We start from the raw sequence: 53360 nt of genomic DNA, 5'->3' as shown, positions 1-53360 counted from the left end.
GCCGTCACCGTCAGCGAGGAGAGCCGCCCGTCGCCGCGCACCATCCGCACCAGGTCGCGCGCCCCGGTCGCCAGGGACCGGGCCCAGGCGGCGATCCAGCGGCCCACGGCGGCGACGGGGCCCCTGCGGTCCGCGCCGCCTCCTGGGCGCGCGGTCTCCGCCGCGCCGCCCCGGTCGGCGCTCTTCGCCGTCCGGGGCAGGCCGGTCAGCAGGGCGGCCGCGGCCAGCGCGGTCGCGGCCTCGGCGCAGAAGAGCCAGCCGATCCCGGCGGCGGCGGCGATCGGTCCGGCGAGCGCCGGCCCGAGCAGTTTGGGCACCCGCTCCGCCGTCACGATCAGCCCGTTGCCCTCCAGTTCGCTGCCCTCGGGAATCACCTGCGGGCGCAGCGCCATGGTGGCGGGGAAACCGAACATGTAGCCGACGCCGATGGCCAGGGCCAGGAGCTGGATCTGCCACATCGCGGTGGTGAACGGGAAGAGGAGGGCGGCGATCCCGCTGCCGAGGGCGGCGAGCATCGCCACGCGGCGCGGGTCGTTGCGGTCGACGATCTGGCCGGCGAGCGCACCCAGCAGGATGTTGGGAAGGAACCGGGCGGCGAGCGTGAACCCGACCTCCAGGCCGAGCCCGTACCGCTGCATCACCAGCAGCGGCAGGCCCACCGTCGTCATCGCGGAGCCGGTCTCCAGGACGAACAGCGAGCCGACCAGGCGCAGGGCCCCCGGACTGCGCAGGACCCGGGCGAAGCTCCCGTCGGCCGCCTTGGTGGTCTGGGTGTCGTCGGTCATGTCCCTCACCTGTTCTGGGCGGCGGCCACGGGGGTGTGCAGGGCGGCGTGCTGCGCCGCCCTGCACGCGCCGAGCACGTGCTCGGCGAAGTCTTGGGGAAGGTCGAGCTGCCGGAGGCGCACGGCGATCGTCGCGAGCAGGTCGCGCGCGGAGGCTGCCGCCGCGGCGGCGCGCTGCGGGGTGGTGCCGGGGGAGATGCCGACGACGGCCGCGAGGGGCATGGCCGTCTCGAGCACGTCGTTGATCGCCTGCGCGTAGCCCTCCTTCGCGCCGCGGCGCAGTGCGTGGAGGCCGAAGCTGACGTGCCGGGACTCGTCCCGGGTCATGGCCGTGAATCCGGCGCGCATCCCGGGCAGCAGAGGGATGCGCTGGAGGCTCCGGACCAGTCCGCGCTGACCGTGCAGGGCCAGGACGCCTTCGGTGACCAGATGGAAGAACGTCACGGCCCGCAGCCACAGCGCGTAGTCGTGCGGCGAGGCGTTCAGCTCGCGCAGGACCGTGTTCTCCAGGGTGTGCACGGCACGGTTGGCCGGGCTCAGCGTCGACCAGGACGTGATCAGCTGCTTCCGCAGGCCTTCGTCGAGTCCGAGGAGCTCTTCGGCGAGGCGGCTGACGAACACGGTGTGCCGGGCCTCGTCGGCGGCCTGGGTGGCCAGATAGACGAGGTACTCCTCGTCCGGGCAGGCGGCGAGGACCGGACTCATCAGGTCCAGACCCGTGTACTCGCCTATCAGGAAGCTGGTGACGAACGCCGACAGGGAGTCCCGCGTGCCGGGGCTGAGCAGGTTGTTCCAGTGGTGGCGGTCCCGCTCCAGGTCGACGTCCGAGGCGAGCCACTGCTGGCGTTCCCAGCGGCGGTAGAGCTCACGCGGATCGAACCGCCGCTCCAGCGTGTCGCCCGCGCCGCCCAGCAGGGCCTCCGGACTCAGCCGGGACAGTCCGCCCAGATCGGCCTCGTCGAACAGCAGCGTCGTCCAGCGCACCCGTCGGACCCCCCTCGTTGTTCCCGTTCCACTCCGCGTGTGGCACCCGCCCCCACGCGATCAGCCGGCCGGTTCCGGGGGACCCGGTGACCGGCCGGCGGAATCACTGCGCCGAAGGGAGGGTCAGATGACCTTGCCCATGACGAAGCCCTCGATCTCGGCGGCGACGCCGGCGTAGAGCTCCTCGTGCGAGTCCTTGATCCCGTCGAGCCAGGCCTCGAACGCGGTCGCGTCGTCGGTGCTCGGAGCGGCGACGCCGGTCTCCTGGACGATGAGCTCCTGGATCTCGGTGCTGAGCGCGGTAGCCACGTAGGCACTCCCTTTTTTCGTCGGGCGGGCGACGGCCCGCGCGGAGAAGACGGAGGCCGTCCGGCCTCTGCTCTGGGAAGATGCTTTCAGCGCGGCGGACTGGGCCGCATCTTCTGAACTGCTATGACGCCGCCGAGCGCACCGGATGAGGGGCGACCGCGACGGCCCCCGCGAGGAGCCCCTCCACCGTCGGCGGCTCGAAGTTCACCGCGCTGGACCAGCCTCCGGTGGACAGCCGGAACCAGACCGAGCTCGTGATGACCCCGTCCCGGTGCTGGTCCTCGACGACCTCGTCGCCGGGCGACCAGCCCTCGGCCTCGTAGCCGACGGAGGCGTCCGGGAACACCAGATCGATGACGGGGCTGTCCAGCGACGGACCGGACCGGATGTTGGCGTCACGCCACACGGGGCCCAGAGCGACGGGCAGGACGTGGTACTCGGGAGTCGACGCGGACATGGGCTCTCTCCGTTCTCCGACGTGCTCCTCGCACGCTCGGTGGTGGGTTTTCTCGGGGATGAGGGACGGCGGACGGGCCTCAGGCCACGGCACCCAGGACGGCGGGCCGGGCCGGACGGGCGGCGCGCGCCCCGCCCAGCCAGACCACCTGGGACACCATCTCGACGAGCCGGGCCGCGTCGGGAGCGAGCCCCGTGCCGTCCGCCGCGGGCTCCTCCGGAGCGGTCGCGACGGCCACGCCCACCGGTGTGGGCCAGCCGCGCAGCGCGTGGCCGACCGTGCGCAGCGTGGTCAGGGTCGACACCGCGCCCTGGGCGCCCGCGCCCACGGCCACCGTGCCGATCGCCCGCCCCTCCAGGTACGGCACCGGCCCTCCGATGTCGTTGACGTAGTCGAGGGCGTTCTTCAGCAGCCCCGACACGGTCGCGTGGTACGTCGGCGACACGAGGATCACGCCGTCGGAGGCGCGCAGCTCGCCCAGGAAGCCGGCCACGGCCGCGTGCGTCTCGGCCAGACCCGGCCGATACGCCGGGAAGTCGATCTCGGATCCGGTGAACACCCTTACGGAAGCGCCCTGTTCGGCGCTCCGTTCGGCGCACCACGCCGCGACGCGGTCGCAGGTGGATCCCGGGCGCAGCGATCCGCTGATCACGACGATGCGTGGTGCCCCCACGGAAGTGTCCCCTCTGTCGGTTCTGACGATGGCCGGCGGGGCGGTGACACCTTCCGGGCGCCGGGGGCCCGGCCGCCAGGCCAGGACGTCGGCGATCTCCGCGTCCTTGCGTCCGGCGGACTTGAAGTGCGCGTTGCGACGCTCCTCCCCGTCCCGGTCGGCGCCCTGGTCGAGGGAGCCTTGACGGCGTGAGGCGAGGACCACGGACCCGGCGCGGTCCACCCGCTCGCGGGCGTACGCGGCCAGCGCCTCGGACACCGGGGCGTCCGAAGCGAGCGCCTCGGCGAGGACGGCGGCGTCCTCCAGTGCCATGTTGGCGCCCTGACCGAGGGCCGGGACCATCGGATGGGCGGCGTCACCCAGCAGCGCCACCCGGCCGTCCACCCAGCGAGGGGCGGGGTCGCGGTCGTGGATGTCGGTGACGACGACCTCCTCGGGGTTCGCGTCCCGCACCAGGGCGACGACCGGCTCGAACCAGCCCTCCAAGGCGTCGAGCAGCGCCTGCCGGGCACCGGCCGGGCCCAGGGCGGGCCACGTCCCCGCCGGTGCGGTGACCTTGGCGGTCCAGTACAGGGTGTCCTCGCCCACGGGGGCGACGAACAGCTGGATGCCCCTGCCGTTGACGACGCACCCGCGCTGCCCGAGAGCGGAGCCGGTGGTACGGCCGCGGACCGAGGTGTAGCCGCGGTACGTGGGAGGCCCGTCGCCCAGCATCCGTGACCGGATCGCCGAATGGATGCCGTCGGCGCCGACCAGCGCGTCGCAGTCGATCTCGTCACCGTCGGACAGCCGTGCGGTGACGTGGCCGGGGTGCGTGACGTAGTCCGTCACCGCCGTCGCCAGCCGGACGGAGGCCCCGGCGGCGGACGCCTCGTCGAGCAGCATCCGGTGCAGCCGGGACCGCAGCACAGGGATCTGCGCCACGTCCGGACCGCCGCCGACCGCGCCGATCGGCTCCTCCGTGAGCACGGTCCCGTCCGCGCTCATCAACAACCGCACCTCGTCGGGCCGGGTCAGATGCCCGACCTCCCGCAGCCGGGCACTGATCCGCGGACTCAGTGCCTCCGCGGCCCGCACCCCGTTCGGGTAGATCACGAGCCCCGAGCCGCCGCCCCCGATGCGCCCCGCCCGCTCGACGACCGTCACGTCGAGGCCGCGCGAGGCCATCCCCGCAGCCGCCGCGAGGCCCCCGATCCCGCCGCCCGCCACCACCACAGACCGCTTTCTGGCCATGTCATCCCTCCCGGGCGGCGAGCGCCGCGGTCCGTGTGCTGCCCGCGGCCGTCAGGAGACGGCCGTCGTACGCGCCGAAGGTGCCCGAGGCGGCGTCCCACACCGTGCGGCCCGCACGCAGGGTGCGCTCGACCCGGCCGGAGAACGTCCAGCCCTCGTAGGCCGACCAGCCGCATTTGCTCTCCACGTCGTGCGCCGACAGCATCCAGGGCGTGTCGGGCGCGAAGACGACCAGATCGGCGTCGGCGCCCGCCTCGATCCGACCCTTGCCCGGAAGCCGGAACAGCTCGGCCGGCGCCTGCGCCAGATGCCGCACCAGACGGACCACGGCAGTGTCCGGGTTCTCCGAGGGCCACCTGCGGCGCATCCCCGTCCACACGGCGACGGCCAGCTCCTGCACGCCGGGCAGCCCCGGCGGCGAGGCGGCGACCGAGCGCGTCTTCTCGGCGACGGTGTGCGGTGCGTGGTCACTGCCCAGCGTGGTCAGCTGACCCTCCGCCAAGGCCCGCCACAGACGGTCCTGGTCGGCCTGTCCCCGGATCGACGGCGACAGCCGCGTCCGGGCGCCCAGACGGCAGGTGTCGCTGTCCGTGAACGACAGATGGTGGCCGGTGACCTCGAAGGTGACCGGGTACCCGGCGGCCCGAGCCGCGCACACCAGATCGGCCTCCTCGGCGCTCGACAGGTGCAGGATGTGCGCCCGCGTGCCGTACCGCCTCACCAGCTCGATCACCTTGGCGACCGCGACGATGCCACCGGTACGGGGACGCCGTTCCTCGTACTCCCGGTAATGGCCCGGCTCGCCCCACCAGGCGTCGAGCAGCGCGAAGAGTCCGTCGTCCTCGGCGTGCAGCACGAGCTGCACCCCTCCTTCGGCGGCCGCGGCGAACGCCTTCTCCAGCGCCGCCGGATCGCGGACCACGGTGGGGGCCGTGTGATGGCCCGCCATGAACACCTTGGCGCTCGTCGCCACCGCCGGATCGAGGTCCGCGAGGAGTTCGGGACGCGCCGGGTCGAGACCGATGTGGAACCGTAGGTCCACCAGCGAACGCCCCTCCACCAAGCGGGCCTTGTCGAGCACCGCCTCCGGATCCAGCGTCGGCGGGACCGTGTTCGGCATGTCGAGGACGGTCGTGACACCGCCGCGGACCGCGGCCCGGGTGGCGTGCTCCCAGTCCTCCTTGTACGTCAGGCCGGGCGTGCGGAAGTGCACGTGCGAGTCGATGAGCCCCGGCAGCACGTAGTGGTCCCGGGCGTCGACGCGCTCCGCCGAGGCCGGCGCCGTGTCGCTGTCGGACACCGCGACGATCCGCCCGTCGGCGACGAGCACATGGCCCGGGCGCACCCCGTGCGGCGTCACCAGTCTGCGGCCGCTGACCACGAGGTCGGGCACGGGGGTCAGCCGGTCCACGACGCCGCCACCAGATCCCGGCACAGGTCGTTCGTCGGTCCCATGAACGCGATGCCGCGCGCGTCGGCGAGCAGTCGTCCGATCACGGCGCCCTCCCGGTACCCGGCCGAACCGAGCGTCCGCGCCACGTCGAGGCAGATCTCCTCGGCGGCCACGCTCGCGTGGAGCTTGCTGTGCAGCGTGGTCAGCCCCGGAGCGGCCGACGCCCGCGCACCGGCCGCGGCCACGACGGCCCGTGCCGTCTCGACGCGGGTCGCCAGGTCCACCAGCCGGTGCCGCACCCCGGGCAGGTCCAGCAGACCGTGCCCCTTAGCGTGACGGACGGCCAGGTCGAACGCGGCCTGGGCGATGCCGACGGACACCGCGCCGAGGCTGGCACCCGACTCCCGGACCCCCGCGATGATCGACGCGGCCGCCCCGGCCGGACCGAGCCGGTCCTCGTCCGTGACGACACAACCGTCCAGGGCGATCAGCCCGGTCGCCGAGCCGCGCATTCCGGCGAGGTCCAGACCGAGATCCGGTACGAGCCTGGGGTTGTCGGCCTCGACCAGGAAGAACGTCTGCCCGTCCGCCCCGTAGCCCGTCCCGGTGTCGACCGGGCGCGCCGTCTGCACCAGGACCAGATACAGGTCGGCGACCCCGGCCCCGGTCGTGAACGTCTTCGATCCGTCCAGCCGCCAACGGCCGTCCGCGAGGCGCTCGCCGCCGCTGGCCAGGTTCCGCTTGGCCGCCCCCGCTCCCGTCTCGCTCCACGCGGACGCCGCGAGCCACGTGCCGTCGGCCAGCCGAGGAAGCCACCGCTCCCGCTGCTCCTCGGTCCCCCACTCGGCGATCCGGGCGCTCACGGCGAAGTGCTGGAACACGATGATGGCCACCGACGGGTTGACCTCGGCGACCTCCTCGACGACACGGTTGACCGCCGCGGCGTCCCCGCCGGAGCCGCCGTGGCGGACCGGAACGGCCGTACCGAGCACGCCGCTCTCCCGCAGCGCCGCCAGCACCTCGCGGTCCGGCTCGCCGACGTCATCGGTCTTGCCGGCGGATTCGGACAGCCGGGCACGCAGCCCAGCCGTCAGCAGCGGCCTCATGCCGCCCCCGACAGAGCCAGACATTGGGCGACCTCCTCGAATTGCAGATGGCTCAGGGGCGCCAGGACGAACGACCCCTGGAAGGTGACGTGCTTGCGCGCGACGGTCGCCCACAGCAGGGCGCCCCCGTCTCCGGCGCTCCCGGGGAGCGTGGTGACCGCGGTGACGGCCGTCCGTCCGCCGGGAGTGGCGATGTCGACCGGACCGGTGCCGGCCCCGTTCTCCCGGGCGATGCTCCAGGGCACGGTGCCGGGGATCCGCACCGCCGTGCCGAGGCAGACGACACCCGTCAGGGCGATCGACGGATGCCAGCGCGGCACCGTCACGGCGCGGGCCGCGATCCCGCCGTCCTCGGACGGCAGCAAGGCGGCGATCTTGGGGAAGGCGCCGCCGCGGGGCCATCCGAGCCGGTCGGCGGCAGCGCCCCGGATGGACTCCAGCCGACCGAGCAGCTCGTCGCCCGCGGCGAACAGGGCGGTCTGGTCCGGCACTCCGAGGGCCCGGGCGTCCACGAACGCGTACGCGTTGGCGCTGTTGACGAGTGAGACGTCCACCCGCCCGCCGTCCGCTTCCAGAGCGGTTCGGGGCCGGCCGGCGGGCAGCAGATCCCCGAAGGGCACCGGGGAGGCCTGGACGAAGGTGACGGTGAAACCGGCCCCGTCCCGCTCGACCCGATCGACCTCGCACACCACGCTGTCCCCGTTGTTGAGGACCTGCACCCGGATCCGCGCCCCCGGCACCAGCCGGGGCAGCATCCCCGAACGCGAGGCGGCGACCACCGCCGACAGGATCGAGTGACCGCACGAACCGCGCAGGTCGAACCGGTCCGGAGCACCCGGAAGGGCCTGCACGAAGCGGTAGTCGAGGTCGAACATCGGATGCGCGGACGGCTCCACCAGCGCGATCTTCAGCACATGGGCCCCGCCCGCGTCGACCAGGTACCGGCGGGCCTCGGCGAGGTGCGCGAGCAGATCGCCCTCGTCCCGCGGGAGCCGCGCGGCGTCCAGCACGAACGTCGGGCAGGGGCTGCCCGACGCGTACGCGAGGTGACCGATCACGCCGCCACCACCAGGGGTCTCGCCACGCCCGCCGGGACCCCCGCCACATCGAGGCGCCGCACCGGATGCCGGAACTGCTCCTCCCACACCTCGTGCACGAGCAGCGCCCACAGGGCCAGCGACGCGGTGTCGTCGGGCCGCGCGGCCTGTGCGTCGAACAGGGCGTCGACCGCGCCTCCGTTCAGCCGCCCGGCGGCCGAGACCCGGCCCGCCGCCAGCAGGTCCCGGGCGTACTCCCACAGCGAGGTGCCGGGCCGCAGCATCGCCGTCACCGGCAGGGTGAACGGCTGCTTGGGACGGGACAGCACCCGATCCGGCAGCAGCCCGGCCGCCGCCGCGTACAGGGTCCGCTTGACCTGACCGCCCTGGATCCGCTGGTGGTCGGCGAGCCCCCGCCCCAGGGCCACGACCGACCGCTGGCAGAACGGCACCCGGGCCTCCACCGACGAGGCCATGCTCAGATGGTCGACGCGGCGGAGGTGGTAGGCCGGCAGGCGCTGCTCCAGCTCGAAGCGGGTGACGCGGTCCAGGACCGTGCCGGGGCCGTGGAGCAGGTCGTCCCGGGCCGCCGCGGGCAGCGCCGGATCCGTCGCGACATGGGCCCGGTACTCCTCCGTGTACAGGTCGTCCCGCAGGGTGGCGGGCGCCGCCGCCAGGGCGTCCAGATAGCCCTGCGACCAGTCCTCGCCCGCGGCGGCGCGCTCGGCGGCGACCCGCATCCGCTCGTAGCCGCCGAAGACCTCGTCCGCGGCGTCACCGGTGAGGGCCACCGTGAAGCCGGCGTCGCGGACCGCCCGGAACAGGGCGAGCGTGCTCAGGGCGATCGGGTCGGCGTTCGGCTGCCCCAGGTGCCACACCGTGTCCTCGAGGAGCCCGGGGAAACCGGCCGGGTCGATCTCCACCTGATGGTGCGTGGCCCCGGCGCGCTCCGCGACCTCGCGGGCGAAGTGCCGCTCGTCGAACGGCCAGGCGCCCCGGTAGGCGATGTTGAACGTGTGCACCGGCCCCCGTTCGGCCGCGAGCGCCGTCACCAGACTGGAGTCCAGGCCGCCGGAGGTGATCAGGGCCACCGGAACGTCCGCGACGAGCAGCCGGCCCACCTCGGAGCGCAGCGTGTTCCGCACCCGCCGGGCCGCGGTGAAACCGTCGCCGGCGGGTGCGCCGGGCAGATCCGCCGCACGCCGCCGCACCCGCGGCGTGCCGCCCAGCTCGCACACCCACGTCGTGCCCGGCTCCAGCACCTCCACGTCCTCGTACATGGTCTTCGTGCCGAACGGCGTACGCGTCGACAGGTACGCGTCCAGGGCGGACTCCCGCACCCGGGCGCCGGTCCCGCCGAAGCCGAGCAGCGCCGGCAGCTCGGAGGAGAAGCGCAGGGACCGCTCCGCCGCGTCCCACCGGTGGTACAGCGGCTTCATCCCGATGTGGTCGGTGGCGAGCAGCAGCCGGGGCACCTCGCCGCGCGTGTCGACGAGCGCCAGCGCGTACATGCCGTCGAGGTGCTCGGTGAACTCCTCGCCGTACTCCAGGTAGAGCGCGGGCAGCACCGAGCCGTCGCAGCGGTCGGGAAGCGAGTGCCCCCGCGCCTCGAGACGGCGCCGCAGTTCCTCGTGGTTGTAGATCTCCCCGTTGAACACCACCTGCACCGGCCCGCCCCGGCCGTACGGCTGCTCGCCGCCGTCCAGGTCGACGACGGCGAGCCGGTTGTTGCCCAGGCCCCAGCCGGGCGCCAGGGACATGCCCGTGGCGTCCGGGCCCCCGTGTCGCTGAAGGGCGGCGACGGTCCGCATCTCGTGCGGCGTCGCCACCGCGTTGAAGTAGCCGAAGATCCGGCACATGGCTGCCTGTCTTTCGTGAGGGGGCGACGGATCAGCGTGCCGTCGAGAGATAGCGCTCCCCGCTGTCGGGGAAGACGGTGACGACCGTGGCGCCCGCCCAGCGCGGGTCGGCTGCCACGGTGCGGCTCGCCCAGGCGGCGGCCCCCGAGGAGACGCCGACGGAGAGGCCGGTGGCCCGGGTGATCTCCCGGGTGGTGGTGGCCGCGGCCTCGTCGGGGACCGCGACCACCTGGTCCACCAGGGAGAGGTCGGTGATGTCCGAGACGTAGCCGGCGCCGATGCCGGGGATGCCGTGCGGGCCGGGCTCGCCCCCGGACATCACGGCGCTGCGGGCGGGCTCGACGGCCACCACGTGCAGGCCGGTGCGCTCCCTGAGGTAGCGGGCCGTTCCCGTCAGCGTGCCGCCGGTGCCGACCCCGCACACCAGGACGTCGACACGGCCTTCCGTGGCCGCCCAGATCTCCGGGCCCGTGGTCTCGTAGTGGGCCCGCGCGTTGGCGGGGTTGCGGTCCTGGTGCGGCACCCACGAACCGGGCAGGGTGCGCTGGAGGTCCTCCGCGTACGCCCACGCCGCCATGAGACCGTCCTGAGCCGGTACGAGGTGCACCTCGGCACCCAGCTCACGGAGGATCAGGCGCCGTTCCTCGGTGGCGTTGTCGGGCATCACGATGATGCACCGGTGGCCCCGTCGGGCGCACAGCGCGGCCAGTGAGATCCCGGTGCTGCCGGAGGAGCACTCGATGACCGTGCCCCCGGTGGGCGGGAGCAGCCCCGCCTCCTCCGCGGCCCGCACCATGAACAGCGCGGCCCGGTCCTTCACGCTGGAGAGCGGATTGGCCATCTCCACCTTGGCGAGCAGCCGCACCGAGTCCGGCAGCCCCGGCAGCGGGACCTCCAGCAGCGGCGTGCGCCCGACCAGGTCGTCCAGCGACCGGGCCGGCGGCGCCACGATGGCGCCCGCGGGCCGGGTGCCCAGGTCTGTCGTCATGGTTCCCCTCCTCGTCGGGTGCTGCTCAGGCCTGGCCGGTGCCCCGGGCCGCCGACAGATGCGCGGCGGCTACCTGCTGCAGGTGAGTGATGTCGCTGGAGACGGTGGCGAAGGTGAACCCCTCGGCGAGCCGCTTGGCGGCGCTCTCCCCGTCCAGGACGTGGATGCCGCAGGCGATGCCGTTCCGGCGGGCGGCCTCCGTGATCCGGACCAGCGCGGCCTCCAGCGCGTCGGCGGCTGCCGGGTCGCCGAACCAGCGGGCGCCGAGCGCGGCCGACAGGTCGGCCGGCCCCACGTACACCGCGTCGAGGCCCTCCGTCGCGCAGATGGCCTCCAGGTCGTCCAGCGCGGCCGCCGTCTCGATCATCACGACGCACGCCACCCGCTCGTCGATCTCGGCGGGTACCGAACCCACGCGGATCTCGGCCCGGACGGGCCCGCCGAGGCTGCGCGTCCCCGCCGGGTGGTGCCGACAGGCCCGCACCATGGCCCGTGCCTGCTCGGCGCTCTCGACCATCGGGACGACGACGCCGCGCGCCCCCGTGTCGAGCGCGATTCCGATCGCGACGGGGTCCGGCGACGGCACCCGGATGACGCCGGCGGAGCGGCCGCGGGCGTCCACCGCCAGCATCGCCGCCTGCCAGCCGGGCTGGTGCAGCACGCCGTGCTGCCCGTCCACGCCGATGTAGTCGTAGCCGAGACCGGCTATCCGCTCGGTGCCGGCGGGGTTGTCCAGGGCGATCCAGTAGCCGATCAGTCGCTCACGGCCGCGCAGTCGCGCGGCGAACGTGTCCGGGCCGGGCGACGGGGCGTTCTCCGTGCTCATTCGCCCGTCCTCAGCGCGTAGCTCCGCTTGCCGTCGAGGCCGACGGGCACGTCGCCGGTGATCGACACCCGGTGCAGCACCCGCTGGTGGTTCCCGTAGTCGTTGACGGCGTAGTGCTGGGTGTTTCGGTTGTCGAAGATGAGGACGTCACCGGGGCGCCAGGTCCAGCGTGCGGTGTTCTCCGGCCGCCGCACGTACGACTGGAGCACGTCGATGATCGGCCGGGACTCGCGCGGCTCCAGACCCACGAGCCACTGGGCGAAGCCGCCGAGGAACAGGCTCGGCTCGCCGGACTCCGGGTGCACCCGCACCACCGGGTGGGCCGCCTCGAACCGGCGGGACAGGAACGCCTCGCGGACCTTGTCCCCGCGCTCGGTCCCGAGCCGCGGCTGCTCCGCGTGGTTGGTGTGCACGGCCCAGAGCCGGTCGGCGATCTCGCGGAGCTCGGCGGGCAGGTCCTTGTAGCCGGCGGCCGCGTTCGCGACCATCGTGTCCCCGCCGTACGGGGGCAGCACCATGCTGCGCAGGGTCGTGCCCAGTGACGGGGTGGTCGTGAAGCTGATGTCGGTGTGCCAGTGGTCGGCCCGCTGGTCCTCACCGTCGACCGGGATGACCTGCGGAGTGCCGTCGACCGTCCGCATCATCGGGTGCGTCTGCGTGAGCGGCCCGAACCGCGAGGCGAAGGCGAGCTGGTCCGCGTCGCTGATGTCCTGGTCCCGGAAGAACAGGACCTTGTGCTCCAGGAACGCCGAGCGGATCTGGCCGAAGACGGATTCCGACAACTCGGTGGAGAGGTCGACGCCCGTCACCTCCGCGCCGATCTTTCCGCCGATCCTGCGTATGTCGAAGAGGGACACCGGCATTCCTTCCGAACCTGTCAGGAGACCTGTGCTCCCGTGATGGGCGGGCCGCGCGGGCGTCGGGCGCGATACGCCGTCCCGGCACGGGAGAAGAACCCGGCGGTCGGACGGGACCGGCCGGGCAGGACGGCGCCGATCACATCACGGGCGGGAAAACGACGGCAACAGCACACGGAATTGCGGGACGACTTCACCAACTCGCTCCCGTCACGTGAGAAAAGACATCAGGAGGGCACGGGCCGACTTGTTCAAGTCGTCTTTTTCCCACGGCCTCCGCTTGCCCGGCCGCAGGCCTTCCGGTGATTCTCGAACCGCCGCCTTCGCGCCCTTGAACCGTCATCTGCAGAAAAGGACCGCCGACATGCCGGTGATCACCGTCAACTGGTGGCAGGGCAATGACCGAGAAGCCCGGAGAGAGCTGGTGGCGGGCATCACCGATGTCGTCACACGGGTCTCCGGCTGCCCCGACGACGCCGTGACCGTCATCGTTCGCGACGTGGCCCCGGACCACTGGGCCAGGGGCGGCCACCTCGCCGACGAGACCCACGTCCCGCGGGGCCTGCGATGACCCTCGGTTCCCTGCACCCGAACATCCGGCTGCGGATCGCCGTCGGCTTCGTCCAGCGGCTGCTGTCCGTCATGCTGATGCCGCTCCTCGTCATCCACCTGGCGCACCTGTACGGCCCCGCCGTAGCCGGCGTCCTGACCGTCTGCGTCGCGGCGGCCGGGATCGCCTCCAACTTCCTCGGCGGACACTTCGCCGACGTCTACGGCCGCCGCCCCGTCATGGTGGCCGGCGAGCTGGGCGCCACCCTCACCTTCGGCCTGCTCGCCCTGGCGAACTCGCCCTGGTGGACGTCCGGCGCCGCCACGTTCGTGCTCTTCCTGCTCAACACGTGCTGCTCACAGCTGGCCACCCCGGCCGCCGACGCGATGATGGTCGACGTCTCCACCCCGGAGAACCGACCGCTCGTCTACACGATCAACTACTGGTCGATCAACCTCGCCTTCACCGCGGGCGCGCTGATCGGCGGCTTCCTCTACGACGGCCACTTCCTCCTGCTGCTGACCGGCGCGGCCGCCCTGTGCCTGCTCACCACGGCAGTGATGTGGCGCTGGATCAGCGAGACCGCGCCGAATGGCAGGCCGGCGGCGACCGGACCCGCCGCGATGCTGCGCGGCTACCTCGCCGTCGCCCGGGACCGGGTCTTCCTGCGTCAGCTGGTCGCCGCCGCCCTGATCGCGGCCGTCGAGATGCAGATCGGCTACTACATCGCCGTCCGCCTCGCCCGCGAGTTCCCGGAGCAGACACTCCTGGCGATGGGAGACTGGACCGTCGACGTCGACGGCGTTGCGATCCTGGGAGTCCTGCGGGCCGTCAACGCGGCCCTGGTCGTCGCCCTCATCCTCGTCGCCAAGACGCTGCTGGCGCGCGTCTCCGAGCGCACGAGGCTGTTCGGCGGCATCACGGTCTTCACCCTCGGCTACATGGTCTGGGCCGTGAGCGACGTGGGCTGGATCCTCATCGCCGCGGCGGTCCTGCTCACCTTCGGCGAGATCGCGAGCGTCCCGGTGCGGCAGGCGCTCCTGGCCGACCTGATCGACGCCGAGGCCCGCACCAAGTACATGGCGGCGTACGCGCTCAACGCCCGGATCGGCCTTCTCGTCGCCGCCCTGTGCGTCACCCTGGGCGCGTTCGTGCCCTCCCTCGCCATGGGGCTGCTGTACGGGACGGCCGGGCTCGCCGCGATCCTGCTCTACCGGTCTCTCCTCGGCGAACGCGCCGTCCGCGAGGCCGAGAAGGTCACCGTCCCGGTGGCCTGAGATGGCCAAGCAGCGCAGGATCCGCGGGAGCTTCGGTGACTCGGCCAAGTCCGCTTGCCGGGCGGGAGCCGCCGCGGATCTGATGCGCCCCATGACGAAACGGCTGTTCACCTCGGAGTCGGTGACCGAGGGCCATCCCGACAAGATCGCCGACCAGATCAGCGACACGATCCTCGACGCGCTGCTGGACAAGGACCCGACGGCCCGCGTGGCGGTGGAGACACTGATCACGACGGGTCTCGTGCACGTCGCGGGCGAGGTCACCACATCCGCGTACGTGCCGATCGCCCAGCTGGTCCGGGAGAAGATCCTGGAGATCGGTTACGACTCCTCGATGAAGGGCTTCGACGGCGCCTCCTGCGGCGTGTCGGTGTCCATCGGATCCCAGTCCCCGGACATCGCCCAGGGTGTGGACACCGCGTACGAGTCCCGGGTCGAGGGCGATGAGGACGAGCTCGACAAGCAGGGCGCCGGCGACCAGGGCCTGATGTTCGGCTACGCGTCGGACGAGACGCCCGAGCTGATGCCGCTGCCGATCCACCTCGCGCACCGCCTCTCCCGCCGCCTCACCGAGGTCCGCAAGAACGGGACCATCCCGTACCTGCGCCCCGACGGCAAGACCCAGGTCACCATCGAGTACGACGGCGACAAGGCCGTCCGGCTCGACACGGTCGTCGTCTCCTCGCAGCACGCCTCGGACATCGACCTGGAGTCGCTGCTCGCGCCCGACATCCGCGAGTTCGTCGTCGAGCACGTGCTGAAGCAGCTCGTCGAGGACGGCATCAAGCTCGACACCGACGGCTACCGCCTGCTCGTGAACCCGACCGGGCGCTTCGAGATCGGCGGCCCGATGGGCGACGCCGGCCTCACCGGCCGCAAGATCATCATCGATACCTACGGCGGCATGGCCCGTCACGGCGGCGGCGCCTTCTCCGGCAAGGACCCGTCCAAGGTCGACCGCTCGGCCGCCTACGCCATGCGCTGGGTCGCCAAGAACGTCGTCGCCGCCGGCCTCGCCGCGCGCTGCGAGGTCCAGGTCGCCTACGCGATCGGCAAGGCCGAGCCCGTCGGCCTCTTCGTCGAGACCTTCGGCACCGAGGAGATCCCCCTGCACCTCATCGAGCACGCCATCGGCGAGGTCTTTGACCTTCGCCCGGCCGCGATCATCCGCGACCTCGCCCTGCTCCGCCCGATCTACTCCCAGACCGCCGCCTACGGCCACTTCGGCCGCGAGCTGCCGGACTTCACCTGGGAGCGCACCGACCGCGCCGCCGCCCTGCGCGCCGCGGCCGGCCTCGACTAGCCCCGTCCACACCTCCGAGAGGAACCACCGTGTCCACGATCACCGGCCCGTCCGAGACCAGCCTCTTCCTGGAGCCCGTCGCCACCGAGCGGGCCCGCCGTTGCGTCGAGGACGTCATGGCCGACTTCCGCAGCGGCGCCTGGTACCCGACCCGGCTCGAAGGCCGCGTCGCCGAGCTGCTCCTCGCCTCGACCGCCGGGGACGGCATGCTCACCCCCGCCCGGATCCGCGCCGCCCTGTGGGAGGGGAACCTCGCGCTGACCCACGAGAACGACGGCCGGTTCGCCCAGGTCCTCGCCGACCTCGTCCCCGTCCTGGAAGACCCCCAGCTCGCCGCCCTCGACGTCGTCGACGCGGCGGGCGAGCTCGTCGGCGCCGTGGCCTCCACCGCCACCGCCCCCGTCGCCGCCTGACCCCCTCCGACGCGTGTGGCCCGGCCGGAGAGTCTCCAGCCGGGCCACACGCGTACGGGAGCCGCTCAGGCCGCCCAGGGCGCCAGCGGGTACCAGATCAGGTCACGCCGGGCCAGGAGCCGCACGTCCCAGTACAGGACGAGGAAGACGCCCGCCGCGATGAACCCCGCCGCCATCAGCGCCGCGGAACGGCTCGGCCGCTTCGTCATCCACCGGTGCAGCCGGTCCCCGAAGAGGCCGGTCACCAGGAGGAACAGCACCGACATGACGAGGATGTTCCCCACGGTCTGGAGGCTGAAGGCCACCGACCCGTACAGCACGTCGTGACTCCGGGCCGCGTCCCGGAACAGCTGGCGGAACAGCGGGAAGGGACGCCCGATCAGGAACGCCCCGATGAGACCGCCCATGAACAGCATCGGCGCGCTCGGGTACCGCGCCGACAGCTTCGCCAGCGGGTCGCGCACGACGCCCAGCGCCGAAAGGCCCAGATACGTCATGACCAGGCCGATGAGGCCGTAGACCACCATCGCCTGGATCAGCCGCCCCGAGAGGCCGCCGCCCTGGCTCTCGTCGAACTGGGGCATGCCCGTCCCGGACATCGCGACCAGCATGCCGTACACGGCCGACACGGCGACCGCTCCGGCCGCGAGCTGGCCCAGCGGACGCAGCGCGGCCGCCATCCGGCCCCGGCGCGAGACGGACCGGCCGCCGGTCAGCGGCGCCAGCGCGCTGAACACGGCGATGTTGCACGCGGTGAAGGTGCCGGCGATGCCCGTGACCAGGGCGAAGAAGACGCCCGCCAGGGCGCCCGGGATCGGGGAGCCCTTGGCGGTGTGGCCCAGCAGGGTGTCCGCGACCGTGTCACCGATGGTCCGGTCGACGAACTCCGCCGACCACACCACCGTCAGGGCGAAGCCGAACAGCGCGCTCACCGCGACGACCAGCGCCCGGCGACGGGGCACATGACCGCTGAAGAAGAAGGAAGGGGCGGAACGCCCGGTGGCCGCGGGCCGTTCCGGCCGCCGTAGCTCGACCGGTGCGGGCCGTTCTGCTGTCTGCGCCATGACATGCCGCCTTCTGTGTGGGGGTGGGGGACACGCCGCGAAACGCTAGGCGCGCCGACACCCCACCGGGTGCGCCACCGGCGGGTTCAGCACACCGGAAGAACACCCGGCGCCCACTTCGTGAGGTCGGGCCTCACCAGGGCCCGTGGGCGGAGAACCGGGCGTACCCCTCCGCCTCCGCCGCCCGCGGCGCCGGCACCGCCGTGTCCGTCTGCCAGGCGGCGCCCGTCACGTCCGGGAGCACCGCGTCGAAGTTCCGCCACATCCAGGCCCACGCCGCAACCGGCCGGAACCTGCCCTGCCGGTCCGTTCCCGTGCCCACACCGGCCGCGACGCCCTCCTCCGGCACGCCGCTCATCCCCGCGCACCCGTCACCGGACACACCGCCCCGGAGGGCTCCGCCTCCGCGAGCACCGACGGGAAAGGAGGGCGCACGCCCGTCAACGACTCGGACAGCCGCCACAGGCGCGCCCGCGCCGCCCCGTCCCGGGAGGCCCGGGCGGAGCCGGCCGGAGCGGGTTCGCCCCGGCTCTCGAAGCGCTCCGAGGGACCCAGGTACGCGCCGCCCGGCACCCGAGGATCGGTGGCCGCGCGCAGCGCCGGCAGCGCGGCCCGGTCCGCGGGCTGGGCCAGCCACCGCAGCCCCGCCGCGGCCACCGGACGCAGGAAGCGCGGCGGATCCCCCTGCCACAGGCCCGTCGGGGACAGGCCCGGATGCGCGGCGACCGAGACTGTGGCCGCACCCGCCGCGGCGAACCGGTGCTGCAACTCCCGCGCGAACAGCAGATTGGCCAGCTTGGAACGCCCGTACGCCGTCAGCGACCGCCGCCCGGTCGACGACCTGGCCGCGTCCTCGTCCAGCGCCCCGAAACCCGCCCGGTGCGCGAGGCTGGAGACCGTCACCACCCGGGAACCGGGCACCGGCGTCATCAGATCGAGCAGCAGGCCCGTCAGCGCGAAGTGCCCGAGGTGGTTGACGCCGAAGTGCGCCTCGAACCCGTCCTCGGTGCGCCGGTACGAAGGGAACATCACCCCGGCGTTGTTGACCAGCAGGTCCAGCCGCCCGTGCCGGCCGCGCACCCGCTCGGCGGCCTCCCGTACCGAGTCGAGCGACGCCAGGTCCAGCCGGACGACCTCGGTGCTGCCGCCGATGCGGGCGGCGGCGGCCCGGCCCCGCCCCAGGCTGCGGCAGGCGAGCAGGACGTGCGCCCCGCGCTCCGCGAGCAGCCGGGCGGTCTCCAGGCCGATGCCGCCGGACGCGCCGGTGACCAGCGCAGTCCTGCCGCTCTGATCGGGAACGTGTGCGTGGGACCAGGCCATGTCACCCTCCTGAGGAGTCGACGCGGACGAGCGGGGGACGTCAGCGCGCGGCGCCGTAGCCGTGCTGGACGATGAGCTCCGCCGCCACGCCGTAGAAGGCCGGGTCGGACGGGACGTCCGTGGCCAGACCGTTCACGTAGCGGTTGAACATCGCGAACGCGGCCGCGATCAGGACCGTGTCGTGGATGTGGGTGTCCGTCGCGCCCTCGGCGCGGGCGGCCGCGATCGCCCCGTCGGAGACGGGGGCCGCCTTCGCCTGGACCTCCGCCGCCACCTTCAGCAGCGACCGGAGCAGCGGCGTGATCGCCGCCGCGCCCGGGTCGGAGAGCACGGACGCCACGAGCTCGGCGCCGCCCTCCAGCTGCGCGGCCGCGAAGGCGCCGTGCGAACCCGCGCAGAAGTCGGTGCGGTTCAGGTGCGAGACGTACGCCGCGATCAGCTCGCGCTCACCCCGGCTCAGCGGGGAAGGGCCGCTGCGCAGCAGGGTCTCGGCGAGGTCCGACATCGGGCCCGCGGTGTCCGGGCGCTGGGCGAACAGCCCGCTGATGCCGGGAAGGTCATGGGTGATCTCGATGTGGGGCACCGGTGCGTCCTCGTCTTCGCGAAGGGGATACGGACGAGCTCATCGTCGGGACACCGGAGTCGGCCGGCCAACTCCCAGCGTGCGGACCTCGCCCCCGGCAGACGCCGTCAGCTCCGCACTCAGGGAGAAGCGTCCCGGCCCCCGCTAGTCCAAGAATGAGGACGTGGCAAGGAACATCGCGCGGTACACGGAGACTTGGGCAGATGAAGGGGCCGGTACGGGCACGTCCCGCCGCCCGGCGTCATCCCTCCGCGGGCCCGGCGAGCCGCCAGCCGCCCAAGGCGGGCGACAGCGCCAGCGCCCGCCGGCACAGCGCACGGCACCGCCGCACGGCGCTCGCATCGTCCGGCGCCAGCAGGAAGGCGACACCCCGGGCCCCGGCCCGGCTCGCGTGCACCCGCACGTGCTCCAGGCCGTCGTCCGGCCCGCACGCCGCCCACAGCTCGGCCAGCACGGCGTCGGAGGACAGCTCCGGCGCTTCCGGCGGCTTGGCGAAGGCGAACTCGACGAGGTGCACACACCGAGTGTGCCGCACACCACCGGCCCCGCCCCAGACCCGGCGAGGCCACGAACATGCCGTGGCACGCATGTGCCCCGGTGCCCGGACACGACCACGGGGGGACGCTGATGCTGCGCGTACTCGGACTCGACCTCGGCACGGAGGCCGTCTACCGGCTGATGCTGGACCACCCTTCGTGGGGCGTAGACCGCCTCGCCCAGGCCCTGGACACCGACCGACCCGCGGTCACCCGGGCCCTGGACACCCTGGCCGACCTCGCACTGCTGCGCTCGACTCCGACCGCCGACACCTCCGGCGGCGTGCGGCTCGTGCCGCCCCGGGCCGGACTCGGCGCGCTGCTCGAACGCCGCCAGAACGAACTCGCCCGCACCCAGCTGGAGATCGACGCGAGCCGCGCGGCGGTCGACGACCTCCTCAGCGAGTACACGGCACTCGGCCGGGACCGCCTGGACGGAGCGGTCGAACGCTTCACGGGAGACGAGTCCGTCCGCAGGCTCCAGGCCGACCTGACCGACCGCGCCCGCGGCGAACTCCTCGCCCTCGCCCCCACCGCGGTCTCCGGCGGCGGTCCCTGGGAGCTCGACGTAGCCCCCCACCTCGACCTGCTCGCCCGGGGCGTGAAGGTCCGCGTCCTCCACCTCGACAGCATCGACGGCACTCCTGAGCGCCGGCGGGCGGTACGCGAGCTCACGCGGGCCGGGGCCGAGATCCGCACCCTGCCCTCGCTCCCGCTGCACCTGCGCATCGTCGACGGGGCGAGTGCCGTCCTTCCGCTGGACCCGGGCGACCCCGGCCAGGGAGCCGTCCTCCTGCGCGAACCCGGCGCCCTGACCGGCCTGCGCGCCCTGTTCACCCACCTGTGGGACGACGCCGCCCCCCTCCAGGACGCGGACGGCGAGCCCGCCGCCCCGGACGCGTACTCACCACAGGAACGCGCCCTGCTGCGCTTCCTGGCCGAGGGACTCACCGACGAGGCGGCGGCCCGCAGACTCGGCATCTCCCTGCGCAGCGAACGCCGCATGATCTCCGGCCTCTCCGCACGCTTCGGCGCCCACAGCCGCTTCCAGCTCGGCCTCCAGGCCGCCCGCAGCGGGCTCGTGTGACACAACGATGCCAAGGACATTCTGTGCCACGGAAAAGTACTGACACCGCTTGTGAGGACATGTCAGAGTCATTTCCAGAACGGACCGGAAAGCACAAGGAATCCCACCCAGCCGGACGGGCCGCTCGATTCCGACTGAATGCGCTCCAGCATTTATCTCCCGCCGCCCGACGGGAGAACACTCATGAATCATCAAAGCGAAAGGAATGAATGACATGGAGAACGAGAAGAACCTCGTCATGGAGATCCTCGAGGACGACAACTACGACTTCGAGGCCGAGTTCGGCCCGCGTCAGGACGTCGGCCACTGAGGCCCGCACCGTAACGCGGCCGGTCGTCCCCACGGACAGCCGGCCGCGTCGGCCGTTTTCCCCGAACGAGTGGTGAGTTGGATGAGCATCGACACGCAGACCTGGAAGGCGTTCGCGGCGGAACACGCCCCGGACTTCGCCCGCACCGTGTTCCTCCCCGGCCTGGTCGCCGACCCCGGACACCTCGCCCGGCTGATCGACGACGGCCTGCGCACGGCGACCCTGCACGCGCCCGGCGACCTGCGCCTGCGCGCCTTCCGCCCGGGCGCCTTCGACTACCGGCTGACCAAGCGGTTCGTGGACACCCCCCTCGCCGACGGCGAGAGCGCCATCGACTGGCTGGCCCGTACGGCCGACGGCGACGAGGACTGCCTCGCCGTCAACGACATAGCGTCCTGGAACCTCGACCTGGCCGCCGAAGCCGCCCGCATCGTCGACGAGCTCGTCACCGACGGCACGCACGAACTGCCCTCCGGCACCGACGTGTACACCTTCGTCGCCCACTCCGGCTGGACCCCGTTCGGCATCCACAAGGACTCGGAGCCCTCGCTCATCTTCCACCTCGGACCCTCCCCCAAGGAGGTCTGGGTCTGGCACGACAACCCGTTCGACGCCTCCCGCATCACACCCAGCCCGTCGTTCGGCCGCATCACCTTCGACATCGAGGACCACCTCGCCTCCGCCGAACGCCACCTCCTCCGGCCCGGCGACTTCCTCTGCATCCCGCAGGACACCTACCACGTGTTCCGCAACCTGGGCCCCTCCGCGTTCCTCGGACTGACCGTCTACCCGGTCAAGACCCGGCCCCTCATCACCGAGGCCCTGTGGCGCGCCACCCGCCCCGCCGAAGCCCTCGCCGCCTACCCGGCCGCCGACCAGGTCACCGACCGCGCACGCAGACTCCTCGATGACGACGACACCACCGGCGGCTCCCTCGCCGACCGCGTCGCCCACGAGATCACCCTCGGCCAGCTGCGCCTGCGCACCAACGGCTACCTCAGCCGCCCCCACCGGACCGCGCTGCCCCGCACCGCCCCCACCCCCGGCGCCCCGCTCCGCTGGTCCCGGCCCGGCGTGGTCACCGCCGCCCCCCACCCCGGCGGCACCACCCTCGTGGCCCGCGGCCGCACCCTCGTCGTCCCCGGCCCCGGCCCCGCCGACTTCACAGGTCTGGAGAAGGCGACCGCCACCACCACCCCCTTCACCCTCGACGAACTCACCGCCGTCCTCCCCGGCAGCCTCACCACCGAACGCCGCGAGGAGATCGCGCTCAGCCTCTGCGGCACCGGGGCGGTGATCGCGCCATGACCGGATTCGACGCCTTCGCCCACGCGCAGACTCTTCTCGCCGGCCTCGGCGACCACGAGCCACCCGCCGGCGGCGTCCGCCTGCACGAGCCCGCCGCGGACGGCACCACCACCGCCCACAATGCCCTGCTCGACGGCGTGTGGTCCGCCCTCGCCCGGCCCGGAGCCCTCGCCACCAACTTCCGGCTCGTCGAATCCGGCCGCCAGGTCGACCGCAGTCGCTGGATGCGCTCACGCGTCGGCGACGGAGAGGTCCTGCACACCGCCCTCGTCCCCGCCTACCTCCACAGCGCCGTCGAACGCGGCGCGACCCTCGTCATCAGCCACCTCGAAGCCCTCGACGAGCGGGTCATGCTGCTGTGCGAGGCCCTCGAATACCTGCTGCGCGCCCGAGCCTGGGTCAACTGCTACATCACCGCCGGCGAGAACTCCGCCTTCGACGTCCACAGCGACGACCACGACGCCCTCATCCTGCAACTGCTCGGCCGCAAGCACTGGGAGGTCGACTCCCGCGTCGGCGCACGCTCCCACGACCTCGCCCCCGACAGCCTCGACCGCGTCCTCACCCCCGGCATGTGCCTGTCCGTGCCGCGCGACACCGCCCACCGCGTCTCCGGCACCGGCGAACTCACCGTCCACCTCACCGTCGGATACGAACCCTTCGCCGACGTCCGCGAAGAGACCCGCGCCGCCCACGCACTCGTCGGCCGCACCGCACCGGACCCCGACCCCGAGTGGCTCACCACCCGCCTCGCCCTGCGCCCCGACCGCCGCGCCGGCGCCTCCCTGCGCAGCGCCCTGACCGGCGAGGTCGGCTCCAGCACCCGGATCCGCTGGGCCAGCCGCTACCCCCCGTACGTCACCACCGGCGACGAGCACCTGACGGTCACCACCATGGGCCGGCGCATCCGCCTCGACCGCCGCCTGGAACACACCATCACCCTCCTCACCCGGGGCGGCGCCCTCACCTACGACGAGCTGGTCGCCGACAGCGACCTGCCCGACGCCGACCTGCGCGCCCTGGTCACCTTCGGCGCCCGCAACGACTTCCTGATCTGCGAAGGATGACCCGCCCCGTGCTCACCGCCACCCTCAAGGACCAGGCCGCGATGTTCCGCGAACGCCGCTTCGCGACGTTCTTCACGGGCCACGTCGTCTCCAAGCTCGGCGACGCCCCCGTCCCCGTAGCGTTCGCCCTCGCGGCCTACCAGGTCTCCCACTCGGCGGCCGCGCTCACCTGGGTCCTCCTGTCGCTGTGGGGCGCCCGCTTCTTCCTCGTCGCCACCGGCGGCCGGCTCGCCGACCGCCACGACCGGGTCAAGGTGATGATCGGCGCCGACCTGCTGCGCCTGTTCGCCCAGGGCGCCCTCGCCGTCGTCGTGATCAGCCCCCTCCCGCTGCAGAGCTGGCACCTGTGCGTGTCCGCCGCGCTGTACGGCGCCGGCACCGCCCTGTACAACCCCGCGCAGATCGGCCTGACCCCCGAACTGGTCGCCGAGGACCGCCTCCAGCGGGCCAACGGCCTGCTGTCCCTCGTCGCCGACGTCGGCTTCCTCCTCGGCCCCGTCCTCGCCGGCGTCCTGATGAGCACCGTCGGCTTCTCCTGGATCCTCTGGCTCGACGTGGTCTCCTTCACCGTCAACCTCGTCTGCCTCCTGCGCCTGGTCCGGCTGCACACCCCCCTCCGCCGCACCGCCCCCGCCCCCTCCACCGGCGGAACCGAGGCCACCGGCACCGACGACACCGCCCCCGCCGAGGACGCCGACCACCGCTTCCGCGCCGGATTCGCCGTCATGGCCCGCTATCCCTGGTTCTCCTTCGGCATGGCCCTGTGGTTCGTCGTCTCCCTCGGCATCGGCCTGACCGCCGTCGCCGGGCCCGTCATCGCCGTCGAGTCCCTCGGCGGCACCGGAGCCTGGTCCGTCCTCGCGACCTGCCTCGCGATCGGCTCCCTCCTCGGCTCGCTCGCCGTCATGTCGACGACCAAGCAGCACCCCTGGAAGGCCGCATCCGTCGTCGTCACCCTCGGCGCCGTCCTGCAATTCGTCGCCCTGACCCTGCGCGACGAACTGTCCACCGCCGTCCTCGGCGCGAGCTTCGCCCTGTGCGCCCTGACCACAGCCGCCTGCGGCATCGTCTGGGACACCGCCTACCAGAGCGAGATCCCCGAGCGGTACCTCTCCCGCCTCGGCTCCGTGGACAACTTCGTCAACGCCGCCGGAATCCCCGCCGGCATGCTCCTCGGCGGCCTCTTCGCCGACCACTACGACACCGTCTTCCTCGGCGTCAGCGTCCTGCTCGTCCTGCTCTGCGTCCCCGCCGCCCGTCTCGCCGGACACGGAAGGAAAGCGACCGCATGAACCTCGCCACGCTCCTCGCCACACCCGCTACCGGCCCCGACGCCCGGATCCACTCCCGCGGCGACCGCTACGTCGTCATCGACGACCTCCTGCCCTCCGCCGACTTCGAGGCCACCGCGGACACCTTCGCCCGCACCCGCCTCAAGCCCGTCCTCAGCACCATCGACCCGGTGTACGACGGCTTCGCCCACCGCGGCGGCGAGGAGAAGCAGCGCCTGACCCACACCGCCGACGACGCACCGCGCTGGCAGCGCGCCGTCAAGGAACAGATCCGCGCCCACCTCGACCTGCTGGCCGCCCCCGGCGCCGAGGACCGCCTCTCCCTCACCCTCAGCGCCTGGGGCTACCCCGCCGGCACCCGCCTCAGCTGGCACAACGACGCCGGCGCCGGCCGCATCGGCGCATACGTCTACTTCACCCACCCCACCTGGAGCAGCGACTGGGGAGGCGGCCTCGCCCTCATCGACGAGGAGTCCCGCGCCGACGCCACAGACGGCAACGCCCTCGTCCACACCGCCACCCACCCGACGCTCGTCCTGCCCCGCCCCAACCGCCTCGTCGTCTTCCGCGCCCACACCATGCACGCCGTCCAGCGCGTCGACGCCACCGCCGGCGACCGGCTGCGCCGCACCTGGACCGGCTTCATCACCGAGGACACCCCATGACCGACACGCTCACCGCCCCGGACGCCCTCACCCGACTCGGCTGGACCGACGCCGACACCCTCCACACCAGCCGCACCACCACCCCGGCCCGTGTCGTCGTCCACCACGGCACCGTCTGCGACGTCCTGCGCCCCGAAGCCGACGGCACCCTCACCGCGCACACCGCGCCCACCGTCGCGGCCCTCCCCGTCACCCCCGTCGCCGGCGACTGGGTCGAACTCGGTGCCGACGGCCGCGTCCACGCCGTCGCCCCCCGCCGCGCCGTCCTCACCCGCTCCGCCACCGGCCACGGCCGCCAGATCCTCGCGGCCAACATCGACACCGTCCTCGTCGTCGTCCCGCTCGCCGGCGGCCTCAACGCCGCCATGCTCGAACGCCTCTCCGTCATGGCCTGGGACAGCGGAGCCCAGCCCGTCCTCGTCCTGACCAAGAGCGACACCACCGAAGATGCCGGCGCCCAGGACGCCGACACCGCCGGACACCTCAGCCCCGGCATCCCCGTCATCCCCGTCAGCGTCCTGACCGGCGACGGCCTCGACACCCTCCGCTCCCACCTCGGCCCCGGCACGACCGCCGTCATGCTCGGGCCCTCCGGCGCAGGAAAGACCTCCCTGCTCAACGCCCTCGAAGGCACAGCCGAGGCCGTCGCCGCCGTCGGGCGCGGCGGAGGCCGCCACACCACCACCACACGCCGCCTCCACCTGCTCGCCTCGGGCGGAGTCCTCCTCGACATCCCCGGCATCCGCTCCCTGGAGGTCGCCGCGGGGGCCGGAGCCGTCGCCGACGTCTTCACCGACATCGCCGCCCTCGCCACCCACTGCCGGTACGGAGACTGCGGCCACGACGGTGACGGCGGCTGCGCCGTCACCGACGCCGTCCACACCGGAGCCCTGTCCCACGAACGCCTCACCACCTGGCGCAAGCTCCAGGGCGAGATCGCCTACCGCCGCCGCCGCGAGGACCCCGCCGAGATGGCCGACATGCGCCGCCAATGGAAGGCCGTCAGCAAGCAGGCCCGCCGCAACGGCCGCCGCTGAACGACAAAGAAGCTCCGCACGAAGGAAGTTGGCCGACCACTCCGAGGCTGCCAACGATGAGCCGACGACACCTCTCGACCGAAGGACGACCCGTGCCACACATCCGGATCGCCAACGACCTCCCGGGCATCAGGGGACTGATGACCCACCGCCCCGACACGGCGGCCCCGCTCAACGCCATCGCCGACACCCTGCTGCGCGGCGACTCGCCCCTCACCCGCGGCGAACGCGAACTGATCGCCGCCTACGTGTCGGAACTCAACGCCACCCGCTTCTGCGCCGACACCCACGGAGCGGCCGCCGCCGCCCAGCTCGACGGCGGCACCGACCTCGTCAAGGCAGTCCAGCACGACCCCGGCACCGCCCCGCTCACCCCCCTGCTCCGCGCCCTCCTGCGCGTCGCCGCCGAGGTCCAGGCACAGGCCGCGCCCGTCCGCGACGAGACCATGGCCGCCGCCCGCGCCGAGGGCGCCACCGACACCCACCTCCACGACACCGTGCTCATCGCCGCCGCCTTCTGCATGTACAACCGCTACGTCAGCGGCCTGGCCACCGCACTGCCCACAGCAGCCGGCTACTACGAGGAAGCGGGCCGCCGGATCACCACCCACGGCTACGCGGCCGCGGTCTGAAGGAGAACCCGCCCACCATGCCCGCGCACTCCCCGAAGAAGGCCCACCGCAGAGCGGTCACCGCCACCGTCGTCGGCAACTTCATCGAGTCCTTCGACTGGCTCGGCTACGGCCTCTTCGCGCCCCTGTTCGCCGCCCAGTTCTTCCCCTCCGGGAACTCCCTCACCTCCATCCTCGGTGCCTTCGCGGTCCTCGGCGTCGGCGTCCTCATGCGCCCCCTCGGCGGCATCCTCCTCGGCCGCTACGCCGACCGCCGAGGCCGCCGCCCCGCCCTCATGCTGGCCGTCTCCCTCATGGCCGGAGGATCGCTCCTCATCGGCGTCACCCCGTCCTACGCGCACATCGGCCTCCTCGCCCCCGTGCTGCTGCTCCTGGCCCGCATGGCCCAAGGCGTCTCCCACGGCGGAGAATGGGCCGCCGCCGCCGCGTACCTGATGGAGGTCGCCCCCGAGAAGCGCAAGGCGACCTACGGCAGCCTGTTCTCCCTCACCACCTGCGCCGGCGCCTTCACCGCCTCCCTCCTCGGCGGCGGCCTCACCGCCGCACTCGGCCCCGCCGCCATGGCCGACTGGGGCTGGCGCGTGCCGTTCCTCGTCGGCGGCGTCCTCGGCCTGATCCTGCTCGTCCTGCGCACCCGGCTCGCCGAGACCGAGGTCTTCCAGCGCCAGACCCAGGTCCGCCGCGACCGGGGCTCGCTGCGCCACCTGCTCGTCACCCACCGCCGCAACGTCCTCCTGGCCGTCCTGTTCGTCGCCGGATCCGGCGCCGTCGGCGGCACCTGGACGGCGGTCGTCCCCGCCCTCGGAGGACGCCTCGCTCCGCCCGGCATGATGTTCTGGGTCGTGGTGACCGCCACGGCGCTGATGATGACGCTGAACGTGCCGATCGGCCTGCTCGCCGACAGGATCGGCGCCACCCGCCTCCTCGTCGCGGCCAGCGCCCTGTTCGCCGTCGCCGGATCCGTCTCCTACCTCACCATGACCGGCACCTTCGCCAGCCTGCTCTTCACCTACGGCTCCGGCGTCGTCTACCTGGTCTGCGCGACGACCGTCCTGCCCAAGCTGCTCACCGAGATCTTCCCGACCGAGGTCCGGGCCCTGGGCGTGGGCCTCCCCAACGCCGTCACCAGCGCCGTCCTCGGAGGAATCGCCCCCGCCTCCGCCACCTTCGCGGCCGAACACGACGCCTCGGGCTGGTTCATCGCCGGCGTCATGACCGCCGTCCTCCTGTCGGTCCCCGCCTCGCTGCTGGCCCGCACCGCGCGTCCCGCCGAGGCCCGCGCCTCCGAACAGGTCCTGGCGGCCTGACACACGAGAACGCCGGCACCCCTCCGGGAGGAAGGGGAGCCGGCGTTCTCGTCGTCCGTACGGCCTCAGGGACGGTTGTTCTTGCCCTCGAGCCACAGCGTGTCGGAGTCGTCGTGGTGGGCACCGCCCGAGCCGACGTGCTTGTCCGAGATCTGCGCGCCGTTCTTGAAGACGTGCACGAGCGCCATCCCGTGGCCCCGGCCCAGACCGTAGTCCTCCTTGAGCCACTCCAGGACAGGGCCCGCCTTCAGCGACGGACCCTCGAAGCCGCGCTCCTTGGCCAGGTCGATGAACTGCCGGGGCGTCAGGCCCGTCTTGTCCTCGATGTTGTCCAGGTACGCCTGAAAGGACATGTGCTCCTCGCTTCCCATTTCGTTGGCGCCGGTCGGGGCGCCTCCACCAAAGCCTGCACGTCTGCGCGGCGAGGACTGCGCTCTCGCGCCCCCCTCGCACCTACTTAGCCACGTCGCACGACGCGGGTCGGCCCTGCGGAAGGTATCCGCGCGCCACCAGCGTCGCCCCGATCCCGTCGTGGATCTCCGGATCCTCCGGTGTGACCGCCGCGAGCCCGTCCACGTAGCAGTTGAACATGCAGCACGCGGCCGCGATTAGGACGGTGTCTTGCACGGCCTCGTCGTCCGCGCCCGCCGCCCGGGCGACCGCGATGTCCTGCTCAGGCCGATCGGTCCTGGCCCGATACTCGCCATCCGCCAACCGCACTGCACCTCCTGCCATGCGCTCTTGCCCCAGGTCTCCTTCTCCGGCACGCGCCGGGAGGCCTCCAAGCCTGCAGCACTTTCGAGCCACCCACGGCCCGAGCCTTCCTGAAGGCCGTTCGGGCCGCCCTCTCCGCGCCTATGCTGCGGATAGCGGCGTACCCCGCCGCTCTCCGCGACGCCGACCCCCCCGTAACGGTGTTGCGCCCCAGGGGCCCCGACAGTGATCACACCTGCCGGGGCCCCTTACCGCGCACCCACGGAGCGCGCCGCCGACTCTCCACCCCCGTACCCGATATCGCGCAGTCGCGCGAGCTGTGCCGACTGTGCCAAGTCGGATCCCCGACGCTCCCCGACTACCTGACACGATGACCCCATGCCCCCGACACTCCTGCGCGGATCGTTCCTCTCGATCGGCTCGAAGGAATCGATACTGTCCATCGGCTCCGTCGGATCCGTGCTTTCCATCGGCTCCGTCGGCAGCGTCCTCTCGATCGGTTCGGTGGGCAGCGTTCTGTCCGCCGGCTCGATCGGCTCCGCCCTCTCCTTCCTTTCCACCGCCTCGTGGCTGAGCACGGGCTCCCTGCTCTCCGCCCAGTCACGCTGGTCGGTCCTGTCCTGGCGCGCTCACCACGCCTTCCGCACCGCGCGCCGAACGCGTCCCCTCACCGTCAGGTCCACGACTTCTATGAACCCCGTGCTGCGATCGAAGGGAGCATGATCCGGCAGTCGCGACCGGGCACGGAGGTCACGACCACTCAGCAGCGTGCCAGAGCCCGGCCGGCGCGATCCGAAGGACCCTCCTGATCCCCGAGCTCCGCTCATGGCTCTGCACACGAACACGTGTTCCGGCTCAATTTCTGTGACGCTGCCACGTTGAGTGTCCGGGGTGCGCTCGACGGGGTCCGCCCGGACGGAAGAGGCCGATCGACGCGCACATGGTCGGGCTGCAGCGCCAGTTGCACAGTCGCTGCTCTCGGCCGATCACGGTGGACGCCGTCGCTGGTGAAGACGTCGAGCGGCTGGTTGTTCCTCGTCTCTCCACCGTGTTCACCGCCGAGACTCTCATCCGCCACGCCTTCGATGTCCTCGTCACCGATGCAACGCCCCGTCCGGCTGTGCACCCGGCGCTGCCGCACACCTACGCGTGCAGATCTGACTTGGACAAACGCGGCCTGACTGCCGTCAAGGTTCCTGTGCTGCAGTGTGTGTCGCGGCCCGAAGCCAAGACGATGGCCCCTGGGGTTAAGACGCCCCAGGACCTCCACATCGCTGACCTTTGTTCGGGATGAGTTTGACGCGACATACGAGCCCACCAGTCTCGAGGCCGTGGAGCTGGCGTCAGACACCCAACTGCTCCGAGGAGAGGCCGTGAAGCATCACCAGGAAGTTCGGGGAGTCGGGGAACGGCTGGCGGCGGCCGACCGGCTGGTAACCCCACGTCTCGTACAGCGCCTGCACCTTTGCGTGCTCGGGATCGACCAGGAGCACGACCAGTGCTTCGGGCCGCTCGTGGAGGAGTGCGGCGTGGAGCTGCTGTGCCGCGCCGGTCTTTCGCCACCGGGGACGGACCATCAGCTCCGAGACGCTGAACGTCGAGTCGTCCAACGGGGGCTGGGGAAGGTGCTCGCGCCACCACTCCCGCCCGGGCCGCGCCGGGGCGCCGTACGCGAAGCCGACCGGCTCGTCGGCGTCGTAGCCGATGACGCAGGAGAAGCCGGGGTGGGAGCCCCAGTAGTCGACGAACCAGGGGAACTGCTGGGCGAACTCGTCCATCGTGTCGGCGTAGGCGTCCGCGTGGACGTCGAGGAGAGTCTGCCGGATGCCCGGAAGGTCTTCGTGCCTGAACCTGCGGAGTTCGATGACGTTCACACGCTGCTCCATTCGCTGCGGTGCCGGTCCGTCCACTGGCTCGCCAGGGCGGCCGGGCCCCGGGCGAGCAGCTCGCGCTGAAAATCGCCCAGGAGCCTGCGCATGCGACCGGGCAGCGGCGTGCCCGCCATGATGCCGAAGACCTGTCCGCCCGAGACGCAGGCCTGCTCGGCGTCGCCCTGGTGCAGCTGCGCGAGCGCGAGCCGGGCCGTGGTGTAGGCCCTGTTGCGGCGGTAGGCATCCGGCAGCACGGCCAGCGCCCTGTGGGATGCCGCCTCTGCCTCTCCCGGGTCGCCCACGATGTCCCGCACGATCGCGGTCAGCGAGTGCAGCTCGGCCGGTCCGTAGAACGCGATCCAGGACGCGCAGGGCTGGGCGGGGTCGGTCCTGGCGAGGGCTTCCTCCGCGCGGCCCAGGCAGTTCAGTGCCGCGCGGGCCTCACGCGCGTGGGCGAGGCCGACGCCGACCCGGGCGTGCGCGAGCGAGGCGTGCAGCGGTGAGCGGCGCGCGATGGCTGTGGCCAGCGCGGCCTGCGCAGAGGCCACCGCCTCGGCATAGTCCTCGCGCTGTCGGGCGAGCATCGCCCGGAGGTTCCACACCTGCATCACCATCTCGGGGTCCTGCGCGAGTCCCGCGAGCGTGAGGGCCCGGTCGAGGTGGCGGCTGGCGCCGTCGAGCCGGCCGGCGTCGATCGACGACCACGAGGCCGCCGCGGTGAACGCGGCCGCGAGCGAGAACAGCCGCTCACGGGTGCGTGATGTGGCGGCCTTCGCCTGGAGGCGGGCGGCCTCCTGAGCGCCGGCGAGAGCGGCTTGCTCCAGGGTGTCGTGACCGCCCCGGTGGTCGTCGAGCGAGCGCAGGGAGTCGAGCTGGGCGCGCAGCCGCAGCACATCCGAGGTGCCGACGGACGGGGCGGGTCCCGCCATCACGAAGGACGCCGACGCCCCGATGGTGGTGTTCAGGAAGGAGCGGCGGAGCATGGGGTCCTCCGGGGGAGTGCGGGTCTTGCGGCGCCGGTCGGCGAACCCTAAGTCCGGCGCCGTTCGGCCGCTGATCGCCTCCAGTGCCAGACGGACCGCGATCCGGGGCCACGTCGTCTCGCCGGACCGCCACTTGCGCACCGTCACATCCGAGAGCGTGCCCGGCTTCCCTGTGCTCTGCCCGATCGCCGTGTTCAGCTCGGCGGCCAGATCCGGGGCCGTCCAGCCCTCGCCGTCCATCCACGCGATGAACGCCACGTTGCGCTCCATGCACTCACCGTAGACCTCCACCCGTGCTCGGCAGGAGTCAACGATCGGTCAAGTCGCTACGGCCCGTGCGAGCGGCGAACGCGAACTCGCAGTGTCCCACCGCATCCAGAGCGCGGTTACCTGTAGGAAGGACCAGGAGCGACTGCGGAAGAGAGCCCGGATGTTCCCCATCAACCCGCCCAGGGCACTATGGACGACCACCACGGCGGCCCTGTACGCGTCCGACCCCGACCCGGACGACCTGCGGGGCATGCTCGCCGCCGCGGCCGCCGTCTGCGCCGGCCACGGCTGGAACACCGCCCCGGACGGCGTCCTCTCCGACGACTGCCTCATCAGCCGGCCGCCCCAGTCCCGCACCGGCTGGGCGAGGGTCCGCGAGCTCGCCGAACTTGGCGAGATCAGCGTCGTCATCGTCCCCTCCCTGGGACACATCAGCCTCTCCTGGCACCAGCGGGAGACCGAGCGCACGTTCCTGCGCCGCCACGGCGTCTCGGTCGCCACCGTCGAGCCCATGCTCGACGCCATCCTGTCGAAGGCGGCCCGGTGAAGTACGGCAGTACCGTCCACGACCCCACCGGCTCCCTGGACGCCGACATCCCGCTCGACCGCGACGTCCACGTACGCCTCGCCGCCGCCGTGCTCGCCTGGAAGCGGAGCGACAACACCGCCCCGCCCCGGGCCGACATCGAGCAGGTCTGCCTCCAGCTCTCCGGCTACGCCGAGCTCCTCGTCCGCGACCTCGCCGTGGCACTGGAACAGCTGCCGCCGAGCCCTGACGGGCCCGCGCCCGACGAGCAGAGGGCCCTGATCACGGTCGCCGAGGCCGTCCGCCGCCTCAAGGCCCCCGCGATCCGCCACGGAGACCCGCTGCACCAGGCCCAGTCCAGGGCCCGCCTGATCACCGCCCTGCACCGGGCTCTCGACCGCACCCAGGCCGCACTTCCCGAGCCCGTCCCGGGCACCTGAGACCGCTGCCCGCCCGCTCCGTTCCCCCGTACGGGGCCGGTGTGCAGCACGGGGCCCGCCCGCCACGGGCGGGCCCCGACCCATCTACTCCCATGCTCCGTCTAGGTCAGGGGCAGGAGACGGAGGCCCTGCGAGCGGTCACGTGTACCGGTCTCAGGTCTCGCGCTCCGAGAGGCCCTAGGGTGACTGCATGATTCCTGAGTTTGTGTCAGATCTGCGGAATGCGGTCGGTCCGGACTGTCTGCTGTGGCTGCCGGGGGTCGTCGCGGTGGTCCGGGACGAGCACGGGCGGGTCCTCTTGCAGCGTCGCTCGGCCGCCGGGATGTGGACCCCGCTGAGCGGGATCGTGGAGCCGGGCGAGGACCCGGCGGCCGCCGCGGCACGGGAGGTGGAGGAGGAGACCGGAGTGCGGGTGGTGGTGGAGCGGCTCGCTGCCGTCACGCACTCCCCGCCGGTCACGCATGGCAACGGTGACCGCGCCCAGTACCTGGAGATCGTGTTCGCCTGCCGTCCGGCGGAGCCGGGACAGGTGCCCCGGGTCTGCGATGACGAGTCGGTCGAGGTCGGCTGGCACCGGCTCGACGCGCTGCCGCCGATGAGCGAGCGGATGCGGGAGCTCGTCGCGCTGGTGGAGAAGGGCGAGGAGCGGGCCTGGTTCGCGCCGGCGCCGTGACTCCAGGCCGGGGCCAGTCCAGCGGCCGGGAGCGCGTGGGTCAGGCGGGGACGGCCCCGGTGCGTACGGCGAACTCGCGCAGCCCGGGCTGACGCGTGGGGCCGTAGAGCAGGTTCGAGGTCAGGGCCCGCAGGGCCGGACGGCGGACTTCCTGCGCGGCTTCCTGCTCGACGTGGCGCAGAGCGGCGAACGCCTGGGTGCCGTCGCCGAGCGCGTGCCACATGCGGGCCGTGTCGGTCCAGGCCCGGGCCCGGCGTTCGGCGGTCGGCATGAGGCCGACGTTCAGGCCTCGCGCGACGTTCACCGCTTCGTCCGGGGTGCCGAGCGCGTTGTGGACGCTGATGCGGTAGCCGTCGACCTGCGCGCGTGTGGCCTCCACGGTGAACAACCCGCCCGGGGCGTCGGGGCGGCGTGCGACGTCCTCCTCGGCCTCGTCCAGCAGGGCGAGCGCCGTGGTGCGGTCCCGTCCGGCGGCGGCCGAGTAAGCGGCGGTGAGCAGCAGGCTGGTGCGGACGGCGCCGGTGCGGGCTTCGGCGGGGTCGAGGCCGCCTGCTTCGTGGGTGAGGAGGCGGACGGCGGCGGCCGAGCGGCCGGAGCGGCGCATGGTGATGGCCAGGACGCGGGATGCCTCGCCGATGGGGACCGGCATGCCGCTGGTCCGTGCGGCGGCCAGGGCACGGTCGGCGGCGACCCACGCGGCGTCGGAGTGTTCCTTCGCGGCGAGTTCGGCGGTCAGGACGTAGGCGCGGGCGAGGATTGCCGAGGCCTGTTGCCGGGCCCGGCCGGCGGCGGCGTCCCGGGTCGCCTCGGCGGCGGCGAGCAGGTCGGGCAGCGCGGCGCCGAGCCGGGTGTAGCGGGCGGCGGTGAACGCCTCGCGTGCGGCGGCCGTCCGGGTCGCCAGGGCCTGGAGCGGCGCGGGCTCACCGCTCGGGAGGCGGAACAGCACGTCCTCCAGGGGGACGGGCGGCACCGTGGCGGCCGTGTCCGTGCCGACGACGGCCGCTGTCCCGGCGGCCAGAGCCCCGGTCAGCACAGTCCTGCGACGCATCGCGTCCTCCTCGTCCGGCACCGGTACGTCCGCCACGGTATCGATCACCGGGCCCACGGGAACAGGGAACCCGCTCACCCGCTCAGGAGGGATCCCCAGCGCGTGGGCCAGGCTCAGGCGCGCGTGGAGGTCCACGCGCATCTGCCCGCGCTCGATCCGCGAGATCGCCGAGGCCGAGTATCCGACGAGCCGGCCGACCTGAAACTGAGTCATCCGCCGCTCACAGCGGGCAAGGCGGAACACCGCGCCTAAGTCCGTGCTCGGGCCCATGGGTACCTCCAGTGCACCGACGGGGACGCACGACAGTAATCCTCCCGGCCGCAGGCCGACAGGGGCGTGCGGAAGCACATCGCGTGCCGCTCCCGCACACCGTGTGCGAGCCGGCCCCGGATCCTGACGAACGGGCCCGCCACGGCGCGAGGGTGACGGCAGCAGACGGACGGCAGATCCAGCCGCCTCGCTGCTCGCAACCGCGCGGAGGCACCCATGAACATCCTGATCACCGGTGGCGCCGGATTCATCGGCTCGGCCCTCGCCGACGCTCTCGACACCGCCGGGCACACGGTCATCCCGCTGGACAACCTGACCGTCAGCTCCAGGCGCCCGAGCCCGAAGGGCCTGGTCGTCCGCGACGTCAGGTCCCTGACGGCCCGGGACCTGGACGGCGTCGACACCGTCGTCCACCTGGCCGCCCTGAAGTCCGTCCCCGACAGCTTCTGGACCGGCAACGTCGAGCACAACGTCGCCGCGGACCGCCACCTCCTGACCACCTTCGTCGGCTCGACCGCCCGCCGCCTGATCATGGCCTCCTCCTGCGAGGTCTACGGCGAACAGACCGGCCCGCTCGCGGAGAACGCCCCCTACGCGCCGCGTTCCCCGTACGCGGTGGGCAAGGTCGCCACCGAGCAGCTCGCCGGCATCTACCGGCCGCTCCTGGACGACGGCCGCCAGCTCGGCATCCTCCGGTTCTTCAACGTCTTCGGCCCGCAGGAAGGGGACGACGCCGTCGTGCCCGCGTTCCTCTCCGCCGTCACCGGGGACCGTCCGCTCACGATCGAGGGCGACGGCACCCAGGCCCGCGATCTGACGTACATCGACGACGCGGTCACCATGCTCACCCGCGTGCTGGACCGGCCCGAGCTGCTGCCTGTCGTCAACCTCGGCTCCGGCGGGGCCGTTCCCGTCCGCGACATCGCCCACGCCGTCATCCGCGCCGCCGGACGCGGCACGATCACCCACACCGCCCCGCGCATCAACGAGATCAGCTCGTTCACCGCCGACCTGCACCTGTTCACCGGCACATACGGGACCGTCGACCGCACGCCCCTGGACGAGGCCCTCGCGCGCAGCCTGAAGAGCTTCGGGCGCCCCCTGGCGACGACGGCCGCCCGCCGCTAGAACCCCGCCCGGCACGGCCCCGGCGCCCCCACGGGCCGGGACCGCGCCTTCTCCTCCCACGTGCCGTGCGCCCGCACACATCCACCAGCCGAGACGGTCCCCCAGCCGGGGGACCGTCTCCTTCGTCAGGAGACAGCAATGGAACCCACGAACGCCCCCCGTCCCGCCACCGGCAACCAGGCCGTCCGCATCATCGGGGGCCACCGGCTCCACGGTGCGGCCGCGGTCCAGGGCTCGAAGAACATCGCCCTCCACCTCTACGCCGCAGCCCAGCTCGCCGACGAGCCACTCACCCTGACCGGCATCCCGCGCATCCTGGACACCCGGGTCTGCGCGGAGATCCTCACCCTCACCGGCACCCCGGCCACGATCACCGACGACCGCATCGAGACCACCCCGTCCGCCGTCTGGCACCCCGTCATCCCCGACCAGCTCGGCACCCGCATCCGCACCACCGCCGTCATGGCCGCCGCACTCCTCGCCCGCGCCGGACAGGTCCGCTTCCCCCTGCCGGGCGGCGACGCCTTCTGCCACCGCCTCATCAACCGCCACCTCGCCGCCATGCACGCCGCCGGCGCCACCCTGGACGTCACCGACACCCACGTCGACGCCCGCCTGCACGGCCGGGCCCCGGCACCGTTCACCACCGACGCCATGACCCGGAAGTGGGGACCGAGCCTGGGGGCCACCGTCACCGCGATGCTGCTCGCCGCCCGCGCGCCGGGCACCTCCACCATCCTCAACCCGAACCGGGAGCCCGAGGTCCTGGAGTCCGCCTCGCTCCTCGCGGCCGGCGGGGTCGGCATTACCTGGGAGGGCGCCAGCGCGCTCCACATCACCGGCACCGACCGGGTCACCGGAGGCGTCTTCCCCGTCCCGCCGGACCGCCTGGAGGCCGCCACGATCGCCCTGGCCGCCGCCATCACCGGCGGAACCGTCCACCTCACCAACGTCCCCGCGAGCACGTTCCCCGAGGACCTCACAGCCCTGCTCGTCGACGCCGGCGTCGAGCTCGTCGAGGCCGACGGCGGCACGCTCGCCCGCTGCCCCACCGGACCCCGCCCCGTGCACACGGCCACCACCTCCGCCACGTGCACCGACGTCCAGCCCCAGCTGACCGCCCTCCTCACCCAGGCCCCCGGCACCTCCCGCATCGAGGAGCGGATCTACACCTCCCGCAGCACCCACGTCACCCCGCTCCGCAGCCTCGGCGCGGAGGTCCGGGCCGACGGACCCACCATCACCGTCCACGGCCCGTCGGCCCTTACCGGGGCCGAGGTGACCGGTCACGACATCCGGGCCGCCGCCGCCCTCGTCATCGCCGCCCTCGCGGCCGACGGCACCACCACCATCCACGGCACCTACCACCTCCACCGCGGCTACAGCCACCTCCTGCCCAAGCTCACGGCCCTGGGCGCACGCCTGACCCTCCCGCAGGCGTAGAGGCCTCGGGCTCCTGGCTCCAGACACCAGCCGGGAGGCAGCACCCCGACCCATGGGGCGCGGCGGCGCCCGCCGACGTCAACATCGCACCCGTTTCATGATCATCTGTGGTGAACCTGAGTGCACACAGGAGTGACGTCCGACAGGCCCTGCTCCCCGTTCGCCCCTGGGCCGGTACCTCTTCCAGAGTGATCACCTACCTGACTCGGGCCGCCGCAGCGGCCACGCTCGCCCTGGCCTCCCTCGCCGTCACCGCTTCCGCTCACGCCGTCGGCGCCGCTCCGGTCGACGTGCTGGCCCTGCCCGACGCGGTCGCGGTCCTGCCGGTCGTCGAGGAGTCCCAGAACGAGACCTACGACCGGGCCCGCTTCAAGCACTGGAACAGGGGCCTCAACCCGACCGACGGCTGCAACACCCGCTCCGAGGTCCTCATCGCTGAGGCTGTCGAGGCCCCTGCGGTCGGCGCGAACTGTGCGCTGACCGGGGGCGTGTGGTGGAGCTACTACGACGAGACCGAGGTCCGCTCGGCCTCCGGGCTCGACATCGACCACGTCGTCCCGCTGAAGGAGGCCTGGGGGTCCGGGGCCTGGGAGTGGACGGCCGAGCGCCGGGAGGCCTACGCGAACGACCAGGGCGCCGCGGTCTCGCTGATCGCGGTCACCGCCCGCTCCAACCGGGCCAAGGCGGACAAGGACCCGGCCCAGTGGATGCCGCCGGCGTCGAGCGCCCGGTGCCGGTACGCGGCCGAGTGGACCGCGACGAAGCTGCGGTGGAGCCTGAGCGTGGACCAGGCGGAGGCCGACACGCTCCAGGCACTCGCCGCTGAGTGCCCCGGCGCGATCGTGCAGTTCGAGCCGGCCGAGTAGGACCGATCGCCGCCGCCTGCGGCTCGGGGGGTCCCGCAGACGGCGACGTTCCCCGCCCGGCTGCCCTGCAAGCCACACGTCAAACTGCACCATTCAGGCAGAAATAGGGATGCATGGCCGTGAGGGCGCCGGGTAGGCGGCTGTCGAGCGGACCGGGGCCGCTCACGGGCTCGCGGAACTCCCCTTCCCGCGAGGCCCGACCGGGTGGAGGACCGGCCCGCGCCAGTGGTGTCGTGCGGGCCGGTCCCCCCGAATCAAGCCCCGGGGGACAGGCTGACAAGCGACGTCGAGCATCAGCACACTGAGCGCATGCGATACGAGGAGAAGGCGAAGCTCACCGCCGCGAGAGCCTTGGTCCCGGTAGCCATCTTTCTCGCCTCACCAGTCCTGTTGGTGGCCGGAGCTCCGCTCCGCCGCCGGTACCTCCGCTACGTCTACCGGGATGAGGCCCCACCGATCCTGGACAAGCGGCAGGGGCGAACCAGTGTCCACTGGTTCGTGGTCACCAGCCCTCTTCTCGGATGGCTCTGCTGGCCCACAGAGTCGCTCGTCCGATTCGTCTCGCGCCGAGGCTCAACTGCAAGTTGAGCAAGAAGCCGGTCCCGCGCACGTGCGAAGGGACACGGGACCGGCTGGGGACGCCCGTCCTGTCGGGGTCACGGCGACCGTACGACGCACCTTCGACGGCCCGCTCGTTCTGATCCGCCGTCAGGGACGCGCATACATGGCGTCGAGACCGTCAGCCCGGCCTTGCATGCCCGGACGGGCGTGGGGGAGCGTCGCCTGCGCTAGCCTCATTGACGTATCCGAGCAGAGGGGGCCGTCATGGCGCACCTGACCTTCAGTGAGGCCGAGCAGCGCGAGCTGCGGGACGCGGCCCGTGCGGAGTTCCCCGGAAACCCGGCGCTCGCGTACGTCCTGGGGAATCTGGCGGCCGAGGGCATCGACCTGGACCGGTGCCGTGACTGGGACGACATCCGCGCCGAGAAGGGCCTTCCCGAGCGGGACGAGGCCAGCGACGTTGCCTAAGCACTCCGGCCGTCGGCCCCGCATCGTGTTCATCGAGCCGGCCGACACCCAGGTACGCATGCTCTCCGCCGCCCAGACCGCGGTCCTGGACCACACGCTCAACGTGATCGCGGCCGACCCGGCAGCTGTGAAGCAGCACGCCACCGCCTCGGCCCTGCGCGACTACGAGCACGAAGGCGTCCGCGTGATCTTCTACGCGACCGCGCTCGGCAGCATCCTCATCGTCACCTACGTCGAGGTCGACTGACCGCGCGTCGGTCCGCAGGCATCGTCAACGGATACGTCACCACCACGGGCCGGGGGTAGCCCGTCCCGGTCACCGATCCGCGGATCCAGCGGTGTGCCGTCTCGCGGACGCTACGGTGAGTCCGGGACGAACTGGCGCCGACTGGTCGTTGGCCCCTCATCCCCCTTGCGCCCCCGCCCTGACCTGCGGGGGCGCAGCCACGTCCTGGCCGCGCGAGCAGGTCTCGCCAGGGGGCGCACGCCGCCTGACGCGCTCCTAATGTGCTGCTGGAATATGCCAACTCTGCTGCGGAGGCCCGCTCCGCTGTCTCATCGTGGAGTCGGCGGGCCCGGAGGGGCACCGCCTCCGCAGACGACGAGGGGATGCTCGATGAGCTGGCAGCGCGAGGGATTCGAGACGCACGAGGGCGAGGTCGGGGTACTCCTGGCGGACGGCACCGAGCCCGGCCCGGTCCTCTTCGACCTGGGCAGCAGCGCCTACTTCCACGAGTCGACCGACTGGTGGGTGTACGACGGCACCATGCGCCGACCGACCGCGACGGCGATGCGCGGCCGGTGCGCGTGCGGATGGCGCGGCGAGCGCACCGTTCCCCTCGACTGGGAGGAGGTCGGCACCGCCGGCCACGACGCGTACGACGTCTCCGGGCCGGAGGAGGACTGGGAAGCGCACATGGACGACGTCGCCACGCGCGCGCTCCCCTTGCCGGACGACGTCGCGGGCCTGTTGCAGACCCTGCGCGAGCGCCTGGACGAGCTCGTCGACGAGGAGCCGGTCGTGGTGCTGCGGGCGGCCGAGCAGATGGAGGCGATCGTCGCCGAGTACGGGCCGCTCGCCGCCCGGTACATCAAGGGTGACGCCGTCCCGCTGCCCCGGCTCGCCGAGGCCCTCGGCACGACGGAGAAAGCCGCCGGATCCCGCCTGACGCACTACGCCTACCTGAGCGGCTGAGTGCCGGGCGAACCACCCTGACGGGCGGTCGTTGATCAGGCATGCTCTTCCTTCTCGACGGCGCCGCCTTTCTGACCGTCAGGTGCACCGTGTGCCAGGGCACGAGCCCGGCCGCCGCCCTGGACTGCGGAGCGGCCCGCTCCAGGATGCTGCCCGCCAGCATCTCGCCACCGCCCACCCGGACCACTCTGGCGAGCCCGACGACGCGTTCGTCGTCGAGCCGTGCCGGGCGGTCATCGGCTGGGACGGGACCGAGCCTCCGCACGAGACGTACAACCGCGTCTCACCGCCCACCTGGTGACAGCGCGGTCCGGACTGTGCCCGTGAGCCGCTACCGTGCCCCCGGCCCCGGGTGCCGATTGGTCTCGCCCGGCCGGAGGGCTACCCGAGCAGCGGGTCGCCCTCCGGCTCGCTGAGCGGGGCCAGGGCGATGTAGCAGGCGTCGCACAGCGGCAGAGGCGCGGTGATGTCCGCCGGTCCGAATGACTCCAGCTCGGGGCGCGTGACCACGCGCAGCAGACGGCCCGGCTCAGCCGCCGCCGAACACGTTCCGGAGCCGCCGTGGTAGATGCCGCACACGCACCGGCAGCCTCCCGGGCGGTGCTGTTCCCAGGTGAAAAGCCAGCGCTTCACGAGGAAGATCACCGGAACCTCGCCTTCGTTGCTCATGCGCTGCACGGTAGTAGTCCGCCGTGGCGCCCGAACCTGCTTCCCGGAATCCCACCCAGCAGGGGTTTCCCCGCGTGCTCCGTCAACCGGCGCGGGCCCAACTCACCCTTTGAAACTCACCTCTTAAGAGGTGAGTTCTCGATAGGCTGAGGGCATGACCACAGAGGCCGCAGTCGACATCGCCGTCATCCCCGAGCCCGCGCCCACCCCGCCGCTGGAGCTTCTGCCCGACCTCCCCGCCATCGCGGTCTCCGAGATCGGACTCGCCATCACCACCGCCCTGGTGGAGGCGTGGGGCGCCATCCGCGCCCGGCACAGCGACGTACCCGAGGCCATCATCACGATGGCCACCGGAGGCCGGGAGAGCGCCGTGAAGCTGGCGCACTTCTCCCGCAACCGCTGGAAGGCGGTCAAGGGTGATGCGACCCACCACGAGGTGTTCGTCACCGCCGAGTCGTTGCTGAGGGGCGCCGTGTCGACCATGGAGACCCTGGTTCACGAGGCCGCCCACGGCGTCAACGTGGTGCGAAAGATCGACGACTGCTCGATCAGCCAGTACCACAACAAGGCGTTCAAGGCCGTGGCGTTGGAGCTCGGCATGGTCTACACGAAGACCGTCGACGAGAAGGACAAGAAGAAGTACGGGTTCGCGTTCCCGGTGCTGTCGGAGGAGGCCAAGGAGGCGTACGCCGACCAGATCACGGCTCTGGACAAGGCCATCCATGCCACCCGAGTCCCCGCCTACGCCCCGCTCGGCGCCGGAGGCCGAGGTAAGGGGAGGACCGCCACCGGCACGACCGGACTCGACGACGCCGACGAGGGCGAAGACCAGGGCGAGGAGAAGCCTCCGCGCCCCGAGAAGGAAGACCGCAATTACGTGAAGGCCACCTGCCAGTGCCCCCAGCCGGCGGTCATCCGGGTCTCTCCCACGGCCCTGGCCAAGAGGAAGATCATGTGCGGCGACTGCATGCAGAAGTTCACCGTGCCGGAGTCCGCTGAGTAGAGGCGGTCTGTCTGGCCAGATAACGACAATGCGCTTCTACAGCGATGGCAAAGGCGGTGCCCGGTGGAGCTGTGGCTTCTTCGTCCCATGGGTTCCGGAGCAGGACTCCGGGGTGACAGGCCCCCGGGCAGGGCCAAGGCCAGGGTACAGGGTGAGCGCGCACCTTCAGGGGTAGGTTCGCCGGGTTGCTCGTGTGCTGGTTGGAAATGCTTCCCGGACCAGTGGGGAGGCGGGGTGGGGCAGCCGGTCCGGGTTCGAGCGAGCCCGCATCCGCAGTGAGAAGGGGGTCCGCTGGGGAGGGCGTCCCGCGATGGCGGCCTGAACGACTACACCTGCTCCTGATACACCCTGATCTCGGTCGGCTTGAGTCTGTGGATCGTTGCCCAGGCTGCCCGCTCGGTCAGTCCTTGAGCCCACTCTTCGAGATCGTCTCCGGCATCGTGGAAGAACCACGAGTCGAAGCTTCCGAGGTCCTCCAGGGCGGGTTCGAGTCCGTACCTGAGCTCACAGTGGACCTGCACGTGATGGTCGTGATCACCGTTGCTGTCGGAGATCTCGAACTGTCGGGTGAGGTCCAGCGTGAATGCCGGAGGGCCGTCGAACGAGTGGGTCCCGTACTGGAACAGAAGACCGTCAGCGTCGGGTGTGTCCGGGACATCGAACAGCCGTCGGCCGAATCGGAGGAAGGCAAGCCAGAGGTCTTCGGTGACCAGATCGTCAAGCGCGCGCGGCCCTGGCCCCAGTTCGCCCTCAAGCAGTCCCACAGCCTCGTCCACCGACAGGCTCCGCGTCATGCCCGACCTCCTCGTCCACCGCAACCGGGCCCAGAGTACTGACCGCGGTGAACCTTCCCGGTCACAGCATCCGACGCGAGGTGGAGTCCTGGATCTCGTCCGGGCAGGCGGTGGTTCGCGAGCGGGGGCTCGTCCCGGGAGTGGGGCGGGCCCCCGCTCGCTGCTGCTATTCGGCGGGGGTGGGGTGGTCCTGGTCGAGGGGGGTCATGCGGCGGCGGGAGACCCAGTAGGTGCGTTCGCGCGGTGGCAGGAGGTCGTACTGGAGGCTCCGTCGGCCGGAGCGTCCGTCGATGTGGTCGGGGACGACGATCCACACGCTGCCTCGGTCTGGATCCGGCATGACGGGGTGGCCGGTCAGGAGCATGTTCCAGGTGTCGATGATTCCGTTGTCGCGGTCGTCGTGGACGGTGATGGTGCCGGTGACGTTGTGGGGGAGTGGCCGGCCGTTCTCGTGGGCGTCGTGGTTCTCGGTGAGCTCGTGGGTGCTGAAGGCCTTCTGTTGCCGCAGGTGGGCGCGTGAGACTGGCTTCAGTAAATCGAACAGACGTACGCTTCAGGTGTGAGTCAGAACGACACCCCCTCCTTCGCCTTCCCCGCAGACCTCACCCGTCTCCAGGCCGCCCTTCACCAGGCGCGCGCCGAGCATGAGGCGCTGGTGCGGACCCTGCCGTGGTCGGTCGAGCCGATGCCCGGCTGGGCCCCCGAGACCAACGGCAACACCGGCGAGGTCACCAAGCCGGGCCGTGAGGCGTCCCCCGGATACACCCCCGAGCAGCTCGCCGAGGACACCCGTCTGCGCGCGCTCGTGCGGGACCTCTCCGAACAGGTCTCCACGCACCCCTTCTGGGGCACGCTCGAGCGCGGCCCGCAGCTGGTCGACGCCCGCACCGCGCTGAAGTCCCACCCCGACGTCCTCGCCGACGTCGCCGGCCAGCCCGCAGCGGCCTGAGCCAGAGGGGCCCGCCATGGAGATGCCGATAGCCGACCGACTGGTCAAGCAGGAGACCCTGCGCGCCTGGCTCCAGTGGCAGCTGGACCAGACCGAGCGGACGATCCGCGACCTGCGGGCCCAGCAGGAGGAAGAGCAGCGCCGCCAGGAGGTCGCGCGCCGGGAACTGTCGTGGAAAGTGCTCCCCTCCCGCGCGGCGGAGGGGCACCCGACGCTGCACCGGGGGAACTGCCCGGACGCCAAGCGCATGCCGAGCCTGCTCACGAAGGAGGAGGTCGTGATCGCCTTCGAGGAGTTCCCGGAGATGGAGATGCACCAGACGTGCGCCCCGTGGGGCAGCCTCGGCATCGACAAGCCCCCGGTCCGCCCCGCCAGGGGCGGCGGGGTCTAGGACGCGCGGCGGCTGGTCTTCTTCGCCGCCGTCTTCTTCGCGGCAGTCTTCTTGGCCGGGGTCTTCTTCGCGGCGGTCTTCTTCTTCGGCTTGGGCATCTCGTGCACGGTGGCCGGCCCGCTCTCGCCGCGGGCTTCCTTCGCCTTGGCCACGGACGCCTCCAGCGCGGCCATGAGGTCGACGACCGGCGCCGTGGGAGCCTCCTCGTCCGCGGGGGCGGCGGGCTCACGGTGCTCCGCCTTCGCCTCGATCACCTCGTGCAGGGCCTCGGTGTAGTGGTCGGTGAGGGCCTCGCCCAGGTCGGCCAGGTGCTCGACGGCCATGGAGTCCATGAGCGCGAGCGCGTGCTCGATCTCGTCCTCGCTCACGCTCGTCTCGGGCGGGGCGAGCTCGGCGGGGGAGCGGATCTCGTCGCCCCAGTGCAGCCCCTGGATGCTCAGCGCCTCCCCGACCGGCCGCAGCAGCCCCAGCCGCTCCCGCCCGCGCAGCGCGTACTTCACGACCGCGACCTTGTCGGTCCTGCTCAGGGCCTGACGCAGGAGGGTGTACGGCTTGTTCGCGACCTCGCCCTTCGGCCGGGCGTAGTAGTCGCCGGCGCCGAAGCTGACGGGGTCGACGCTGCCGGCGTCGATGAACGCCACGACCTCGACGGCCCGCGCGGTGGGCAGCGGCATCCCGGACAGGTCGTCCTCCGTGATCGGGATCAGCTCGTCCTTCGTGACCTCGTACGCCTTGCCGATCTCGTCCTCGGTGAGCACCTGGCCGTCGATCTCGCACCGCTTCTGGTAGCGGACGCGCCCGCCGTCCTCCACGTGCACCTGCCGGAAGTGGACGTCGTGGGACTCCGTGGCGGGCTCGAGAGTGATCGGCACGGTCACGAGACCGAAGCTGATGGCGCCGTTCCACATGGGTCGGGGCATCGGGCGGTGCTCCTCCGGGACGCCCCCCTGGGGTCCGCCATCAGGCTATGCAGACCTGCGTGGTGATCGCACGCCCCGCAGGACCGGACGCGGTCACGCTCCGGCGATCCGTACGCGGAGCTCGTACCGGGCGCCGCTGCTGATGGCCTGGGCCTGCTCGATCAGGTCGGCGCCGGTGAACCCGAGCAGCGCGGCGTCGGCGGCCGCGCGCAGCAGCGGCAGGATCTCGGCGACCGGCCGGCCTCGGTGCGAGACGGCGAGTGCGGCGAAGGCCTGCTGGTACGGAGTGCCGTACGCGCTGGCGGGGTCGTGCAGCAGGTGGTCCAGGTGCTGCTCGCTGACGGTGATCTCGCCCATGACCCGCTCCCGTACATCCAGTGAGCCGGACAGGATCCCGGCCCTCGTGCTCACGACCGTACGAGCCGGGACTGACAGCGAGCCCCGCCTGCCCGGTGCTGGTCGCAGGGAACGGGCGCCCCGGTGACCGGGCTCCCGTAGGACGCGGGACGCTTCATCCGCGCCGTGTGGGATGCGGCCGGGGCCGGTTACTCGCACGATGGCGTTGTCCTTTCCGGCGATGAAAAGGGGTCATCATGCCTCGTGGATCCAGCCCGAAGCGGGAACGGCAGTACGAGCACATCAAGGAGTCCGGAGAAAAGCGAGGGATGTCTGAGGGCCGTGCCAAGGAGATGGCTTCCCGCACGGTCAACAAGGAGCGGGCCCGTTCGGGGGAGAGCAAGACGGCCAGCCGCAGCTCCACTCAGGGCAAGTCCGCCTCGCAGCGTGGCGGCCAGAGGTCGGGCGGCTCGTCCGAGCGGACGAAGGACGAGCTGTACCAAGAGGCGAAGAAGCGCAACATCGACGGCCGCTCCACGATGACCAAGCAGCAGCTGAAGAACGCCCTCGGCCACTGACCCTCCCGCCCCAAAGCCCCCGCGAGCTGCCACGGGGGCCACTTGATCAAAACCGGCACGGCCCGCGTCACCCCGGTAGCCCCGCTCACCCGCCCCGACGGCGACCGTCTCCCGCCCCGCGCGCCACCCGTCGACGACCAGCTCTGACGGCACGACACGGACATCGTCATGAGCGTTCCCGTGCCGGCCCCGCGAGCGCCGTGGGCCCGCGAGACCTGCGGCACGCCTGCACACGCCCGTTCACACACCGCCCCAGGGGCATCCAGCCGCTGGACGACTCTCAGGAGAACCTCATGGCCGTCCGTCACCAGATCATCCGGCGCGCCCCCGCAGCAGTGTGGGCCGTCCTGGCGGACCCGGCACGGTACGGCGACTGGGTCGTGGGCCCCTCGCGCTCTGAACCGCTGGACGACCACTGGCCCGAGGTCGGCGCCCGCATCCGGTACACCGTTCGGCTGGGCCCCTGGTCCGGCGACGGGACCACGACCGTCCGCCACCAGGAGCCCGGCCGGGAGCTCGAACTGGAGGCATCCTTCGGACTGCTCGGCACCGCGAGGATCTTCCTCGAGCTGCGCCCGTGGGGTGAGGAGACGCTCGTGATCTGCGACGAGCATCCGCTGCGCGGACCCAGCGGCGTCCTGCACAACCCGGTGAGCGAGGCAGCACTCCAGCTCAGGCACCGCGGCATGCTGGCCCGCCTGGCCAAGGCCGTCGAACAGAACCCGGGACGGATGCGCACCGGAGCTCACCCTGCCTGACGCGGCGAGGATCGGAGGCCGACGGAACTGCGCCCGCGTCCGATCGGCCGGTATGGGCGCCAGGTCCGGTATGCCGCTCGGTGTCCCGGGTAGCCGGATCACATGGCCACCACAGAAACCACCCCGCTGCGTGCTGTCGCTCTCGTCTGCACTCTGTCCCCGTCGCCGAAGCCGTCCAGCTCCCAGCTACTGGCAGAGCAGACCATGGAGGCGCTCGCCGAGCATGGTGTCACCGGCAAGGTGATCAGGATCGCCGACTACGACGTGAAGCCCGGTGTGAAGACGGACATGGGCGACGGCGACGCCTGGCCGGAGATCCGGGCCACGGTCCTGGGCTGCGACATCCTGATCCTGTCCACCCCCATCTGGCTCGGCCATCCCGCGAGCGTCACCCAGCTCGTCCTGGAGCGCCTCAACGCCGAACTCGGCGAGAGCGACGACGAGGGCCGCCTGCTCACCTACGGCAAGGTCGCGGGCGTGTGCGTGGTCGGCAACGAGGACGGCGCGCACCACGTCAGCGCCGAGCTCTTCCAGGGCCTGAACGACGTCGGCTTCACCCTCGCCCCGAACGCCGTCACGTACTGGGTCGGCGAGGCCATGCAGGGCACCGACTACCAGGACCTCGACAAGACCCCCGAGAAGACCGCGGCCACGACGAAGACCCTCGCCGCGAACACCGCGCACCTCGCCCGCCGCCTCAAGACGGCCCCCTATCCCGCGTCCTCCTGACGCGCCCCACCTGCCTCCTGGTGGCCGCCAGAAGGCCGAACACAAGGACGATCCCGTGACCTCTCCTTCGGACTCTGACGCCGCACTGTCCGATCCGCTGCGCCTTCACCCGCGGCCCCCGTTTCCCGAGCAGGATCAGGACCATCCCGGCTCGACCGAGGCGATGGACCCGCGGCCGGACCACGGTGAAACCAGCTACCGAGGTCACGGGCAGCTGACCGGCCGTAAGGCGCTGGTCACCGGCGGGGACTCGGGGATCGGCCGTGCCGTCTGCCTCGCCTTCGCACGGGAAGGCGCCGACGTGGTCTTCACCCACCTCCCGGAAGAGGCGACGGAGGCCGAAGAGACCGCCCGACTCATCCGTGACGCGGGCCGCACGGCGGTTCCGGTCGCCTGCGACATTCGGGACGAGCAGCAGTGCCTCGCCCTCATCGAGCAGACCGTGACCGACCTCGGCGGCCTCGATCTCCTGGTCAACAATGCCGCCTACCAGATGTCCCAGCCCGACGGGATCGAGGCGATCACCACGGAGCAGTTCGACCGGGTGATGAAGACGAACCTGTACGGGATGTTCTGGCTCACCAAGGCCGCGCTGACCCACATGCCGGCCGGGAGCTCGGTGATCAACACCGCGTCCGTCCAGGGATACCAGCCCAGTCCCCACCTCCTCGACTACGCGATGACCAAGTCGGCGATCATCTCCTTCACCCACGGGCTGGCGCAGATGGTCGCCGACCGTGGAATCCGCGTGAACGCCGTGGCCCCTGGCCCGGTCTGGACTCCGCTGATCCCGGCGACGATGCCCGATCCGACGAGATTCGGCGAGCAGTCGCCGCTGGGCCGCCCCGCCCAGCCGGCCGAGATGGCACCGGCCTTCGTCTTCCTCGCCGCTGAGCAGGCCTCCTACATCACAGGGGAGATCCTCAACGCGACCGGAGGAACACCCCTGCCCTGACCCGGCACGCGCGCCACCCGCGACGGCAAGCACACCACCGAGACCATCGGCTGGCTCGCCGCAACCGTCTGACCCGAACTCCCGTCGACCGGCTCGCCCCGGCCGACGGGACCACAGACTGGCCAAGGACGCAGCGAGTGAGCAGGCACCCGGTGCTCGGCCGCCAGCCCTGGTGCTGTGGCTGATCGGGTTCATCGCCCGTCCGAAGAACGGCTCCGGCCGTTGGTATCACCGGCACGCCTGCGCACATCAGCGGAGCGGTCGTGAGGCGAGGGCCAGTTCGGGCGTCAGCCCGGCTCCTCTGCGGCTGTGCGGACATGCGAAGGTCCCCCGATCGCGGGGATCGGGGGGCCTTCGCCGTGCGATCCGCCCGTGGGGCGGGGCCGGCGGTGTTCGCTCGCGGCGCCTGGTGGGGGTGCTACGCGGTCGGGCTGAGTTCGGCCTGGCCGAACAGCAGGGCCCAGCCGGAGGGCAGCTGGTGAAGGATGCGGGTGATCAGGTGGGGGCCGGCGTGGGCGGCGACGGCGGTGAAGACCGATCCGGTGTCCCAGCGGGTGGTGGCCAGGGAGGCGCCGGAGCGGGCGGCGAGGTCCTTGACGAAGGCCCAGCCCCCCACCGGCTCGGGGTCGGGAATCTGTGAGGTCAGGACGCGTGCGGCCTCCAGGGGCAGGCAGGCCGCCATGTCGACGCGCTCGTCGCCGGTCAGCTGGCGTCCCAGCCCTGCCAGGACCAGGCGGACGGCTTCGTCCGCCCGCTCGCGGGTGGGGTAGGCGCCCTCGTAGCGGACTCGCTCCAGCATCTGCTGATACGCGGTGGAGTGCGGCTGCTGGCGCTCGAGCGGTACGCGCACGTCGGTGATCACTGGGGTGCATGCCTTTCGTCAAGCCGGGACGGGGTGGTGCCGGTGCGCGGCACCGGTGGTCAGGTGGGCTGGGGGCGGCCGAAGAGAAGGTCGTAACCGGCGGGGAGCTGGAGCAGGATCTGTCCCAGGAGGTCCTCGTCCACGGTGTCCGCGACCGTGGACAGTACGGCGCTGACGTCCCAGGTCGCGGTCTGCTCGGTGGCGCCCTCGATCCAGGCCGCCGTCGCCCTCACGAACCGCTCCGGCGGCAGCGGTTCGGCGCTCTGGAGCGGGTTGAGCAGGATGAGCGCATACGTCTCCGGCAGGCGCGCTGCGAGCTGGGCACGGGCCTCGCCGACCAGGTGCGCTCCGAGCAGCGCCAGGACCACGCGGGCCGCGCGCTCGGCTTCCTGCGCGGTGCCGTACTCGCCGCGTTCCCTGACGTGGTCGAGGAATGCCTCGCGTCGCAGAGTCATCTCGATCGCCACCCCTTTCGGTTCCTCGGATTGCCCGTGGGGGTGCGGAGGCGGGTGAGGGGGAGATCAGGTACCGTCCTCCGCACCGGTGTCCGGCCGGTATCAGCCGGAGATCTCCTTGCGGCCGACGCCGGCGCCGGCGACGACGGAGATCTTGCGGGGCTTGGCGCGCTCGGCGATCGGGATGCGCAGCGTGAGCACGCCCGCGTCGTAGTCGGCCCTGATGCGCTCGGTGTCGAGGGTGTCGGCGAGCACGATCTGGCGGGAGAAGACGCCCAGCGGCCGCTCGGACAGTTCCATCTGCACGTCGTCGGCCCTCGCCGCCGGCCGGCGCTCGGCCTTGACTTTCAGCATGTTCCGCTCGACGTCGATGTCGATCGCCTCCGCGGTGACACCGGGGAGGTCGAAGGCCACCACGTACTCGTCGCCCTCACGGTAGGCGTCCATCGGCATCGCCGACGGCCTCGACCAGGTGCCCGGGCCCGTCAGCTGCTGGGCCAGCCGGTCCAGCTCGCGGAAGGGGTCAGTGCGCATCAACATCGTGAAACACCTCCAGAAGGTTCAGGCAGTAACTGCCAATGCGCTTCGCGGACACCGTTGTAGCATGTCATCCAATGGATGACAAACATGGTGTCGTCAATTGGATGACAACGAGGGAGGTGTCCGTGACCGCAGCCGAGAAGCCGTCCGTGACCAGCACCGACGCCCACAGCCCGGCGTCTTTCCTCGCCGCTGCGACGGCCCTGAACGCCGTAAGTGACGCCCTTCGCACCGCCCAGGGCCAGACGCCGGACACTGGCGCCGGGCCGGGCCCGGAGGCAGCCCTGGCATCACTGATGCTGCTGCGGCAGGTGCGTGAACAGCTCGCCGGGTGGGAGACCGGCCTGATCGAAACCGCCCGCGACGCGGGCGCCAGCTGGGCCGACCTCGCCCCGCCCCTCGGCGTCGCCAGCCGCCAGGCCGCCGAACGCCGCTACCTGCGCGGCCGCCCCGGCCCGGCCGGGACCACCGGCGAACAGCGCGTGACAGCCACCCGCCAGGCCCGCGCCGCCGACCGCACCACCGCCGCCCGGGCCCGCGACAACGCAGCCGACCTCCGGCGTCTCGCCGGACAGATCACCGCACTCACCGACCTGCCCACCACAGCCCGACGCCCGCTCACCGAACTCCACGAGGCACTCGCCCACGACGATCCCGCCGACCTCATCGCCCCCCTGACCGCCACCCGCCCCCACCTGCTCGCCGCCCACCCCGATCTTGCCGCCCGACTCGACGCCCTCATGGCCCCGTAGCGACACCCGCGACATCGCACTGCCCTGACCGGCGGGAGAACCCGGTCCGCCATCGCCGCGAAGGACACGAACAGCAGCCATCCGCACCCGGTGGGTTCATGGATCCCGGCCAAGGGCGCGGCGAACATCTTCAGGATCAAGCCGAGGGCGGCGAGCGCGGCCGGCTCGGCGGCCCCCTCGCCTGAGCTGCCTCCGCGTAGAGCGTCCCGAACGTGAGGGGGGACTTGCCCGAACCGGAGACGCCGGTGAAGGTGACCAGCGCATCCTGCGGAACATCGATGCTCCGCAGCCGTGGGCCCCTCATACCGACCTGGACCCCCGTCCGGCGGGCTCCGGATGGGACGGCACCGGGTGCCCACCAGGGCGAGGCCGTCGGGGCGGGAAGCCCGCCGGAACAGAGAGCCTGTCGGTACGAGGAGCTCACCGGTGCTCCGCCGCCCCGCCGACGCGGACGAAGCGTCGAAGATCGCCGAAAGCCGAATGCCGTGCCGCGCCGGGGGCAGGTGCAGCACGTGGCGAACCGCGAGGACCGCCGCGTACGCGCCGCTTCGCCCGGAGGTGCTCGATGTCCCGTACGGCCCCGCCCATGACGAGCCTGCCCGGCGGTCTGGTCGCTCTGCCCAGCGTGTACCGGCCGCAGGCCGACACCCACCTCCTGGCCGAGGCGCTGGCCCGGGAGGAGCTGGCCCCGGATGCCCGCGTGCTGGAGATCGGGACCGGAACCGGCGCGCTGGCGCTGAACGCCGCGCGCCGGGGCGCGGACGTCACGGCCGTCGACGTCTCCTGGAGCGCGGTCGTCACGGCACGGCTGAACGCCCTGCTCCAGCGGCTTCCGCTGAGCGTCCTGCACGGCGACTTCGTGGCGCGCACGGCGGGTCGCCGCTACGACCTGATCGTCACCAACCCGCCCTATGTCCCCGCTCCGGCGGCCCACCTGCCGTCACGGGGACCCGAGCGGGCCTGGGACGCGGGCCCCGACGGGCGCATGGTCATCGACCGCATCTGCGCGCACGCCTCGGCCCTGCTGGGGCCCGGCGGGGTGCTCCTCATGGTCCACTCGGCCATGAGCAGCGCGGAACGGACCCTGGACCGGCTTACCCGAGCCGGGCTCTCCGCGACGGTCACGGCCAGGGCCACGATCCCCTGGGGGCCCGTCCTCCTCTCGCGACGCTCCTGGCTCCAGAGCCAAGGGCTGGCGCACGCGGCCGAGACGAGGGAGGAACTGGTGGTCATCCGTGCGCGGAACACCTGACCCCGGCGCCCGCCCGCCCCACGAGGCCCCGGCGCGCCGCGTGTGCGTCGACCCGCAGGGGCCCGTCCTGGTCGAAGGGCCGGTCGAGATCGTCCTGGAGGATGGGACCACCGCCCGCTCCGACCGCTTCATGACCGCCGTGTGCACGTGTCGCCGCAGTCGCACGTACCCCTGGTGCGACACCAGCCACCGCCATCGCGAGCGAACCGCCCCCGCCCCGCACGAAGGGACCCCTTGATGCCTCCTCGTAGTCCGAGGCCCTCTCCGTCCGTCGCCGCATCCCTCCTCCCGGAGGGCAGGGGCCCGCTGTCCGACGCCGTCGCCCAGGCCCTGCGGTCGGGCGACGCACCGCTCTACGACCGTGAGGCCGTGAGGGAAGTCGACCCGTGGGGAGAGGATCTCCAGCTCGCCCTCTACCTGCTGTATGAGCTGCACTACCAGGGGTTCTCCGACGTGGACGACGCCCGGGAGTGGGACCCCGACCTCCTACGGCTGCGCCAGTCGATGGAGGCACGGTTCCTCGACGCCCTGCACGGGGAGCTCTCCGAGGCGCCCCGGACCGTCGAGGACGTCTTCGCCCCGCTGCTCGTCGAGCCCGTGGACCTGTCTGGCAGCCTCAGCCGGTACCTGGAGACCGAAGGGGAGCTGTGGCAGCTGCGTGAGTACGCGGCTCTGCGATCGCTGTACCACCTGAAGGAGGCCGA

General features: G+C 72.3%; 64 protein-coding genes and 1 pseudogene (1 of these 65 running past the window's edge). 35 read left to right on the top strand and 30 right to left on the bottom strand.

What is annotated here, in order from left to right:
- The 12 genes from ACFYXU_RS35935 to ACFYXU_RS35880 all read right to left on the bottom strand — a co-directional run.
- On the bottom strand, window positions 1–785 hold the 5' portion of the coding sequence (locus ACFYXU_RS35935; RefSeq protein WP_389461828.1) for an MFS transporter. It extends 706 nt beyond the left edge of the window; 785 of the gene's 1491 nt are visible here — the first part of the coding sequence; its start codon is at window positions 783–785; its stop codon lies off the left edge, out of view.
- 5 nt (window positions 786–790) lie between these two features.
- Window positions 791–1768: a ribonucleotide-diphosphate reductase subunit beta gene (locus tag ACFYXU_RS35930; RefSeq protein WP_389461826.1), complete on the bottom strand. Its 978-nt coding sequence runs from the start codon at window positions 1766–1768 to the stop codon at window positions 791–793.
- A gap of 123 nt (window positions 1769–1891) precedes the next feature.
- Complete coding sequence (locus ACFYXU_RS35925; RefSeq protein ID WP_361404876.1) at window positions 1892–2077, bottom strand: hypothetical protein; 186 nt, start codon at window positions 2075–2077, stop codon at window positions 1892–1894.
- A gap of 121 nt (window positions 2078–2198) precedes the next feature.
- Window positions 2199–2534: a hypothetical protein gene (locus ACFYXU_RS35920; RefSeq protein WP_389461824.1), complete on the bottom strand. Its 336-nt coding sequence runs from the start codon at window positions 2532–2534 to the stop codon at window positions 2199–2201.
- Between the two features lie 79 nt (window positions 2535–2613).
- A complete protein-coding gene (locus ACFYXU_RS35915; protein ID WP_389461822.1) occupies window positions 2614–4440 on the bottom strand; it encodes an NAD(P)H-dependent oxidoreductase in 1827 nt (608 codons plus the stop codon).
- A gap of 1 nt (window position 4441) precedes the next feature.
- A complete protein-coding gene (locus ACFYXU_RS35910; protein ID WP_389461820.1) occupies window positions 4442–5851 on the bottom strand; it encodes a dihydroorotase family protein in 1410 nt (469 codons plus the stop codon).
- Entirely contained in the window at window positions 5839–6939 is a 1101-nt protein-coding gene (locus ACFYXU_RS35905) for an acyl-CoA dehydrogenase family protein (protein WP_389462058.1), read from the bottom strand. Before ACFYXU_RS35905 ends, ACFYXU_RS35910 begins: the two co-directional genes overlap by 13 nt.
- Window positions 6936–7997: a PrpF domain-containing protein gene (locus ACFYXU_RS35900; protein WP_389461818.1), complete on the bottom strand. Its 1062-nt coding sequence runs from the start codon at window positions 7995–7997 to the stop codon at window positions 6936–6938. The genes ACFYXU_RS35905 and ACFYXU_RS35900 overlap by 4 nt, the downstream gene beginning before the upstream one ends.
- A complete protein-coding gene (gene asnB, locus ACFYXU_RS35895) occupies window positions 7994–9835 on the bottom strand; it encodes an asparagine synthase (glutamine-hydrolyzing) (RefSeq protein ID WP_389461816.1) in 1842 nt (613 codons plus the stop codon). Before asnB ends, ACFYXU_RS35900 begins: the two co-directional genes overlap by 4 nt.
- 31 nt (window positions 9836–9866) lie before the next feature.
- On the bottom strand, window positions 9867–10823 hold the full coding sequence (locus ACFYXU_RS35890) for a PLP-dependent cysteine synthase family protein (protein ID WP_389461814.1): 957 nt from the start codon (window positions 10821–10823) through the stop codon (window positions 9867–9869).
- Between the two features lie 25 nt (window positions 10824–10848).
- Window positions 10849–11649: an HpcH/HpaI aldolase/citrate lyase family protein gene (locus ACFYXU_RS35885; RefSeq protein WP_389461812.1), complete on the bottom strand. Its 801-nt coding sequence runs from the start codon at window positions 11647–11649 to the stop codon at window positions 10849–10851.
- Window positions 11646–12506 (bottom strand): TauD/TfdA dioxygenase family protein, encoded by an 861-nt coding sequence (locus tag ACFYXU_RS35880; protein ID WP_389461810.1) that lies wholly within the window; start codon window positions 12504–12506, stop codon window positions 11646–11648. Before ACFYXU_RS35880 ends, ACFYXU_RS35885 begins: the two co-directional genes overlap by 4 nt.
- A 364-nt stretch (window positions 12507–12870) precedes the next feature.
- Here ACFYXU_RS35880 and ACFYXU_RS35875 point away from each other — a divergent pair, with 364 nt between their 5' ends.
- From ACFYXU_RS35875 to ACFYXU_RS35860, 4 genes are all read left to right on the top strand, one after another.
- Window positions 12871–13077 (top strand): 4-oxalocrotonate tautomerase family protein, encoded by a 207-nt coding sequence (locus ACFYXU_RS35875; RefSeq protein ID WP_361404904.1) that lies wholly within the window; start codon window positions 12871–12873, stop codon window positions 13075–13077.
- Window positions 13074–14333 carry an MFS transporter gene (locus ACFYXU_RS35870; RefSeq protein ID WP_361404907.1) on the top strand — a complete coding sequence of 420 codons (1260 nt, stop codon included), beginning with the start codon at window positions 13074–13076 and terminating at the stop codon, window positions 14331–14333. Before ACFYXU_RS35875 ends, ACFYXU_RS35870 begins: the two co-directional genes overlap by 4 nt.
- Before the next feature lie 91 nt (window positions 14334–14424).
- A complete protein-coding gene (gene metK, locus ACFYXU_RS35865) occupies window positions 14425–15636 on the top strand; it encodes a methionine adenosyltransferase (protein ID WP_389461807.1) in 1212 nt (403 codons plus the stop codon).
- A 29-nt stretch (window positions 15637–15665) separates the two neighbouring features.
- The gene (locus tag ACFYXU_RS35860) at window positions 15666–16049 is read left to right on the top strand and encodes a hypothetical protein (RefSeq protein WP_389461805.1); all 384 of its coding nucleotides are present in this window, start codon (window positions 15666–15668) and stop codon (window positions 16047–16049) included.
- 65 nt (window positions 16050–16114) lie between these two features.
- Here the strand turns inward: ACFYXU_RS35860 and ACFYXU_RS35855 are convergent, their stop codons facing one another.
- The 5 genes from ACFYXU_RS35855 to ACFYXU_RS35835 all read right to left on the bottom strand — a co-directional run bounded on the left by ACFYXU_RS35855 (window position 16115) and on the right by ACFYXU_RS35835 (window position 19533).
- Window positions 16115–17113, bottom strand: a complete 999-nt coding sequence (locus ACFYXU_RS35855) for a hypothetical protein (RefSeq protein WP_389461803.1) — start codon at window positions 17111–17113, stop codon at window positions 16115–16117.
- Between the two features lie 133 nt (window positions 17114–17246).
- The gene (locus ACFYXU_RS35850) at window positions 17247–17471 is read right to left on the bottom strand and encodes a hypothetical protein (RefSeq protein ID WP_389461801.1); all 225 of its coding nucleotides are present in this window, start codon (window positions 17469–17471) and stop codon (window positions 17247–17249) included.
- Window positions 17468–18433: an oxidoreductase gene (locus ACFYXU_RS35845; protein ID WP_389461799.1), complete on the bottom strand. Its 966-nt coding sequence runs from the start codon at window positions 18431–18433 to the stop codon at window positions 17468–17470. Before ACFYXU_RS35845 ends, ACFYXU_RS35850 begins: the two co-directional genes overlap by 4 nt.
- 40 nt (window positions 18434–18473) lie before the next feature.
- Window positions 18474–19016, bottom strand: coding sequence for a carboxymuconolactone decarboxylase family protein (locus ACFYXU_RS35840; RefSeq protein ID WP_389461797.1), 543 nt, complete (start codon window positions 19014–19016; stop codon window positions 18474–18476).
- Between the two features lie 241 nt (window positions 19017–19257).
- Window positions 19258–19533 (bottom strand): hypothetical protein, encoded by a 276-nt coding sequence (locus tag ACFYXU_RS35835; protein WP_361406447.1) that lies wholly within the window; start codon window positions 19531–19533, stop codon window positions 19258–19260.
- Between the two features lie 110 nt (window positions 19534–19643).
- On the opposite strand from ACFYXU_RS35835, the gene ACFYXU_RS35830 reads away from it, so the two are divergent.
- The 8 genes from ACFYXU_RS35830 to ACFYXU_RS35795 all read left to right on the top strand — a co-directional run bounded on the left by ACFYXU_RS35830 (window position 19644) and on the right by ACFYXU_RS35795 (window position 28257).
- The gene (locus ACFYXU_RS35830) at window positions 19644–20639 is read left to right on the top strand and encodes a helix-turn-helix transcriptional regulator (RefSeq protein ID WP_389461795.1); all 996 of its coding nucleotides are present in this window, start codon (window positions 19644–19646) and stop codon (window positions 20637–20639) included.
- 391 nt (window positions 20640–21030) lie between these two features.
- Window positions 21031–22257 (top strand): cupin domain-containing protein, encoded by a 1227-nt coding sequence (locus tag ACFYXU_RS35825; RefSeq protein WP_389461793.1) that lies wholly within the window; start codon window positions 21031–21033, stop codon window positions 22255–22257.
- Window positions 22254–23324 (top strand): JmjC domain-containing protein, encoded by a 1071-nt coding sequence (locus ACFYXU_RS35820; RefSeq protein ID WP_389461791.1) that lies wholly within the window; start codon window positions 22254–22256, stop codon window positions 23322–23324. Before ACFYXU_RS35825 ends, ACFYXU_RS35820 begins: the two co-directional genes overlap by 4 nt.
- 8 nt (window positions 23325–23332) lie before the next feature.
- The gene (locus tag ACFYXU_RS35815) at window positions 23333–24616 is read left to right on the top strand and encodes an MFS transporter (protein WP_389461789.1); all 1284 of its coding nucleotides are present in this window, start codon (window positions 23333–23335) and stop codon (window positions 24614–24616) included.
- Window positions 24613–25281 (top strand): 2OG-Fe(II) oxygenase, encoded by a 669-nt coding sequence (locus tag ACFYXU_RS35810; RefSeq protein ID WP_389461787.1) that lies wholly within the window; start codon window positions 24613–24615, stop codon window positions 25279–25281. Before ACFYXU_RS35815 ends, ACFYXU_RS35810 begins: the two co-directional genes overlap by 4 nt.
- A complete protein-coding gene (rsgA, locus tag ACFYXU_RS35805) occupies window positions 25278–26318 on the top strand; it encodes a ribosome small subunit-dependent GTPase A (RefSeq protein ID WP_389461784.1) in 1041 nt (346 codons plus the stop codon). Before ACFYXU_RS35810 ends, rsgA begins: the two co-directional genes overlap by 4 nt.
- A gap of 92 nt (window positions 26319–26410) precedes the next feature.
- Window positions 26411–26950, top strand: coding sequence for a carboxymuconolactone decarboxylase family protein (locus ACFYXU_RS35800; RefSeq protein ID WP_389461782.1), 540 nt, complete (start codon window positions 26411–26413; stop codon window positions 26948–26950).
- 17 nt (window positions 26951–26967) lie between these two features.
- Window positions 26968–28257 (top strand): MFS transporter, encoded by a 1290-nt coding sequence (locus tag ACFYXU_RS35795; RefSeq protein ID WP_361406427.1) that lies wholly within the window; start codon window positions 26968–26970, stop codon window positions 28255–28257.
- A gap of 65 nt (window positions 28258–28322) precedes the next feature.
- Here the strand turns inward: ACFYXU_RS35795 and ACFYXU_RS35790 are convergent, their stop codons facing one another.
- Window positions 28323–28610, bottom strand: coding sequence for a DUF4287 domain-containing protein (locus tag ACFYXU_RS35790; protein ID WP_389461780.1), 288 nt, complete (start codon window positions 28608–28610; stop codon window positions 28323–28325).
- A 100-nt stretch (window positions 28611–28710) separates the two neighbouring features.
- A complete protein-coding gene (locus ACFYXU_RS35785; RefSeq protein WP_389461778.1) occupies window positions 28711–28971 on the bottom strand; it encodes a hypothetical protein in 261 nt (86 codons plus the stop codon).
- A 378-nt stretch (window positions 28972–29349) separates the two neighbouring features.
- Here ACFYXU_RS35785 and ACFYXU_RS35780 point away from each other — a divergent pair, with 378 nt between their 5' ends.
- Together ACFYXU_RS35780 and ACFYXU_RS35775 are read left to right on the top strand one after the other, a co-directional pair.
- Window positions 29350–29694 (top strand): hypothetical protein, encoded by a 345-nt coding sequence (locus ACFYXU_RS35780; protein WP_389461776.1) that lies wholly within the window; start codon window positions 29350–29352, stop codon window positions 29692–29694.
- A gap of 217 nt (window positions 29695–29911) precedes the next feature.
- Window positions 29912–30265, top strand: coding sequence for a hypothetical protein (locus ACFYXU_RS35775; RefSeq protein ID WP_389461774.1), 354 nt, complete (start codon window positions 29912–29914; stop codon window positions 30263–30265).
- A gap of 49 nt (window positions 30266–30314) precedes the next feature.
- Here the strand turns inward: ACFYXU_RS35775 and ACFYXU_RS35770 are convergent, their stop codons facing one another.
- On the bottom strand, window positions 30315–30845 hold the full coding sequence (locus ACFYXU_RS35770; RefSeq protein ID WP_389461772.1) for a GNAT family N-acetyltransferase: 531 nt from the start codon (window positions 30843–30845) through the stop codon (window positions 30315–30317).
- Entirely contained in the window at window positions 30842–32095 is a 1254-nt protein-coding gene (locus ACFYXU_RS35765; protein ID WP_389461770.1) for an XRE family transcriptional regulator, read from the bottom strand. The genes ACFYXU_RS35770 and ACFYXU_RS35765 overlap by 4 nt, the downstream gene beginning before the upstream one ends.
- A gap of 160 nt (window positions 32096–32255) precedes the next feature.
- On the opposite strand from ACFYXU_RS35765, the gene ACFYXU_RS35760 reads away from it, so the two are divergent.
- The 3 genes from ACFYXU_RS35760 (at window position 32256) to ACFYXU_RS35750 (ending at window position 33734) form a co-directional block, all read left to right on the top strand.
- Window positions 32256–32642 carry a hypothetical protein gene (locus tag ACFYXU_RS35760; protein ID WP_389461768.1) on the top strand — a complete coding sequence of 129 codons (387 nt, stop codon included), beginning with the start codon at window positions 32256–32258 and terminating at the stop codon, window positions 32640–32642.
- Entirely contained in the window at window positions 32639–33061 is a 423-nt protein-coding gene (locus ACFYXU_RS35755) for a restriction endonuclease (protein WP_389461766.1), read from the top strand. The genes ACFYXU_RS35760 and ACFYXU_RS35755 overlap by 4 nt, the downstream gene beginning before the upstream one ends.
- A 190-nt stretch (window positions 33062–33251) precedes the next feature.
- On the top strand, window positions 33252–33734 hold the full coding sequence (locus ACFYXU_RS35750; RefSeq protein WP_389461764.1) for an NUDIX domain-containing protein: 483 nt from the start codon (window positions 33252–33254) through the stop codon (window positions 33732–33734).
- Between the two features lie 40 nt (window positions 33735–33774).
- On the opposite strand, the gene ACFYXU_RS35745 is transcribed toward ACFYXU_RS35750, so the two are convergent.
- Window positions 33775–34995 (bottom strand): helix-turn-helix domain-containing protein, encoded by a 1221-nt coding sequence (locus ACFYXU_RS35745; RefSeq protein ID WP_389461762.1) that lies wholly within the window; start codon window positions 34993–34995, stop codon window positions 33775–33777.
- A 273-nt stretch (window positions 34996–35268) separates the two neighbouring features.
- Between ACFYXU_RS35745 and ACFYXU_RS35740 the strand changes: the two genes are divergently transcribed.
- The 7 genes from ACFYXU_RS35740 (at window position 35269) to ACFYXU_RS35710 (ending at window position 41014) form a co-directional block, all read left to right on the top strand.
- Window positions 35269–36180 (top strand): NAD-dependent epimerase/dehydratase family protein, encoded by a 912-nt coding sequence (locus ACFYXU_RS35740; RefSeq protein ID WP_389461760.1) that lies wholly within the window; start codon window positions 35269–35271, stop codon window positions 36178–36180.
- 138 nt (window positions 36181–36318) lie between these two features.
- Window positions 36319–37623 (top strand): UDP-N-acetylglucosamine 1-carboxyvinyltransferase, encoded by a 1305-nt coding sequence (locus ACFYXU_RS35735; protein WP_389461758.1) that lies wholly within the window; start codon window positions 36319–36321, stop codon window positions 37621–37623.
- Between the two features lie 188 nt (window positions 37624–37811).
- Window positions 37812–38489: an HNH endonuclease family protein gene (locus ACFYXU_RS35730; protein WP_389461756.1), complete on the top strand. Its 678-nt coding sequence runs from the start codon at window positions 37812–37814 to the stop codon at window positions 38487–38489.
- A gap of 825 nt (window positions 38490–39314) precedes the next feature.
- Window positions 39315–39518 carry a hypothetical protein gene (locus ACFYXU_RS35725; RefSeq protein WP_389461754.1) on the top strand — a complete coding sequence of 68 codons (204 nt, stop codon included), beginning with the start codon at window positions 39315–39317 and terminating at the stop codon, window positions 39516–39518.
- Entirely contained in the window at window positions 39511–39765 is a 255-nt protein-coding gene (locus ACFYXU_RS35720) for a hypothetical protein (RefSeq protein WP_389461752.1), read from the top strand. The genes ACFYXU_RS35725 and ACFYXU_RS35720 overlap by 8 nt, the downstream gene beginning before the upstream one ends.
- 369 nt (window positions 39766–40134) lie before the next feature.
- Window positions 40135–40713 (top strand): hypothetical protein, encoded by a 579-nt coding sequence (locus tag ACFYXU_RS35715; protein ID WP_389461750.1) that lies wholly within the window; start codon window positions 40135–40137, stop codon window positions 40711–40713.
- A 91-nt stretch (window positions 40714–40804) separates the two neighbouring features.
- Window positions 40805–41014, top strand: coding sequence for a hypothetical protein (locus ACFYXU_RS35710; protein ID WP_389461748.1), 210 nt, complete (start codon window positions 40805–40807; stop codon window positions 41012–41014).
- An 80-nt stretch (window positions 41015–41094) separates the two neighbouring features.
- Here ACFYXU_RS35710 and ACFYXU_RS35705 read toward each other — a convergent pair whose 3' ends face one another.
- Window positions 41095–41382, bottom strand: a complete 288-nt coding sequence (locus ACFYXU_RS35705; protein ID WP_389461746.1) for a DUF6372 family protein — start codon at window positions 41380–41382, stop codon at window positions 41095–41097.
- 154 nt (window positions 41383–41536) lie between these two features.
- Between ACFYXU_RS35705 and ACFYXU_RS35700 the strand changes: the two genes are divergently transcribed.
- Window positions 41537–42385, top strand: a complete 849-nt coding sequence (locus ACFYXU_RS35700) for a hypothetical protein (RefSeq protein WP_389461744.1) — start codon at window positions 41537–41539, stop codon at window positions 42383–42385.
- A 326-nt stretch (window positions 42386–42711) separates the two neighbouring features.
- Here ACFYXU_RS35700 and ACFYXU_RS35695 read toward each other — a convergent pair whose 3' ends face one another.
- Both ACFYXU_RS35695 and ACFYXU_RS35690 read right to left on the bottom strand, forming a co-directional pair.
- A complete protein-coding gene (locus tag ACFYXU_RS35695; RefSeq protein ID WP_389461742.1) occupies window positions 42712–43179 on the bottom strand; it encodes a hypothetical protein in 468 nt (155 codons plus the stop codon).
- Between the two features lie 166 nt (window positions 43180–43345).
- On the bottom strand, window positions 43346–43543 hold the full coding sequence (locus ACFYXU_RS35690; protein WP_389461740.1) for a hypothetical protein: 198 nt from the start codon (window positions 43541–43543) through the stop codon (window positions 43346–43348).
- A 195-nt stretch (window positions 43544–43738) separates the two neighbouring features.
- On the opposite strand from ACFYXU_RS35690, the gene ACFYXU_RS35685 reads away from it, so the two are divergent.
- Both ACFYXU_RS35685 and ACFYXU_RS35680 read left to right on the top strand, forming a co-directional pair.
- Window positions 43739–44128 carry a hypothetical protein gene (locus ACFYXU_RS35685; protein ID WP_389461738.1) on the top strand — a complete coding sequence of 130 codons (390 nt, stop codon included), beginning with the start codon at window positions 43739–43741 and terminating at the stop codon, window positions 44126–44128.
- Window positions 44129–44144: 16 nt separating this feature from the next.
- Window positions 44145–44519 carry a DUF6233 domain-containing protein gene (locus tag ACFYXU_RS35680; protein WP_389461736.1) on the top strand — a complete coding sequence of 125 codons (375 nt, stop codon included), beginning with the start codon at window positions 44145–44147 and terminating at the stop codon, window positions 44517–44519.
- On the opposite strand, the gene ACFYXU_RS35675 is transcribed toward ACFYXU_RS35680, so the two are convergent.
- Together ACFYXU_RS35675 and ACFYXU_RS35670 are read right to left on the bottom strand one after the other, a co-directional pair.
- Window positions 44516–45439: a Ku protein gene (locus ACFYXU_RS35675; RefSeq protein WP_389461734.1), complete on the bottom strand. Its 924-nt coding sequence runs from the start codon at window positions 45437–45439 to the stop codon at window positions 44516–44518. The two genes, ACFYXU_RS35680 and ACFYXU_RS35675, sit on opposite strands and share 4 nt — an antisense overlap.
- 93 nt (window positions 45440–45532) lie before the next feature.
- On the bottom strand, window positions 45533–45796 hold the full coding sequence (locus ACFYXU_RS35670; RefSeq protein ID WP_389461732.1) for a hypothetical protein: 264 nt from the start codon (window positions 45794–45796) through the stop codon (window positions 45533–45535).
- A 236-nt stretch (window positions 45797–46032) separates the two neighbouring features.
- Here ACFYXU_RS35670 and ACFYXU_RS35665 point away from each other — a divergent pair, with 236 nt between their 5' ends.
- The 4 genes from ACFYXU_RS35665 to ACFYXU_RS35650 all read left to right on the top strand — a co-directional run bounded on the left by ACFYXU_RS35665 (window position 46033) and on the right by ACFYXU_RS35650 (window position 48795).
- The gene (locus ACFYXU_RS35665) at window positions 46033–46353 is read left to right on the top strand and encodes a plasmid stabilization protein (protein ID WP_389461730.1); all 321 of its coding nucleotides are present in this window, start codon (window positions 46033–46035) and stop codon (window positions 46351–46353) included.
- Window positions 46354–46646: 293 nt separating this feature from the next.
- The gene (locus ACFYXU_RS35660) at window positions 46647–47111 is read left to right on the top strand and encodes an SRPBCC family protein (RefSeq protein WP_389461728.1); all 465 of its coding nucleotides are present in this window, start codon (window positions 46647–46649) and stop codon (window positions 47109–47111) included.
- A 102-nt stretch (window positions 47112–47213) separates the two neighbouring features.
- Window positions 47214–47840 (top strand): flavodoxin family protein, encoded by a 627-nt coding sequence (locus tag ACFYXU_RS35655; protein WP_389461726.1) that lies wholly within the window; start codon window positions 47214–47216, stop codon window positions 47838–47840.
- Window positions 47841–47895: 55 nt separating this feature from the next.
- Window positions 47896–48795, top strand: a complete 900-nt coding sequence (locus ACFYXU_RS35650; protein ID WP_389461724.1) for an SDR family oxidoreductase — start codon at window positions 47896–47898, stop codon at window positions 48793–48795.
- Between the two features lie 418 nt (window positions 48796–49213).
- Here ACFYXU_RS35650 and ACFYXU_RS35645 read toward each other — a convergent pair whose 3' ends face one another.
- The 3 genes from ACFYXU_RS35645 to ACFYXU_RS35635 all read right to left on the bottom strand — a co-directional run bounded on the left by ACFYXU_RS35645 (window position 49214) and on the right by ACFYXU_RS35635 (window position 50652).
- Window positions 49214–49657, bottom strand: coding sequence for a DUF2267 domain-containing protein (locus ACFYXU_RS35645; RefSeq protein ID WP_389461722.1), 444 nt, complete (start codon window positions 49655–49657; stop codon window positions 49214–49216).
- A 59-nt stretch (window positions 49658–49716) separates the two neighbouring features.
- On the bottom strand, window positions 49717–50112 hold the full coding sequence (locus ACFYXU_RS35640) for a DUF2267 domain-containing protein (RefSeq protein WP_389461720.1): 396 nt from the start codon (window positions 50110–50112) through the stop codon (window positions 49717–49719).
- Window positions 50113–50214: 102 nt separating this feature from the next.
- Entirely contained in the window at window positions 50215–50652 is a 438-nt protein-coding gene (locus tag ACFYXU_RS35635) for an Hsp20/alpha crystallin family protein (protein ID WP_389461718.1), read from the bottom strand.
- A gap of 104 nt (window positions 50653–50756) precedes the next feature.
- On the opposite strand from ACFYXU_RS35635, the gene ACFYXU_RS35630 reads away from it, so the two are divergent.
- The 4 genes and pseudogenes from ACFYXU_RS35630 to ACFYXU_RS35615 form a co-directional block, all read left to right on the top strand.
- Window positions 50757–51404, top strand: coding sequence for a type III effector protein (locus ACFYXU_RS35630; protein WP_389461716.1), 648 nt, complete (start codon window positions 50757–50759; stop codon window positions 51402–51404).
- 586 nt (window positions 51405–51990) lie between these two features.
- Window positions 51991–52656, top strand: a complete 666-nt coding sequence (locus tag ACFYXU_RS35625) for a HemK2/MTQ2 family protein methyltransferase (protein ID WP_389461714.1) — start codon at window positions 51991–51993, stop codon at window positions 52654–52656.
- Window positions 52640–52894 carry a CDGSH iron-sulfur domain-containing protein gene (locus tag ACFYXU_RS35620; protein WP_389461712.1) on the top strand — a complete coding sequence of 85 codons (255 nt, stop codon included), beginning with the start codon at window positions 52640–52642 and terminating at the stop codon, window positions 52892–52894. The genes ACFYXU_RS35625 and ACFYXU_RS35620 overlap by 17 nt, the downstream gene beginning before the upstream one ends.
- Window positions 52895–53025: 131 nt before the next feature.
- Window positions 53026–53360, top strand: a pseudogene (locus tag ACFYXU_RS35615) (iron-containing redox enzyme family protein); the annotation flags it as partial.

Origin of the sequence: Streptomyces sp. NPDC002232 (assembly GCF_042890295.1) — a bacterium.
Taxonomy (GTDB): domain Bacteria; phylum Actinomycetota; class Actinomycetes; order Streptomycetales; family Streptomycetaceae; genus Streptomyces.
Note: the sequence above shows the minus strand (reverse complement) of the source record. Positions and strands in the feature narration are given on the sequence as shown.

What these genes read in the sequence shown, in the direction of transcription:
- ACFYXU_RS35885 (WP_389461812.1), bottom strand. Translation starts at nt 11,649, where the DNA reads ATGAGCACGGAGAACGCCCCGTCGCCCGGCCCGGACACGTTCGCCGCG.
- ACFYXU_RS35625 (WP_389461714.1), top strand. Translation starts at nt 51,991, where the DNA reads ATGACGAGCCTGCCCGGCGGTCTGGTCGCTCTGCCCAGCGTGTACCGG.
- ACFYXU_RS35750 (WP_389461764.1), top strand. Translation starts at nt 33,252, where the DNA reads ATGATTCCTGAGTTTGTGTCAGATCTGCGGAATGCGGTCGGTCCGGAC.
- ACFYXU_RS35760 (WP_389461768.1), top strand. Translation starts at nt 32,256, where the DNA reads ATGTTCCCCATCAACCCGCCCAGGGCACTATGGACGACCACCACGGCG.
- ACFYXU_RS35635 (WP_389461718.1), bottom strand. Translation starts at nt 50,652, where the DNA reads ATGTTGATGCGCACTGACCCCTTCCGCGAGCTGGACCGGCTGGCCCAG.
- ACFYXU_RS35920 (WP_389461824.1), bottom strand. Translation starts at nt 2,534, where the DNA reads ATGTCCGCGTCGACTCCCGAGTACCACGTCCTGCCCGTCGCTCTGGGC.
- ACFYXU_RS35715 (WP_389461750.1), top strand. Translation starts at nt 40,135, where the DNA reads ATGAGCTGGCAGCGCGAGGGATTCGAGACGCACGAGGGCGAGGTCGGG.
- ACFYXU_RS35870 (WP_361404907.1), top strand. Translation starts at nt 13,074, where the DNA reads ATGACCCTCGGTTCCCTGCACCCGAACATCCGGCTGCGGATCGCCGTC.
- ACFYXU_RS35855 (WP_389461803.1), bottom strand. Translation starts at nt 17,113, where the DNA reads ATGGCGCAGACAGCAGAACGGCCCGCACCGGTCGAGCTACGGCGGCCG.
- asnB (WP_389461816.1), bottom strand. Translation starts at nt 9,835, where the DNA reads ATGTGCCGGATCTTCGGCTACTTCAACGCGGTGGCGACGCCGCACGAG.
- ACFYXU_RS35875 (WP_361404904.1), top strand. Translation starts at nt 12,871, where the DNA reads ATGCCGGTGATCACCGTCAACTGGTGGCAGGGCAATGACCGAGAAGCC.
- ACFYXU_RS35790 (WP_389461780.1), bottom strand. Translation starts at nt 28,610, where the DNA reads ATGTCCTTTCAGGCGTACCTGGACAACATCGAGGACAAGACGGGCCTG.
- ACFYXU_RS35705 (WP_389461746.1), bottom strand. Translation starts at nt 41,382, where the DNA reads ATGAGCAACGAAGGCGAGGTTCCGGTGATCTTCCTCGTGAAGCGCTGG.
- ACFYXU_RS35695 (WP_389461742.1), bottom strand. Translation starts at nt 43,179, where the DNA reads ATGACGCGGAGCCTGTCGGTGGACGAGGCTGTGGGACTGCTTGAGGGC.
- ACFYXU_RS35735 (WP_389461758.1), top strand. Translation starts at nt 36,319, where the DNA reads ATGGAACCCACGAACGCCCCCCGTCCCGCCACCGGCAACCAGGCCGTC.
- ACFYXU_RS35850 (WP_389461801.1), bottom strand. Translation starts at nt 17,471, where the DNA reads ATGAGCGGCGTGCCGGAGGAGGGCGTCGCGGCCGGTGTGGGCACGGGA.
- ACFYXU_RS35675 (WP_389461734.1), bottom strand. Translation starts at nt 45,439, where the DNA reads ATGCCCCGACCCATGTGGAACGGCGCCATCAGCTTCGGTCTCGTGACC.
- ACFYXU_RS35810 (WP_389461787.1), top strand. Translation starts at nt 24,613, where the DNA reads ATGAACCTCGCCACGCTCCTCGCCACACCCGCTACCGGCCCCGACGCC.
- ACFYXU_RS35690 (WP_389461740.1), bottom strand. Translation starts at nt 43,543, where the DNA reads ATGCTCCTGACCGGCCACCCCGTCATGCCGGATCCAGACCGAGGCAGC.
- ACFYXU_RS35665 (WP_389461730.1), top strand. Translation starts at nt 46,033, where the DNA reads ATGCCTCGTGGATCCAGCCCGAAGCGGGAACGGCAGTACGAGCACATC.
- rsgA (WP_389461784.1), top strand. Translation starts at nt 25,278, where the DNA reads ATGACCGACACGCTCACCGCCCCGGACGCCCTCACCCGACTCGGCTGG.
- ACFYXU_RS35890 (WP_389461814.1), bottom strand. Translation starts at nt 10,823, where the DNA reads ATGACGACAGACCTGGGCACCCGGCCCGCGGGCGCCATCGTGGCGCCG.
- ACFYXU_RS35660 (WP_389461728.1), top strand. Translation starts at nt 46,647, where the DNA reads ATGGCCGTCCGTCACCAGATCATCCGGCGCGCCCCCGCAGCAGTGTGG.
- ACFYXU_RS35765 (WP_389461770.1), bottom strand. Translation starts at nt 32,095, where the DNA reads ATGGAGCGCAACGTGGCGTTCATCGCGTGGATGGACGGCGAGGGCTGG.
- ACFYXU_RS35830 (WP_389461795.1), top strand. Translation starts at nt 19,644, where the DNA reads ATGCTGCGCGTACTCGGACTCGACCTCGGCACGGAGGCCGTCTACCGG.
- ACFYXU_RS35745 (WP_389461762.1), bottom strand. Translation starts at nt 34,995, where the DNA reads ATGACTCAGTTTCAGGTCGGCCGGCTCGTCGGATACTCGGCCTCGGCG.
- ACFYXU_RS35670 (WP_389461732.1), bottom strand. Translation starts at nt 45,796, where the DNA reads ATGGGCGAGATCACCGTCAGCGAGCAGCACCTGGACCACCTGCTGCAC.
- ACFYXU_RS35680 (WP_389461736.1), top strand. Translation starts at nt 44,145, where the DNA reads ATGGAGATGCCGATAGCCGACCGACTGGTCAAGCAGGAGACCCTGCGC.
- metK (WP_389461807.1), top strand. Translation starts at nt 14,425, where the DNA reads ATGACGAAACGGCTGTTCACCTCGGAGTCGGTGACCGAGGGCCATCCC.
- ACFYXU_RS35845 (WP_389461799.1), bottom strand. Translation starts at nt 18,433, where the DNA reads ATGGCCTGGTCCCACGCACACGTTCCCGATCAGAGCGGCAGGACTGCG.
- ACFYXU_RS35725 (WP_389461754.1), top strand. Translation starts at nt 39,315, where the DNA reads ATGGCGCACCTGACCTTCAGTGAGGCCGAGCAGCGCGAGCTGCGGGAC.
- ACFYXU_RS35905 (WP_389462058.1), bottom strand. Translation starts at nt 6,939, where the DNA reads ATGAGGCCGCTGCTGACGGCTGGGCTGCGTGCCCGGCTGTCCGAATCC.
- ACFYXU_RS35640 (WP_389461720.1), bottom strand. Translation starts at nt 50,112, where the DNA reads ATGACTCTGCGACGCGAGGCATTCCTCGACCACGTCAGGGAACGCGGC.
- ACFYXU_RS35700 (WP_389461744.1), top strand. Translation starts at nt 41,537, where the DNA reads ATGACCACAGAGGCCGCAGTCGACATCGCCGTCATCCCCGAGCCCGCG.
- ACFYXU_RS35655 (WP_389461726.1), top strand. Translation starts at nt 47,214, where the DNA reads ATGGCCACCACAGAAACCACCCCGCTGCGTGCTGTCGCTCTCGTCTGC.
- ACFYXU_RS35740 (WP_389461760.1), top strand. Translation starts at nt 35,269, where the DNA reads ATGAACATCCTGATCACCGGTGGCGCCGGATTCATCGGCTCGGCCCTC.
- ACFYXU_RS35630 (WP_389461716.1), top strand. Translation starts at nt 50,757, where the DNA reads ATGACAACGAGGGAGGTGTCCGTGACCGCAGCCGAGAAGCCGTCCGTG.
- ACFYXU_RS35820 (WP_389461791.1), top strand. Translation starts at nt 22,254, where the DNA reads ATGACCGGATTCGACGCCTTCGCCCACGCGCAGACTCTTCTCGCCGGC.
- ACFYXU_RS35775 (WP_389461774.1), top strand. Translation starts at nt 29,912, where the DNA reads ATGGTCGGGCTGCAGCGCCAGTTGCACAGTCGCTGCTCTCGGCCGATC.
- ACFYXU_RS35780 (WP_389461776.1), top strand. Translation starts at nt 29,350, where the DNA reads ATGCCCCCGACACTCCTGCGCGGATCGTTCCTCTCGATCGGCTCGAAG.
- ACFYXU_RS35915 (WP_389461822.1), bottom strand. Translation starts at nt 4,440, where the DNA reads ATGGCCAGAAAGCGGTCTGTGGTGGTGGCGGGCGGCGGGATCGGGGGC.
- ACFYXU_RS35795 (WP_361406427.1), top strand. Translation starts at nt 26,968, where the DNA reads ATGCCCGCGCACTCCCCGAAGAAGGCCCACCGCAGAGCGGTCACCGCC.
- ACFYXU_RS35825 (WP_389461793.1), top strand. Translation starts at nt 21,031, where the DNA reads ATGAGCATCGACACGCAGACCTGGAAGGCGTTCGCGGCGGAACACGCC.